The 55,520-nt window shown below is 65.5% G+C and carries 56 protein-coding genes and 1 other RNA gene (2 of these 57 running past the window's edge); 41 read left to right on the plus strand and 16 right to left on the minus strand.

The window, feature by feature from the left end; all coding sequences use genetic code 11:
* The 10 genes from QTH90_RS18965 to ompA all read right to left on the minus strand — a co-directional run.
* On the minus strand, positions 1–816 hold the 5' portion of the coding sequence (locus QTH90_RS18965; protein ID WP_286666108.1) for an EI24 domain-containing protein. It extends 57 nt beyond the left edge of the window; only the first 816 of its 873 coding nucleotides appear in the window; it begins with the start codon at positions 814–816; the stop codon falls past the left edge of the window.
* 36 nt (positions 817–852) lie between these two features.
* Complete coding sequence (locus QTH90_RS18970) at positions 853–1,824, minus strand: sterol desaturase family protein (RefSeq protein ID WP_286666109.1); 972 nt, start codon at positions 1,822–1,824, stop codon at positions 853–855.
* Between the two features lie 31 nt (positions 1,825–1,855).
* The gene (locus tag QTH90_RS18975) at positions 1,856–2,653 is read right to left on the minus strand and encodes a polysaccharide deacetylase family protein (RefSeq protein WP_286666110.1); all 798 of its coding nucleotides are present in this window, start codon (positions 2,651–2,653) and stop codon (positions 1,856–1,858) included.
* Positions 2,640–3,626, minus strand: coding sequence for a YVTN family beta-propeller repeat protein (locus QTH90_RS18980; RefSeq protein ID WP_444814736.1), 987 nt, complete (start codon positions 3,624–3,626; stop codon positions 2,640–2,642). Before QTH90_RS18980 ends, QTH90_RS18975 begins: the two co-directional genes overlap by 14 nt.
* Before the next feature lie 32 nt (positions 3,627–3,658).
* Positions 3,659–4,417 carry a pseudouridine synthase gene (locus QTH90_RS18985; protein WP_286666111.1) on the minus strand — a complete coding sequence of 253 codons (759 nt, stop codon included), beginning with the start codon at positions 4,415–4,417 and terminating at the stop codon, positions 3,659–3,661.
* Complete coding sequence (gene ggt, locus QTH90_RS18990; protein WP_286666112.1) at positions 4,417–6,153, minus strand: gamma-glutamyltransferase; 1,737 nt, start codon at positions 6,151–6,153, stop codon at positions 4,417–4,419. The genes QTH90_RS18985 and ggt overlap by 1 nt, the downstream gene beginning before the upstream one ends.
* Before the next feature lie 224 nt (positions 6,154–6,377).
* Positions 6,378–6,765: a transfer-messenger RNA gene (ssrA, locus tag QTH90_RS18995) on the minus strand.
* A 12-nt stretch (positions 6,766–6,777) separates the two neighbouring features.
* On the minus strand, positions 6,778–7,449 hold the full coding sequence (gph, locus tag QTH90_RS19000; RefSeq protein WP_286666113.1) for a phosphoglycolate phosphatase: 672 nt from the start codon (positions 7,447–7,449) through the stop codon (positions 6,778–6,780).
* Positions 7,446–8,165, minus strand: a complete 720-nt coding sequence (gene ubiG / locus QTH90_RS19005) for a bifunctional 2-polyprenyl-6-hydroxyphenol methylase/3-demethylubiquinol 3-O-methyltransferase UbiG (protein WP_286666291.1) — start codon at positions 8,163–8,165, stop codon at positions 7,446–7,448. Before ubiG ends, gph begins: the two co-directional genes overlap by 4 nt.
* A 115-nt stretch (positions 8,166–8,280) precedes the next feature.
* Complete coding sequence (gene ompA / locus QTH90_RS19010; RefSeq protein WP_286666114.1) at positions 8,281–8,928, minus strand: outer membrane protein OmpA; 648 nt, start codon at positions 8,926–8,928, stop codon at positions 8,281–8,283.
* Positions 8,929–9,152: 224 nt separating this feature from the next.
* Here ompA and gyrA point away from each other — a divergent pair, with 224 nt between their 5' ends.
* The 23 genes from gyrA to QTH90_RS19125 all read left to right on the plus strand — a co-directional run bounded on the left by gyrA (position 9,153) and on the right by QTH90_RS19125 (position 32,819).
* Complete coding sequence (gene gyrA, locus QTH90_RS19015; RefSeq protein ID WP_286666115.1) at positions 9,153–11,801, plus strand: DNA gyrase subunit A; 2,649 nt, start codon at positions 9,153–9,155, stop codon at positions 11,799–11,801.
* Positions 11,798–12,376, plus strand: coding sequence for a DUF2059 domain-containing protein (locus QTH90_RS19020; protein WP_286666116.1), 579 nt, complete (start codon positions 11,798–11,800; stop codon positions 12,374–12,376). Before gyrA ends, QTH90_RS19020 begins: the two co-directional genes overlap by 4 nt.
* A gap of 50 nt (positions 12,377–12,426) precedes the next feature.
* Entirely contained in the window at positions 12,427–13,494 is a 1,068-nt protein-coding gene (serC, locus tag QTH90_RS19025) for a 3-phosphoserine/phosphohydroxythreonine transaminase (RefSeq protein ID WP_286666292.1), read from the plus strand.
* An 18-nt stretch (positions 13,495–13,512) separates the two neighbouring features.
* The gene (gene pheA / locus QTH90_RS19030) at positions 13,513–14,631 is read left to right on the plus strand and encodes a prephenate dehydratase (protein WP_286666117.1); all 1,119 of its coding nucleotides are present in this window, start codon (positions 13,513–13,515) and stop codon (positions 14,629–14,631) included.
* A gap of 10 nt (positions 14,632–14,641) precedes the next feature.
* Positions 14,642–15,520 (plus strand): prephenate dehydrogenase, encoded by an 879-nt coding sequence (locus QTH90_RS19035; RefSeq protein WP_286666118.1) that lies wholly within the window; start codon positions 14,642–14,644, stop codon positions 15,518–15,520.
* Position 15,521: 1 nt separating this feature from the next.
* Positions 15,522–17,516 (plus strand): bifunctional 3-phosphoshikimate 1-carboxyvinyltransferase/cytidylate kinase, encoded by a 1,995-nt coding sequence (locus QTH90_RS19040; protein WP_286666119.1) that lies wholly within the window; start codon positions 15,522–15,524, stop codon positions 17,514–17,516.
* Positions 17,517–17,675: 159 nt separating this feature from the next.
* Positions 17,676–19,361 (plus strand): 30S ribosomal protein S1, encoded by a 1,686-nt coding sequence (gene rpsA / locus QTH90_RS19045; RefSeq protein WP_286567170.1) that lies wholly within the window; start codon positions 17,676–17,678, stop codon positions 19,359–19,361.
* A gap of 70 nt (positions 19,362–19,431) precedes the next feature.
* The gene (locus tag QTH90_RS19050) at positions 19,432–19,749 is read left to right on the plus strand and encodes an integration host factor subunit beta (RefSeq protein ID WP_286567171.1); all 318 of its coding nucleotides are present in this window, start codon (positions 19,432–19,434) and stop codon (positions 19,747–19,749) included.
* 56 nt (positions 19,750–19,805) lie between these two features.
* Complete coding sequence (locus QTH90_RS19055; protein WP_286666120.1) at positions 19,806–20,123, plus strand: LapA family protein; 318 nt, start codon at positions 19,806–19,808, stop codon at positions 20,121–20,123.
* Positions 20,113–21,297, plus strand: a complete 1,185-nt coding sequence (gene lapB, locus QTH90_RS19060; RefSeq protein ID WP_286666121.1) for a lipopolysaccharide assembly protein LapB — start codon at positions 20,113–20,115, stop codon at positions 21,295–21,297. The genes QTH90_RS19055 and lapB overlap by 11 nt, the downstream gene beginning before the upstream one ends.
* 133 nt (positions 21,298–21,430) lie before the next feature.
* Entirely contained in the window at positions 21,431–21,727 is a 297-nt protein-coding gene (locus QTH90_RS19065; protein ID WP_286666122.1) for a ComEA family DNA-binding protein, read from the plus strand.
* A 177-nt stretch (positions 21,728–21,904) separates the two neighbouring features.
* The gene (locus tag QTH90_RS19070) at positions 21,905–22,873 is read left to right on the plus strand and encodes a TRAP transporter substrate-binding protein (protein WP_286666123.1); all 969 of its coding nucleotides are present in this window, start codon (positions 21,905–21,907) and stop codon (positions 22,871–22,873) included.
* Positions 22,874–22,876: 3 nt separating this feature from the next.
* Complete coding sequence (locus QTH90_RS19075) at positions 22,877–23,410, plus strand: TRAP transporter small permease (protein WP_286666124.1); 534 nt, start codon at positions 22,877–22,879, stop codon at positions 23,408–23,410.
* Positions 23,411–23,420: 10 nt separating this feature from the next.
* Positions 23,421–24,734: a TRAP transporter large permease gene (locus tag QTH90_RS19080; protein ID WP_286666125.1), complete on the plus strand. Its 1,314-nt coding sequence runs from the start codon at positions 23,421–23,423 to the stop codon at positions 24,732–24,734.
* Between the two features lie 27 nt (positions 24,735–24,761).
* Positions 24,762–25,139, plus strand: coding sequence for a fluoride efflux transporter CrcB (gene crcB / locus QTH90_RS19085; protein ID WP_286666126.1), 378 nt, complete (start codon positions 24,762–24,764; stop codon positions 25,137–25,139).
* 40 nt (positions 25,140–25,179) lie between these two features.
* On the plus strand, positions 25,180–28,122 hold the full coding sequence (locus QTH90_RS19090; RefSeq protein ID WP_286666127.1) for a monovalent cation/H+ antiporter subunit A: 2,943 nt from the start codon (positions 25,180–25,182) through the stop codon (positions 28,120–28,122).
* The gene (locus tag QTH90_RS19095; protein ID WP_286666128.1) at positions 28,122–28,475 is read left to right on the plus strand and encodes a Na+/H+ antiporter subunit C; all 354 of its coding nucleotides are present in this window, start codon (positions 28,122–28,124) and stop codon (positions 28,473–28,475) included. Before QTH90_RS19090 ends, QTH90_RS19095 begins: the two co-directional genes overlap by 1 nt.
* Positions 28,475–30,175, plus strand: coding sequence for a monovalent cation/H+ antiporter subunit D (locus QTH90_RS19100; protein WP_286666129.1), 1,701 nt, complete (start codon positions 28,475–28,477; stop codon positions 30,173–30,175). Before QTH90_RS19095 ends, QTH90_RS19100 begins: the two co-directional genes overlap by 1 nt.
* Positions 30,172–30,663 (plus strand): Na+/H+ antiporter subunit E, encoded by a 492-nt coding sequence (locus QTH90_RS19105; RefSeq protein ID WP_286666130.1) that lies wholly within the window; start codon positions 30,172–30,174, stop codon positions 30,661–30,663. The genes QTH90_RS19100 and QTH90_RS19105 overlap by 4 nt, the downstream gene beginning before the upstream one ends.
* Positions 30,660–30,938, plus strand: a complete 279-nt coding sequence (locus QTH90_RS19110) for a K+/H+ antiporter subunit F (protein ID WP_162582030.1) — start codon at positions 30,660–30,662, stop codon at positions 30,936–30,938. Before QTH90_RS19105 ends, QTH90_RS19110 begins: the two co-directional genes overlap by 4 nt.
* Before the next feature lie 16 nt (positions 30,939–30,954).
* Positions 30,955–31,329, plus strand: coding sequence for a monovalent cation/H(+) antiporter subunit G (gene mnhG, locus QTH90_RS19115; RefSeq protein WP_286666131.1), 375 nt, complete (start codon positions 30,955–30,957; stop codon positions 31,327–31,329).
* Positions 31,330–31,463: 134 nt separating this feature from the next.
* Positions 31,464–32,294, plus strand: coding sequence for an alpha/beta fold hydrolase (locus QTH90_RS19120; protein WP_286666132.1), 831 nt, complete (start codon positions 31,464–31,466; stop codon positions 32,292–32,294).
* A gap of 117 nt (positions 32,295–32,411) precedes the next feature.
* A complete protein-coding gene (locus tag QTH90_RS19125) occupies positions 32,412–32,819 on the plus strand; it encodes a hypothetical protein (RefSeq protein WP_286666133.1) in 408 nt (135 codons plus the stop codon).
* On the opposite strand, the gene QTH90_RS19130 is transcribed toward QTH90_RS19125, so the two are convergent.
* The gene (locus QTH90_RS19130) at positions 32,813–35,605 is read right to left on the minus strand and encodes an ATP-binding protein (protein ID WP_286666134.1); all 2,793 of its coding nucleotides are present in this window, start codon (positions 35,603–35,605) and stop codon (positions 32,813–32,815) included. The two genes, QTH90_RS19125 and QTH90_RS19130, sit on opposite strands and share 7 nt — an antisense overlap.
* Positions 35,606–35,735: 130 nt before the next feature.
* On the opposite strand from QTH90_RS19130, the gene QTH90_RS19135 reads away from it, so the two are divergent.
* Positions 35,736–36,290 carry a DedA family protein gene (locus QTH90_RS19135; protein WP_286666135.1) on the plus strand — a complete coding sequence of 185 codons (555 nt, stop codon included), beginning with the start codon at positions 35,736–35,738 and terminating at the stop codon, positions 36,288–36,290.
* A gap of 18 nt (positions 36,291–36,308) precedes the next feature.
* Here QTH90_RS19135 and QTH90_RS19140 read toward each other — a convergent pair whose 3' ends face one another.
* Positions 36,309–37,652 carry an MFS transporter gene (locus QTH90_RS19140; RefSeq protein ID WP_444814737.1) on the minus strand — a complete coding sequence of 448 codons (1,344 nt, stop codon included), beginning with the start codon at positions 37,650–37,652 and terminating at the stop codon, positions 36,309–36,311.
* A 146-nt stretch (positions 37,653–37,798) separates the two neighbouring features.
* On the opposite strand from QTH90_RS19140, the gene cyoA reads away from it, so the two are divergent.
* The 7 genes from cyoA to QTH90_RS19175 are packed head-to-tail and all read left to right on the plus strand — an operon-like array spanning position 37,799 to position 44,573.
* Entirely contained in the window at positions 37,799–38,860 is a 1,062-nt protein-coding gene (gene cyoA / locus QTH90_RS19145; protein WP_286666137.1) for a ubiquinol oxidase subunit II, read from the plus strand.
* A gap of 3 nt (positions 38,861–38,863) precedes the next feature.
* Positions 38,864–40,867 (plus strand): cytochrome o ubiquinol oxidase subunit I, encoded by a 2,004-nt coding sequence (cyoB, locus tag QTH90_RS19150; protein WP_286666138.1) that lies wholly within the window; start codon positions 38,864–38,866, stop codon positions 40,865–40,867.
* A complete protein-coding gene (gene cyoC / locus QTH90_RS19155) occupies positions 40,860–41,501 on the plus strand; it encodes a cytochrome o ubiquinol oxidase subunit III (protein WP_286666139.1) in 642 nt (213 codons plus the stop codon). The genes cyoB and cyoC overlap by 8 nt, the downstream gene beginning before the upstream one ends.
* A complete protein-coding gene (gene cyoD, locus QTH90_RS19160; RefSeq protein ID WP_286666140.1) occupies positions 41,498–41,908 on the plus strand; it encodes a cytochrome o ubiquinol oxidase subunit IV in 411 nt (136 codons plus the stop codon). The genes cyoC and cyoD overlap by 4 nt, the downstream gene beginning before the upstream one ends.
* Entirely contained in the window at positions 41,905–42,693 is a 789-nt protein-coding gene (locus QTH90_RS19165) for an SURF1 family protein (protein ID WP_286666141.1), read from the plus strand. The genes cyoD and QTH90_RS19165 overlap by 4 nt, the downstream gene beginning before the upstream one ends.
* A complete protein-coding gene (locus QTH90_RS19170; RefSeq protein ID WP_286666142.1) occupies positions 42,677–44,047 on the plus strand; it encodes an ATP-binding protein in 1,371 nt (456 codons plus the stop codon). The genes QTH90_RS19165 and QTH90_RS19170 overlap by 17 nt, the downstream gene beginning before the upstream one ends.
* Complete coding sequence (locus tag QTH90_RS19175; RefSeq protein ID WP_286666143.1) at positions 44,037–44,573, plus strand: response regulator transcription factor; 537 nt, start codon at positions 44,037–44,039, stop codon at positions 44,571–44,573. The genes QTH90_RS19170 and QTH90_RS19175 overlap by 11 nt, the downstream gene beginning before the upstream one ends.
* 14 nt (positions 44,574–44,587) lie before the next feature.
* On the opposite strand, the gene QTH90_RS19180 is transcribed toward QTH90_RS19175, so the two are convergent.
* Positions 44,588–45,145, minus strand: a complete 558-nt coding sequence (locus tag QTH90_RS19180) for a GAF domain-containing protein (RefSeq protein ID WP_286666144.1) — start codon at positions 45,143–45,145, stop codon at positions 44,588–44,590.
* 130 nt (positions 45,146–45,275) lie between these two features.
* Between QTH90_RS19180 and QTH90_RS19185 the strand changes: the two genes are divergently transcribed.
* Positions 45,276–45,896 (plus strand): hypothetical protein, encoded by a 621-nt coding sequence (locus QTH90_RS19185; RefSeq protein WP_286666145.1) that lies wholly within the window; start codon positions 45,276–45,278, stop codon positions 45,894–45,896.
* A gap of 179 nt (positions 45,897–46,075) precedes the next feature.
* The gene (locus QTH90_RS19190) at positions 46,076–46,477 is read left to right on the plus strand and encodes a methylglyoxal synthase (RefSeq protein WP_286666146.1); all 402 of its coding nucleotides are present in this window, start codon (positions 46,076–46,078) and stop codon (positions 46,475–46,477) included.
* 7 nt (positions 46,478–46,484) lie between these two features.
* On the opposite strand, the gene QTH90_RS19195 is transcribed toward QTH90_RS19190, so the two are convergent.
* Positions 46,485–47,198, minus strand: coding sequence for a LuxR C-terminal-related transcriptional regulator (locus tag QTH90_RS19195; RefSeq protein ID WP_286666147.1), 714 nt, complete (start codon positions 47,196–47,198; stop codon positions 46,485–46,487).
* A 265-nt stretch (positions 47,199–47,463) separates the two neighbouring features.
* On the opposite strand from QTH90_RS19195, the gene QTH90_RS19200 reads away from it, so the two are divergent.
* Entirely contained in the window at positions 47,464–47,988 is a 525-nt protein-coding gene (locus QTH90_RS19200) for a DUF2306 domain-containing protein (protein ID WP_286666148.1), read from the plus strand.
* An 8-nt stretch (positions 47,989–47,996) separates the two neighbouring features.
* Here the strand turns inward: QTH90_RS19200 and QTH90_RS19205 are convergent, their stop codons facing one another.
* On the minus strand, positions 47,997–48,185 hold the full coding sequence (locus QTH90_RS19205) for a hypothetical protein (protein WP_286666149.1): 189 nt from the start codon (positions 48,183–48,185) through the stop codon (positions 47,997–47,999).
* 159 nt (positions 48,186–48,344) lie between these two features.
* Between QTH90_RS19205 and QTH90_RS19210 the strand changes: the two genes are divergently transcribed.
* The 4 genes from QTH90_RS19210 (at position 48,345) to QTH90_RS19225 (ending at position 51,317) form a co-directional block, all read left to right on the plus strand.
* The gene (locus tag QTH90_RS19210; RefSeq protein ID WP_286666150.1) at positions 48,345–48,689 is read left to right on the plus strand and encodes a hypothetical protein; all 345 of its coding nucleotides are present in this window, start codon (positions 48,345–48,347) and stop codon (positions 48,687–48,689) included.
* Positions 48,690–48,786: 97 nt separating this feature from the next.
* Positions 48,787–49,587: an SDR family NAD(P)-dependent oxidoreductase gene (locus QTH90_RS19215; RefSeq protein WP_286666151.1), complete on the plus strand. Its 801-nt coding sequence runs from the start codon at positions 48,787–48,789 to the stop codon at positions 49,585–49,587.
* A 2-nt stretch (positions 49,588–49,589) separates the two neighbouring features.
* Positions 49,590–51,029, plus strand: coding sequence for a DHA2 family efflux MFS transporter permease subunit (locus tag QTH90_RS19220; protein ID WP_286666152.1), 1,440 nt, complete (start codon positions 49,590–49,592; stop codon positions 51,027–51,029).
* Positions 51,030–51,092: 63 nt separating this feature from the next.
* On the plus strand, positions 51,093–51,317 hold the full coding sequence (locus tag QTH90_RS19225; RefSeq protein ID WP_286666153.1) for a hypothetical protein: 225 nt from the start codon (positions 51,093–51,095) through the stop codon (positions 51,315–51,317).
* Here QTH90_RS19225 and QTH90_RS19230 read toward each other — a convergent pair.
* The gene (locus QTH90_RS19230; RefSeq protein ID WP_286666154.1) at positions 51,314–52,537 is read right to left on the minus strand and encodes an NAD(P)/FAD-dependent oxidoreductase; all 1,224 of its coding nucleotides are present in this window, start codon (positions 52,535–52,537) and stop codon (positions 51,314–51,316) included. The two genes, QTH90_RS19225 and QTH90_RS19230, sit on opposite strands and share 4 nt — an antisense overlap.
* A 112-nt stretch (positions 52,538–52,649) precedes the next feature.
* On the opposite strand from QTH90_RS19230, the gene QTH90_RS19235 reads away from it, so the two are divergent.
* The 3 genes in view from QTH90_RS19235 to QTH90_RS19245 are tightly spaced (at most 16 nt apart) and all read left to right on the plus strand, a layout consistent with a single transcriptional unit that may run on beyond the window.
* Positions 52,650–53,789 (plus strand): FAD-dependent monooxygenase, encoded by a 1,140-nt coding sequence (locus QTH90_RS19235; RefSeq protein WP_286666155.1) that lies wholly within the window; start codon positions 52,650–52,652, stop codon positions 53,787–53,789.
* A gap of 16 nt (positions 53,790–53,805) precedes the next feature.
* Entirely contained in the window at positions 53,806–55,434 is a 1,629-nt protein-coding gene (locus QTH90_RS19240; protein ID WP_286666156.1) for a (2,3-dihydroxybenzoyl)adenylate synthase, read from the plus strand.
* Positions 55,435–55,443: 9 nt separating this feature from the next.
* A protein-coding gene (locus QTH90_RS19245) for a glutathione S-transferase family protein (protein ID WP_286666157.1) crosses the window boundary here: on the plus strand, positions 55,444–55,520 show its start. 616 nt of this gene lie beyond the right edge of the window; only the first 77 of its 693 coding nucleotides appear in the window; the start codon lies at positions 55,444–55,446; its stop codon lies beyond the right edge, outside the window.

A 55,520-nucleotide genomic window follows, 5' to 3' on the forward strand; every position in this document is an offset into this window, starting at 1 on the left:
TGGTGAAACAGCTGCGACCGCGCGCTGCACGCGCAATTGCGCCAGCGCGTCGAGGCAATAGTGTGCGAACCACAGCGCCGAGAACGCAAAGACCAGCGTGTAGATCCAGATCGCAACGGGCACGAGCACGAAGAAGGCGGCTGCGAACAGCACGCCGGATGCCCAGACGATGCTCGGCGCCGCTCCCAGGTAGCCGCACAGCACACCGATGCCCAGCAGCGTCAGGCGGTGGATCCGAAGGAGTTCGTCGCGCTCCTCCGGGCTCGCATGCTCGGCGAGCGCGTCGAAGCTCATCACGCGATAGGTCAGCCAGCCCCAGATGAGCGGCGGGAGGATCAGGACCAGCGGCGGGATGAGCCAGAGCGGCATCGAAACCACGAGCGCCAGCATGGCCAGCAGGGTCAGGCCGAGCGAGCGGGCAACGCTGCCGATGAAGGATGCGCCCTTCTTGCGCTCCAGCGAAGGAAAGCGCCGCTCCGCCACCAGGCGGGTGAGCGCGGGTGCCATGAAGCCGGCAACGATCAGCAGCGACGCCACCACGATCAACGGCGTGGCCGCGAACACAACCACCAGCGGCGCGAGCATGGCGGTGACATCGCCCGAGAACATGCGGCCAATCCAGGCCCAGAAGCCGGCCAGCAGGGGCCAGGCGTCCAGCGCCTGGCGGGTCCATGCGACGGACGCATCCCAGTAGAAGTAGCCGAACACCGCCGCGAGCAGCACCATGAGCCCTAGCGGCAGCAAGGACAGCACGATCACGCGCGGGTGCATGCAATAGGCGACAGAACGCCAGAATGAATCGAGAAGAAGACGCATCGATGTCGAGGATAACGCCAGCGTGTGGAGCGGCGGTCAGCCTCGGCTGACGAGTCGCCGGAGCCCCAGCCATTGCTGCGACCAGAAGCCGCGTCCGTAGTCCTTCACACGGCCACGGTCGTCGGGCTCGACCTGGTCGCGAATGCCTGTCGGGTCGTAGCGATCCTCGAAATTCACCGTCCTGAACAGCATGTCCCACCAGGGAAGCAGCACGCCGAAGTTGTGACCGCCGAGCGTCTTCGGGCCTTGCGACTCATGCCCGATCCCGATGCTGTGGTGCAGGCGGTGGAAGCGCGGACTGATCCAGAGCCGCTCACCGATCGCGCCGAAACTCAAGCGCAGGTTGGCGTGCTGCAGGCTCTCGCTCAGTTGCATGAATGCGACGATGGCGATGAACTGCCCCGGCGCGACGCCAATCAACTGGGCGACGATCACGATGATCGTGTCGTGAATCACGTCGTCGAGCAGGTGGTTGCGGTTGTCGCTCCACATCGTCATCTGGCGCTGCGAATGATGAAGCGAATGCAGGGCCCACCACCATTCGAAACGGTGCTGCCCGCGATGAATGATGTATTCGACGAGATCCAGCACGAGGAGGTAGATCACGAGCGTGACCCAGGGCACGTCAGTGACGCCGGGCCAGAGCTGATCGAGATGGAAAGTTCCCCAGCCCGCCGAGCGCACCGCGCCCAGCGCGTCGTCGAAGAGTGGCTGGAGCGCGAAGAACATCGCCAGCCGGAAGAGGCCCAGCCGGTGGATCAGCGTATAGATCACGTCGATGCGGATGGCCGGCCGGTCGACCACCGGCTCGGCCGGGCGCCAGCGCTGCAGCGGGCCGATCACGGCCAGCAGCACCGCGATCTGGATGAGGCCGACCAACAGCCAGCCCGTCGCGTCGAACGCGTCCTCGACCCAGCCGCCCAGGCCGACGGCGTAGACCACAGGCTGAATCGCCGTCTCGAACAGCCATTGCTGCAGGTTCGCAAACAAGTCAGTGAGCCAATCCATTGGCGTGCGATCCCGGCCGTTGCGGAAAGGTTCAGGGATGCGCCGAGATCCAACTGCGGTAGGCCGGATGCTGGCGCAGCGTCTCGAAGCAGAAGCCCTTGGCCTTGAGCCCGACGATCAGCGGTTCGAGATCGGCAGGCGCCCATGGATCCTTGCGCGACCAGATGCCCAGGTGCGCCAGCAGGATGTCGCCCGGCTCGATCTTGTCGAGCGCCTGTTGCAGCAGCTTCTCGTTGCTGAACTTCTCGCTGGGCAACTCGTCGCCGAGGAAGCCTGCAGGCGCCCAGCCGACGTGCTCGAAGCCGCAGGCCTTGGCGGCCGCCAGCAGTTTGGGCGAAGTCTTGCCGCCCGGTGCCCGGAACAGCGGAAGCGGCTTCTTGCCGGTGATGTCCTGCAGGCGCTCGGAAGCCTTGGCCACGTTGGCGCAGTACTGCTTGGCGTCCCAGGTGAACTCACGTCCCGCGAAAGCACCTGCCGTCGGCTTGATGCGAAAGCGCGGCTCGACGCTCGGCAGATCGCCGCGCCAATAGGCATGGTCGTATGTATGGGACGCGAACTCATGCCCTTCAGCCGCCCTCGCCTTCCACCATGGCGCCCAGTGGTTGTCGAGGCTGTCGCCGTCGGTCTGGGTGCGCTCTGCCGCGGCAAAGAAAGTGACGCGGACGTCCTGCCGCTTCAGCACTTCGGCCACCAGGGGCGCAACACCCATGTGGCCGGTGTCGAAGGTCAGATACACCGGCTTGCTGCAGGTGCCTTGGGCGACCGCGCCGGTGGAGACGACCGAAGCCGCCACCAGGAGCAACGCGGCCCCGAACTCAGATCTTGGCATGGTCAAGGGTCCAGACACCATGCGGCGAACGGCCCACGTTAACCTGTCGCACCACCTTGCGGCTGGCAAGGTCGACCACGCTGAGCTTCTTGGCCCAGCGCGAGGTGACGAAGAGCGTCTTGCCGTCGGCCGAGACATCCATGCAATCGGGCCCACCCGGCACCGGATAGGTGTCGGTGACTGTGAGCGTCTGGATGTCGATGCGGCTGATCGTGTTGGCCACGCGATTGCTGACGAACACGCTGCGGCCGTCGCCTGCCGAACGGAATGCGTGGGCTCCCTTGCCGGTCAGGAGCTTGCCGACCAGTTTGGGCTGGGCACCCGCCACGTCGAACACCTGCACGCCATCGCTGCCCGTCAGGCCGACCAGCAGCGTCTTGCCGTCGTGGATGCCGAAGATGTCAGCCGGCATCGGGCCGGTGGGCGTACGCCAGCGGATGGTTTGCGTGGCAAGGTCCACGGCGATCAACTCGTCGCTGTCCTGCATGGTGACGTAGGCCGTCGTGCTCTTGCCGTCGATCCAGATATGGCTCGGGGTCTTGCCGGTGGGAATGCGCTTGACGAGCTTGGGCTCCTTGCCATCCCATCGGTAGATGTCGACATGGTTCAAGCGGTTGGCCGCCGTGACGAACCACTTCATGTCCGGCGAGAAGCGCAGGTGATACGGGTCGATGATCCCGTAGACCACGCGCTGGACTTCGGCCGTGCGGGGGTTCAGGAAGGTCAGCGAATCACCAGCCGAGTTGGCGACGATCAACGAACTCTGATCGGGCGCGAGGTAGAGGTGGTGCGGCTCCTTGCCGGTCGGAATGCGCTGCTTCTCGGCCCAATTGCCCGGATCGATCACGCTCACCGTCGCGTCGAGCGAATTGAGCACGAAGATGGGAGGGGGTTCGGCGGCTTGCGACGGCAGCACCGCGCAGGCAAACAAAAAGGCCGCTAGACGGCCCGTCAGGAATGAATTGGAGCGCAAGGGACGTTTCCGGCAGAAGACCACTTTGGATTCTAACGAGCGACTGTCACAGGAAGCTGACTGCCACGAGCGTTTCGCAGGGCGTCGACCTCCTCCGGTCGCAGCCAGCGCCACTGACCGGGCGCCAGGTCGTCGGGCAAGGCAAGGATGCCGATGCGCGATCGGTGCAAGGCCTCGACCCGGTTGCCGACAGCCGCCAGCATGCGCTTGACCTGGTGGTACTTCCCCTCTGTGAGAGTGAGGCTCAGATGCAATGGCCCGGCCAGCTCGCACGCGGCCGCGCGGACCGGCTTCGGGTCGTCGTCCAGGACCACACCGGCGAGCAGGCGCGCCACCTGCGCGTCATCGACCGGATGCTTGGTCGTGACCTCGTAGACCTTCGGAACATGGTGCTTCGGCGAACCCATCCGGTGAATGAACTGGCCGTCGTCGGTCAACAGCAGCAAGCCTGTGGTGTCCTGGTCGAGCCGGCCGATCGCCTGCACGCCCTGCACCGCGCCTTTGTTCGGCCGCAAGCGCAAAGGCGACGGCAGCAAGGTGTAGATGCTGGGATAGGTTGACGGCTTCTGGGAGCACTCCGTCCCTGCCGGCTTGTGCAGCATCAGGTACGCTTTCTCGTGGTACTCCCACTCGGTGCCCTGCACGGTGAAGCGAAGACCTTCGGTCTCGATATCCGCGCCCGGATCGTCCACCGGAGAGCCCGCGATGGTCACGAAGCCCTGCTGGACCAGCCCGGCGCAGACTCGGCGTGTGCCGAAACCCTGCGTGTAGAGAATTTCCTCTATGCGCATCAGTAGCCGAGCGCCAGTCCGGTGTTGCGGCGCGGATCGTTGGCGCCATAGAAGCGGTTGGCGCCCACCGGCTTGCCACCGAGCGACGGTGCGCCGACGATGATCGCCGCCACATGGTTGGCGGGCTGCGGCACCCCCAGGTTGTGGCCCATGTCCGCCAGGATCTTGCGAGTGTCCGGCGAGAGCGCGAAGGTCTCCACGTTGGTCACGTCCGGCAGCCATTGCTGGTGGAAGCGCGGTGCGTCGACCGCCTCCTGCACGTTCATTCCATAGTCGACCACATTGAGGATCGAGTGGAGCACGACCGTGATGATGCGGCTGCCGCCCGGTGTACCGACCACGAAGACCGGCTTGCCATCCTTGGTCATGACGGTCGGACTCATCGAACTCAGCGGACGCTTGCCCGGCGCGATGGCATTGGCTTCGCCCTGCACGAGGCCATACATGTTGGGCACGCCGACCTTCGAGGTGAAATCGTCCATCTCGTTGTTGAGCAGCACGCCGGTCTTGGCGGCCGTCACCTTGGCGCCGAACCAGTCATTGAGCGTGTAGGTCACCGAGACCGCATTGCCCCACTGGTCGACGATGGAATAGTGCGTGGTGTTGCTGCCCTCGTGCGGGGCGACGCCGGGCTTGATGTCCTTGGAGACGCCCGCCTTCGCCGGGTCGATCACGCCACGGATTTTTGCGGCATAGCCCTTATCGAGCAGCCGGTCGAGCGGATTCTTCACGAAGTCGGGATCGCCAAGGTAGCTGTTGCGATCGACGTACGCGTGGCGCATGGCCTCGATCTGGTAGTGCACGGCCTGAGCCGAGCGGAAGCCGAGGTCCTTGAGCGGATAGCCCTCGAGGATGTTCAGCATCTCGCAGATCACCACGCCACCCGAACTCGGCGGCGGCGCCGAGACCACGTGATAGCCCCGGTAATCGCACTCGACCGGCGGTAGCTCGCGCGTCTGGTACTGGTCGAGGTCGGCCTGCGTGATGAGCCCCTTGCCGGCCTGGCTGGATGCCACGATCGCGGCACCCACGGGGCCCGTGTAGAAGCCGTCGGTACCGTTGCGGCTGATGGCCCTGAGCGTCCTGGCCAGGTCCTTCTGGACCAACTTCTGGCCGACCGCGAACGGTTCGCCCTTGTTCAGGAAGATCGCGCCAGAGACGGGATCCTTCTTGAAGTCGGACGTGGCGGTGGTCAGCATGTCGATGTCGCCCTGCTGCAGGACAAAACCGCGCTCGGCCAGTGCGATCGAGGGGGCAATCAGGGCGGCGCGCTTCATCGTGCCGTACTTCTCGCGGGCCAGTTCGAGCCCGGAAACGGTGCCCGGTACGCCGACAGCCAAGTGGCCGTTGGTGCTCAGGCCCTTGATGACATTGCCATCCTTGTCAAGGTACATGTTGGCAGTCGCTGCCAGTGGCGCCTTCTCACGGAAATCCAGGAAGGTCTTCCGTCCATCGGCCAATTGCACGGTCATGAACCCACCGCCGCCAAGGTTGCCCGCCGCGGGATAGACCACCGCCAACGCGTAACCGACCGCGACCGCAGAGTCGATCGCGTTGCCGCCCCGCTTGAGCACGTCGACACCGACCTTGGTGGCGAGATGCTGGGCGCTGACGACCATCCCGTTTTCGGCTGCGACCGGCGCCACCGAAGCCGCGTGAAGTTGCGCGGCTCCGGCCAACGCAAGCGTGAGTGCGACGGAAGTGCGAAGCGCCACTGTCCATTCCAGATTTTTCATGTTTCGTGTCCCATGTATGCCGCAGCGACGTCGGGGACTATAGCTCGCGCATGCAGGGCGAAAGAGAGCATGGCCATGTCGTGCGACACGGCCCGTGCAATACCCGCGGAGTGAAGGATCTCGGGCGCTCTGGCGACGGCGATCGGCACCGCAAACGCGAGGAAGGGAGAGGTTCCGGGGGTGAGCCCGGCGCCGAGCTCTTCGTCGGTGCCGGTTGTCGTGTGTGGTGGAGCTGGGGGGATTTGAACCCCCGTCCGCAAGCCTTCTTCGCGCAGATCTACATGTTTAGCGGTCTGATTTAGGTCTCGCCACCGGTGTCGCGCAGTCGCACGCTACACCGGCCGCCAGTACCCTATTTTCTCGTCCCGACCCAAGGTACCCGGATCGGAGCCAGCCCATGTAGATTATCTTTGCAGCCGGGAGGCGTCAGATTGCTCTAGCGCCCCCTTGCCCAGCCCATCGGCATGCTGTTGCAAAGCTCACCGGCAATTAAGCGGCGAGTGCGAAACGTTCGTCGTTTGCAGTTAGTTTGTTTGAATCTGTTTTACGAGCGCATTCAGCTCGACATGCCCCGCTGCGATTCCGAACCCGCGTCGAAACCAGTGCAGCCCCAAGCGATTCATTTTAGGCCTGTTTGAGCAACTGCAAGAGCTCGAGGGGCGAAGAAATGGCGGCGTCTGCGTCCCACCGCGCCACTTCCGCCTGTTCGCCCATATAGCCGTAGGTTGCGGCCACGGTTCGCATGCCAGCGGCACGGCCGGCCATGATGTCTCGCTCGTCATCGCCGACATAGACACAGGAGGTCGGCGGCACGCCGAGCTGGCGCGCCGCTTCGAACAAGGGCTCCGGATGGGGTTTGGCGTAAGGCGTCGTGTCACCGCTGACGATGGCTCGGGCCGTGTCAAACAGGGGGATCGAACGCGTGAGGGGGCCCGTGAATCGAACCGACTTGTTGGTGACCACTCCCCATCGCAAGCCACGCGCTCGGAGCGCCTCGACCAGTTCGGCCACGCCCTCGAAGACCTGCGTGTTGCGAAGCATCCGAGCCTCGTAGTTGAGGAAGAACTCTTCGCGGAGCGCCGGAAATTCGGGCGAATCCGGCGTGATGCCGAACGCCACGCCCAGCATGCCGCGTGCGCCGGCACCGGCCATCGGGCGATAGCGCTCCAGCGGGATCGAAGCAAGCCCCCGGCCCGTGCGCATCTGGTCGGCTGCGGCGCCAAGGTCCGGGGCGCTGTCGATCAAAGTGCCGTCGAGGTCGAAAAGGACGGCTTGTGTTTCGTTGCCCCCCCTCACTGACGCACCGCCGGCTTCTGGGTCGCAAACATGTAGTTCACGCTGGTGTCGTCGCTGAGCCAGTAGCGCCGCGTCACGGGGTTGTGCTCCATGCCGCGCGTATGGCGCAGGTCGAGGTGGGCGGCTCGGCAGTGGGCGGCGAGCTCGCTGGGACGGATCAGCTTCTGGTACTCGTGCGTACCGCGCGGCAGCATCCCCAGCACGTACTCCGCACCCACGATCGCGAAGAGGAATGACTTGAGATTCCGGTGGATGGTGGAGAAGAATACCCATCCGCCCGGCTTGACGAGATCGGCGCAGGCCTTCACGACCGACGCCGGTTGTGGTACGTGTTCGAGCATTTCCATGCAGGTGACCACATCGAAGCTTTCGGGCTGTTCAGCCGCTAGGGACTCGACGCTGACCGATCGATATTTCACACCCCTGGTCCCGGCTTCCAGCGCATGCAGCTGCGCCACCTTGAGAGCCTTGTCGGCCAGGTCGATGCCCAGCACCTCGGCACCCTTGCGCGCCATGGAATCGGCAAGAATCCCGCCGCCGCAGCCGACGTCGAGCACCTTGAGGCCCGCGATCGGCGCGATGCCGTCGATCCACTCCAGGCGCAGCGGATTAATTTCATGCAGCGGACGGAATTCACTTTCAAGATCCCACCAACGGTGCGCCAGCTCGGAAAATTTGGCGAGCTCTGCGGGATCGGCATTCACGGTTTCGGTCATCCAGCGATTATGAATGGATGGAATTGCCGGCACACGCCGGCAAGTCATTGCCGGCGTCCGGATCAGCCATAAAAAAACCCCGCCGAGGCGGGGTTTCATTAGGGATTCCGGAGAATCACTTGTTGGGGCGGGTACCGACCACTTCGATTTCCACGCGGCGGTTCTTGGCGCGGCCTTCGGCAGTGCGGTTGTCAGCCACAGGCTGGCTCTTGCCCTTGCCTTCGGTGTAGACGCGGTTCTTTTCGATGCCCTTCGAGACCAGGTAGGCCTTGACGGCTTCAGCGCGGCGGACCGACAGCTTCTGGTTGTAGGCAACAGTACCGATCGAGTCGGTGTGGCCGACAGCGATGATCACTTCAAGGTTCACGTCCTTGATCTTCGAGACCAGGTCGTCAAGCTTGGCACGGCCTTCGGGCTTGAGGACGTACTTGTCGAAGTCGAAGAATGCGTCAGCTGCGAAGGTAACCTTCGAAGCGGCGACAGCCGGAGGCACAGGTGCCGGCGGGGTCGGAGCCGCTGCTACGGGCGGGGGCGGGGGAACCAGCGCGCCGTCGCAACCAGCGGCGGCCGTTGCGGGCGTCCAGTTGGCATCGCGCCAGCAGAGTTCGTTGGTGCCATTTTTCCAAACCAGTTCGCCGGTGCCGTTTTGCCAGTTGTCGATCACCGGACCACCATCCGCTGCGGTGACACGGTTCTGCGCGCCGGCGGCAGTGGCGAGCGCAGCGACTGCAAACATCATCGCCACTTTATTCAGTTTCTTCATGGTTCTCCTCTTGGGGAAAAAGCCGCAGCCGCGCTGCGAATCAAGGACGCTTTAAGTGACCACCACCCAAAACGTTGAGGCGATTGTGCCATAGGGTCTTTGGCAAACAGCCCGGCGGACGCCCCGGAAGCGTAGGACGGAGGCGGAATACCGGCCTTGTGTTGCGGCGGTGCGACACCCCCGGCAGCGTAAAATTTCGCCTCCTTGCCGTCTGCCCGCCGCCCATGACCTCGTTCGCCAAAGAAACTCTCCCCATCAGCCTCGAAGAGGAAATGCGTCGCAGCTATCTCGATTACGCCATGAGCGTGATCGTGGGACGCGCCCTCCCGGACGCCCGGGACGGCCTCAAACCGGTGCACCGGCGCGTGTTGTATGCGATGCACGAACTCAACAACGACTGGAACCGGCCCTACAAGAAGTCGGCCCGTATCGTTGGCGACGTCATCGGCAAGTACCACCCTCACGGCGACCAGTCGGTCTACGACACGATCGTGCGGATGGCGCAGAACTTCTCCATGCGCCACATGCTGGTGGACGGCCAGGGCAATTTCGGCTCGGTCGATGGCGATATGGCAGCAGCGATGCGCTATACCGAGATTCGGCTTGCCAAAATTGCCCATGAAATGCTGGCCGATATTGACAAGGAAACTGTCGATTTCGGTCCGAATTACGACGGCTCCGAAAAAGAGCCATTGGTATTGCCAAGCAAACTGCCGAATCTGCTGGTCAATGGCGCCGGCGGTATCGCGGTGGGCATGGCGACCAATATTCCGCCGCACAACCTGAACGAAGTCGTCGACGCCTGCCTGCACCTCCTGCGCCATCCGGAAGCCAGCATCGACGACCTGATGGAGATCGTGCCGGCGCCCGATTTCCCCACCGCCGGGATCATCTACGGCATCAACGGCATCAAGGACGGCTACCGCACCGGCCGCGGCAAGGTCGTGATGCGCGCCAAGTGCCACTTCGAGGACATCGACCGCGGCCAGCGCCAGGCGATCATCGTCGACGAGCTCCCCTATCAGGTCAACAAGAAGACCCTGCAGGAGCGCATGGCCGAACTGGTGCACGAGAAGAAGATAGAAGGCATCAGCCACATCCAGGACGAGTCGGACAAATCGGGCATGCGCCTGGTGATCGAACTCAAGCGCGGCGAAGTACCCGAGGTCGTCCTCAACAACCTCTACAAGCAGACGCAACTGCAGGATACCTTCGGCATCAACATGGTGGCCCTCGTGGACGGCCAGCCGAAGCTGTGCAACCTCAAGGACCTGATCGAGGTCTTCCTGCAGCACCGTCGCGAGGTCGTGACCCGCCGCACGGTGTTCAACCTGCGCAAGGCCCGCGAGCGCGGCCACGTGCTGGAAGGCCTGGCCGTCGCCCTCGCCAACATTGACGAGTTCATCGCGATCATCCGCAACGCGCCGACGCCGCCCGTTGCCAAGGCCGAACTGATGAGCCGCGCCTGGGACAGCAAGCTGGTGCGCGAGATGCTCACCCGCACGCGCGCCGACGGTGGTGTGATCAACGCGGACGACTACCGCCCGGACGGTCTCGAGCGCGAGTTCGGAATGAGCGCGAATGGCCTCTACAAGCTGTCCGACACGCAAGCCCAGGAAATCCTGCAGATGCGTCTGCAGCGCTTGACCGGCCTGGAGCAGGACAAGATCGTCGCCGAGTACAAGGAAGTGATGGCCGAGATCGACGACCTGCTCGACATCCTGGCCAAGCCCGAACGCGTCTCGGTGATCATCGGCGACGAACTCACCACCATCAAGCAGGAGTTCGGCCAGACCAAGCTCGGCGTGCGCCGCAGCCAGGTCGAGCACAGCGCCTTCGACCTCTCGACGGAAGACCTGATCACGCCGACCGACATGGTCGTGACGCTGTCCCACAGCGGCTACATCAAGAGCCAGCCGCTCGGCGAATACCGGGCCCAGAAGCGCGGCGGACGCGGCAAGCAGGCCACCGCGACCAAAGAAGACGACTGGATCGACCAGCTCTTCATCGCGAACACGCACGACTACATCCTCTGCTTCTCGAATCGCGGCCGACTTTACTGGCTCAAGGTCTGGGAAGTGCCTGCGGGCTCACGTGGTTCCCGTGGCCGACCGATCGTCAACATGTTCCCGCTCCAGGAGGGCGAGAAGATCAACGTCGTGCTGGCGCTGACCGGCGAGAAACGGACCTTCCCCGCCAACCAGTACGTGTTCATGGCCACCTCGATGGGCACGGTCAAGAAGACCGCCCTCGACGAGTTCAGCAACCCTCGCAAGGCCGGCATCATCGCCGTCGATCTCGATCCGGGCGACTACCTGATCGGCGCCGCGCTGACAGACGGCGCGCATGACGTGATGCTGTTCTCCGACGGCGGCAAGGCAGTCCGCTTCGACGAAAACGACGTACGCCCCATGGGCCGCAACGCCCGCGGCGTGCGCGGCATGACGCTCGAGGACGGCCAGGGCGTGATCGCCATGCTCGTCGCCGAGGACGAGGAGCAGAGCGTCCTGACCGCCACGGAAAACGGTTACGGAAAAAGAACAAGCATTACCGAGTACACGCGTCATGGCCGGGGAACCAAGGGCATGATCGCTATTCAACAGAGTGAACGTAACGGCAAGGTGGTGGCCGCGACTCTCGTGCACGCCGAAGACGAGATCATGCTCATCACCGACAAGGGTGTGCTCGTGCGCACCCGGGTCGCCGAAATTCGCGAACTCGGTCGCGCGACGCAGGGCGTCACGCTGATCGGGCTCGACGAAGGTGCCAAGCTCAGCGGGCTGCAGCGTATCGTCGAGAACGACGCGAATGTCGAGACTGAACCCGGCGCCGACGACACTTCTTCCTCATCTTCAACGGAGAATCCCCAGTGAAAAAAATCAAACTCGCGCTCCTGACGGTCGCGCTTGCCGGCAGCACGCTGGCCATGGCCCAGGACAAGTCCGCACTCATCAAGCAGTTCATCGATCTGCAGAAGCCCGGCATCGAATCGCTGGCGCGCGGTCTGGTCGAGCAGTCGAGCGCTCCGATCGCCCAGGCTGGCTCGCAGTACCTGCAAACGCAGGTGCCCGCCGAAAAGCGCGAAGCCGCAGCCAAGGCAGCCGACGCCGAACTCAAGAAGTACTTCGATGAGGCCTACCCCATCGTGCGCGACAAGGCCGTGCAACTCGCACCGGGCGCCTTGACGCCCATCATGGAACAAAACTTCAGCGAAGAAGAAATGCGCCAGCTGCTGGCGTGGATCAACTCGCCGCTGAGCAAGAAGTACCAGGAGATGAATCCCAAGCTGCAGACCGCGCTGACGGAAAAGCTGGTTGCCGAAACGCGCGCCTCGATCGAACCCAAGATGGTCGCGCTCGACAGCAACGTCGCCAAGGCGCTGGGCGCCCCGACGGGTGGAGCAGCAGGAGCCAAGGCAGCGCCCGCCAAGGCGCCCGCCAAGAAGTGACGCAGCCAGCGGGTCCGCGCCCGTACAACTTCTCCGCCGGTCCGGCCGCCATGCCGGAGGCGGTGCTGCAACGCGCCGCCGCCGAGATGCTGGACTGGGAAGGCAGCGGCATGAGCGTGATGGAGATGAGCCATCGCGGCAAGGAGTTCGGCGCGATCTGCAGGCAGGCCGAAGCCGACATCCGCGAGCTCCTCGCGGTGCCGGAACAGTTCCACATCCTCTTCATGCAAGGGGGCGGGCTGGGCGAAAACGCAATCGTGCCGATGAATCTTTCGCGCGGTACCAGCGCGGATTTCGTGGTCACGGGCAGCTGGAGCGCCAAGTCCCAGAAAGAAGCGCAGCGCTACTGCAAGGTCAACATCGCCGCCACCAATGCGGCGGACCAGCACACGCGCCTGCCTGACCCGTCGACATGGCAGCTGTCGGGCGACGCGTCATACGTGCACATCTGCAGCAACGAGACCATCAACGGCGTCGAATTCCAGGAAGTGCCCGACCTCGCGGCCCTCGGCAGCAAGGCTCCGCTGGTGATGGACTTCTCGTCCCACGTGGCATCGCGGCCGGTCGATTGGCGCCGCGTCGGCCTCGCCTTCGGGGGAGCCCAGAAGAACCTCGGGCCAGCTGGCCTCACGATCGTGATCGTGCGGGACGACCTGCTCGGCCACGCGCTCGAGATCTGCCCCAGCGCCTTCAACTACAAGACGGTCGCCGACAACCAGTCGATGTACAACACGCCCCCCACCTGGGGCATCTACATCGCCGGGCTGACCTTCCAGTGGCTGCGGCAGCAGACCGAGGGTGCGCTCACAGGCGTCGCCGCCATGGAAGCACGCAACATTGCCAAGGCGCGCCTCCTGTACGACTTCATTGACGGCTCCGCCTTCTATGACAACAAGGTCGACGCCGCCTGCCGCTCGCGCATGAACGTGCCCTTCTTCCTGCGCGACGAAAGCCGCAACGACGCGTTTCTCGCAGGCGCGCGCGAAGCAGGCCTGCTCCAGCTCAAGGGCCACAAGTCCGTCGGCGGCATGCGTGCCAGCATTTACAACGCCATGCCGCTGGCCGGGGTGCAGGCGCTCGTGTCCTACATGCGAGAATTCGAGCGGTCGCATGCCTAGACGCTGCGCACCTCAACGATGACCGCACCCGCTCCACAGCCTTCCACCCCTGACAACTCCTCCAGCCTTGCCGATCTGCGCGTGCAGATCGACTCGCTCGACCAGCAGCTTCTCGACCTCCTGAACCGGCGCGCGCATGTCGCCGAGCAGGTCGGCGAGGTCAAGAAGCGCGAGGGCACGCCCTTCTTCCGCCCCGATCGCGTCGCGCAGGTCATCGAGAAGATGCAGCAGAGCAACGGCGGCCCGCTCAAGGACGTGCACGTCGCAGCCATCTGGCGCGAGATCATGTCGGCCTGCCTCGCCCTCGAGTCACCCCAGCGGGTGGCCGTACTAGGCCCCGAAGGCACGTTCTGCGAACAGGCGGCCGTTGAATACTTCGGTGGCGCCGCCGACCTGATCTATTGCGCGAACTTCGACGAGGTCTTTCACGCCACCGCAGCAGGCAGCGCCCAGTACGGTGTCGTCGGTGTCGAGAACTCCACCGAGGGCGTCGTCACCCGTTCACTCGACCTGTTCCTCCACTCGCCCACCCACGTCGTCGGCGAAGTCAGCTTGCTGGTACGGCACCATCTGCTGCGTACCACCAACGAACTCGGAGGCATCGAGGCAGTGCTGGCGCATCCGCAAGCACTGGCCCAGTGCCAGACCTGGCTTTCCAAGCACCTCCCGAACGCAGAGCGGCGTGCAGTCTCCAGCAATGCCGAAGGCGCGCGTCTCGCGGCCGGCAATCCGGCCTGGGCCGCACTCGCGAGCGAGCGCGCCGCCACCCGGTTCGGGCTGCATATCGTTGCGCATGCGATCCAGGACGATTCGTACAACCGCACGCGCTTTGCCGTCATCTGCCTGCCGCAGACCCTCGCCATGCCGCCCTCGTCGGGCAAGGACTGTACGAGCCTCGTCGTATCGGTGCCGAACCGCCCCGGCGCGGTCCACGACCTGCTCGTTCCGCTGAAGAACAACAACGTCTCGATGACCCGCTTCGAGTCGCGCCCCGCGCGCACCGGCCAGTGGGAGTACTACTTCTACATCGACCTCGACGGGCATCCCTCGCAGCCCAACGTGGCCGCCGCACTGGCCGAACTGCGCAAGCTGTGCGCGTTCTACAAGGTCATCGGCGCCTACCCCGTCACCGCCTGAGGCCCCGACGATGTTTGAACAGTTGGGTCTGATCGGCTGCGGATTGATGGGCGGGTCGTTCGCCCTGGCGCTCAAGCGCGCCCGTCTGGTCAAGCGCGTGGTCGGCTACAGCAAGTCGCCCTCCACCACCGAGCGCGCCAAGCAATTGGGCGTGATCGACGTGGCGGCACCATCGGCCTTGCTCGCGGTGTCGGGGGCCGATCTGGTCCTGATCGCCGTGCCGGTCGGCGCCTCCGAACAGACATTCAAGGCAATCCGCCACGGCATCACCGAGCAGATGCTGGTCATGGACGTGGGATCGACCAAGGGCGACGTGATCGAGGCGGCGCGCCGCGGACTGCAGGATCAGCTCGGCGCGTTCGTGCCTGCGCATCCCATCGCCGGCAAGGAAGTCGCTGGCGTCGAGCATGCCGACGTCAACCTGTACTCGGGGCGCCAGGTAGTGCTCACGCCGATCAAGGCCACGCTGCGCTCCAACGTCCAGCGGGCCACGCAGGTCTGGACCGGCATCGGTGCCAAGGTCGTGACGATGACGCACGAGGCACACGACAGCGCCTTCGCCGCTGTCAGCCACCTGCCCCATCTGCTCGCCTTCGCTTTCACCAACGCCATTGCCGCCCACCCCCAGGGCGAACGCTTCCTGGAGCTGGCCGGCCCCGGCTTTCGCGATTTCACGCGCATCGCGGCCAGCGAGCCTGCGGTGTGGCGCGACATCCTGCTCGCCAATCGCGAACAGGTGCTGCTTCAGTCGCAGGCGTTTCGTGACGCCTTGACGCAGCTCGAAGCCATGGTGGCCTCGGGAAACGCGCAGGCGCTCGAAGACGCCATCGCCGCGGCGAGCCGGACTCGCACGCAATGGCAGCCCGGCGTGGCGGCTTCGCCCGACTGACATGTTCTCGACCCCTTTCCTCGATATTCCGCCGCTCGCATCGGCGGCCGGCACCGTCCGCCTGCCGGGCTCCAAGAGCATCTCCAACCGGGTGCTGCTGCTGGCAGCGCTCGCCAGCGGCACGACGACGGTGCACGACCTGCTCGACTCGGAAGACACGCGCGTCATGCTGGACGCGCTCGCCGCGCTCGGCTGCGGCATCGACCAGTCCGGCACCACCCTCCGCGTCGAAGGACTCGGCGGCAAGCTCCGGACACCGGAAGCCTCGCTGTTCCTAGGCAACGCCGGCACGGCGATGCGCCCGCTCACCGCTGTACTGGCACTCCTGGGCGGCGAATTCGAGTTGCGCGGCGTGCCTCGCATGCACGAGCGTCCGATCGGCGACCTCGTCGATGCGCTGACACAGCTTGGCTGCCACATCGATTACCTTGGCAACCCAGGCTATCCACCGCTGCGGATTCACCCTGTCGGGCCCGATTCGCTCCAGCTCGACGCGCCGATCCGCGTTCGCGGCGACGTCTCCAGCCAGTTCCTGACCGCCCTGCTCCTGGCCCTTCCGCTGGCGGCGCGCCGGGACATCGTGATCGACGTGGTCGGCGAGCTCATTTCCAAGCCGTACATCGAGATCACGCTCAACCTGCTCGCGCGCTTCGGCATCGCCGTGAAGCGCGATGGGTGGCAGCGATTCACGATTCCGGCGGGTAGCGAGTACCGTTCGCCCGGGGAAATCCACGTCGAGGCCGACGCGTCGTCGGCGAGCTACTTCATCGCGCTCGGCGCCATCGCCGACGGCTCGGGGATCCGGATCGAAGGCGTCGGCGCCGAATCGATCCAGGGCGACATCCGTTTCGTCGAGGCCGCACGCCAGATGGGCGCCCGCGTCGACAGCGGCCCGAACTGGCTTGCGATCTCGCGCGGCACCTGGCCGCTCAAATCGATCGACATCGACGCGAACCACATCCCGGACGCGGCCATGACGCTTGCCGTGATGGCGCTTTACGCCGACGGCCCCAGTACCCTGCGAAACATTGCGAGCTGGCGCGTGAAGGAAACGGATCGAATCGATGCCATGGCGAACGAGCTGCGCAAGCTTGGCGCCACGGTCGAAGACGGCCTGGACTTCATCCGCGTCCATCCGCTGGCCGCGGCAGATTGGCGCGCGGCGAGCATCCGCACCTATGACGACCATCGCGTGGCGATGTGCTTTTCGCTGGCGGCGTTCAATCCGGCCGGCCTGGCGGTGCGGATCCTGGACCCGCACTGTGTCGCCAAGACCTTCCCCGAGTACTTCGAAACCCTGTTCTCGGTGGCCAAGGCCGTCGAGGTGCCGGTGATCTGCATCGACGGCCCGACCGCCTCGGGCAAGGGCACGCTCACCGTCGAAGTGGCGCGGAGCCTCGGCTACCACTACCTCGACTCGGGTTCCCTCTATCGTGTCACGGGCCTCGCCATGCGCCGCAACGGCCTGGATGCGATCGCCGAGCACGAGGCCCGGATCGCCGAGCTTGCCCGCAACCTGCCCTTGAGCTTCAGCGAAGGCAACGTCCTCCTGGCCGACGAGGACGTGAGCGACGCGATCCGCACCGAGGCCGCCGGCATGGATGCCTCCCGCGTATCGGCACTGCCCTCCGTGCGCAACGCATTGCTGGCGCTGCAGAGGAGGTTCCGTCGCCTGCCCGGCCTGGTGGCCGACGGCCGGGACATGGGCACCGTGGTGTTCCCCGACGCTGGACTCAAGGTCTATCTCACCGCGAGCGCCACCCATCGGGCCGAGCGGCGCTATAAGCAGTTGATTTCAAAGGGTATTTCGACTACAATCGATACCCTTCGCGCCGACCTGGAAGCGCGTGACCTCAGGGATTCGTCTCGCAGCGTCGCGCCACTCAAGCCGGCGCCTGACGCCCGCCTCCTGGACAACTCCTTCCTTTCGGTCGAGCAATCGGTCGAACAGGTGCTGGACTGGTGGCAGCAAGTACAGCCTTTCAAGTCTTCTTGATCGGCGTTTCGGTCCAGCAGGTCCCCGCCGCGCGACAGCGCACCGGCCTGCTGGTTGTTCAACCTCAACCGGGCCCCAAGCCCAAACAACCGCCGTCTCCAGATCCAAGTCAGCCGCAATGGTGCTGCTGCAAACCCTGCGTGACGGAAGGAAAACACAATGTCTGAATCTTTTGCCGACCTATTCGAAGAATCCCTGAAGCGTTCCGAAATGCGCACCGGCGAGGTCATCACCGCCGAAGTCGTGCGTGTCGAACACAACCACGTCGTGGTCAACGCAGGCCTCAAGTCCGAAGCCTACGTGCCGATCGAGGAGTTCAAGAACGACAAGGGCGAGCTCGAAGTCCAGGCCGGCGATTTCGTTTCCGTTGCCATCGGCAGCGTTGAAAACGGCTACGGCGACACCATCCTCTCGCGCGACACCGCCAAGCGTCTGGCTTCGTGGCTCGCACTGGAGAAGGCCCTCGAATCCGGCGACTTCGTCACCGGCACGACGAGCGGCAAGGTCAAGGGCGGTCTCACCGTCCTGGTCAACGGCATCCGCGCATTCCTGCCGGGTTCGCTGATCGACACGCGTCCTATCAAGGACCTGACCCCCTACGAGAACAAGACCCTCGAATTCAAGGTCATCAAGCTCGACCGCAAGCGCAACAACGTGGTGCTGTCGCGCCGCGCCGTGGTCGAAGCCAGCATGGGCGAAGAACGCGCCAAGCTGATGGAAACCCTGAAGGAAGGCGCAGTCGTGCGCGGTGTCGTCAAGAACATCACCGAATACGGTGCGTTTGTCGACCTCGGCGGCATCGACGGTCTGCTGCACATCACCGACATGGCATGGCGTCGTGTTCGCCACCCGAGCGAAGTGGTGCAAGCCGGCCAGGAAATCACCGCCAAGATCCTCAAGTTCGACACCGAGAAGAACCGTGTCTCGCTGGGTCTCAAGCAAATGGGCGACGACCCGTGGATGGGCGTTTCGCGCCGCTACCCGCAATCGACCCGCCTGTTCGGCAAGGTCACGAACATTGCCGACTACGGCGCGTTCGTCGAACTCGAACCTGGCATCGAAGGCCTGGTGCACGTCTCCGAAATGGACTGGACCAACAAGAACATCGCTCCGAACAAGATCGTCTCGCTGGGCGATGAAGTCGAAGTCATGGTCCTCGAAATCGACGAAGACAAGCGCCGCATCAGCCTGGGCATGAAGCAGTGCAAGGCCAACCCGTGGCAAGAGTTCGCGCAGAACACCAAGCGCGGCGACCGCGTCAAGGGCCCGATCAAGTCGATCACCGACTTCGGCGTGTTCGTGGGTCTGGCTGCCGGCATCGACGGCCTGGTTCACCTGTCCGACCTCTCGTGGAACGAAGCCGGCGAAACCGCCGTTCGCAACTACAAGAAGGGCCAGGAAGTCGAAGCGATCGTGCTGGCTGTCGACGTCGACCGCGAGCGCATCAGCCTTGGCATCAAGCAACTCGACAGCGATCCGTTCACGACGTTCACCACCGTGAACGACAAGGGCCAGATCGTCACCGGCAAGGTCAAGACCGTGGACGCCCGCGGCGCTGAAATCGACCTCGGCGAAGACATCATCGGCTACCTGCGCGCCAGCGAAATCTCCCGCGACCGCGTGGAAGATGCACGCAACGTGCTCAAGGAAGGCGACGAAGTCACGGCCGTGGTGGTGAATGTGGATCGCAAGACCCGCAACATCCAACTGTCGATCAAGCAGAAGGACATGGTCGACCAGCAGGAAGCCATGCAGAGCCTGAGCCAGCAGTCGGCACGCGAGAACGCGGGCACGACCAGCCTCGGCGCCCTGCTGCGCGCCAAGCTGGACAACAGCGACAAGTAAGCTGTGACCGGGGACAGAGTGGGCCTACGCGCCCGCTCTGTCTTTTTTTTCGTCTCCGTTTTTTCTTGCCATGACCCGCTCCGACCTTGTCGAAGAACTCGCAGCGCGCTTTGCGCAGTTGACGCACCGCGATGCCGAATACGCCGTCAAGACCATTCTTGACGCGATGAGCGACGCGCTGGTGCGCGGGCATCGGATCGAGATTCGCGGATTCGGAAGCTTCACGGTGAACCGGCGCCCTCCGCGCATCGGGCGCAATCCGCGCTCGGGCGAGAGCGTGCAGATTCCCGAGAAGCGCGTGCCGCATTTCAAGCCGGGCAAGGCCCTGCGCGAAGCGGTCGATGCACGAACCGTCGAACTCGACGCCGCGAAACAGAAACGCGGCTGAGGCGATTGGGGTCCGCGACAGGCGGGCATAGAATTCCCCCGCCAACGGGGACGCGCATGAAATACCTCCTGTGGCTGCTCAAGGCAGCCATTTTTTTTACCCTCTTCGCCTTCGCGCTGAACAACCAGCACGACGCCACCGTCTACTTCTTCTTCGGCACGTCCTGGCGCGCCCCGCTCGTGCTCGTCGTGCTCGCCGCCTTTGCGGGCGGACTCGTGGTCGGCGCGCTCGGCATGCTGCCGGGCTGGTGGAAGCATCGCAGTGCGGCAGCCCAGTTGCCCGTGACCCCGGTGCCGACCGGAACAACCACCACGACGCCCGCCCCGCCGGTCGTCACCACCGACCTACCCGCCGTACGCCAACATGGACTTTGATCTCAGCTGGTTGCTGCTCGGCCTTCCCATCGCCTTCGTCCTCGGCTGGCTTGCGTCCCGCTTCGACCTCCGGCAACTGAAGATCGAGAACCGCCAGGCCCCCAAGGCCTACTTTCGCGGCCTCAACTTCCTGCTGAACGAGCAGCAGGATCAGGCCATCGACGCGTTCATCGAAGCGGTCCAGAACGACCCAGACACCCAGGAACTGCACTTCGCACTCGGCAACCTCTTCCGCCGCCGCGGCGAATACCAACGTGCCGTGCGCGTGCACGAACACCTGCTGGGACGCGGCGACCTGAGCCGAGCCGATCGCGACCGCGCGCAGCACGCACTCGCACAGGACTTCCTGCGTGCCGGATTGCTCGATCGCGCGGAAGCCGCGCTGCAGAAGCTCGAAGGCACGCGCTACGAGAACGAGGCCAGGCTGTCGCTGCTCGCCATCTACGAACGTTCGCGTGAATGGGCGCAGGCCGCGGCGGTGGCGCAGAAGCTCGACGAATCCGAACAGGCCAGCTACAGCACGCGCCGGGCCCACCATCTTTGCGAGCAGGCGACCGAACGCGTGGCAGCGGGCGATCTCGATGCAGCGGCGGTATTGCTTCAAGAAGCTGTCGCACTGGCGCCGCAAGCGCCGCGGCCCGCCATTGAGACCGCCTCCCTGCAATTGCGCAACGGCGATTCCGCCGCCGCCTTCGACACGCTCGAAGCGCTCAGCGAGAACGCACCGCTGGCGTTGCCTTTGTACGCCGCCATGCTGCAGCAGGCCGCTGTCGCCTCGCAGCGTTCCGGTGAAGCGTTGGCGCTGCTTCAACGCCGGTACGTCGCATCGCCATCGATCGACGTGCTCGAAGCCATCATTGCATTGGGTGGCACGCCGGCCTTGCCCGACGATGCGCAATCCACGGCAGACGCGGTGCCCGAACCGCGCGACGGCTATATCGCCCATCTCGCGCATCACCCCTCGCTGGTGGCTGCATCGCGGTGGCTCAGCGGCGAGCGCTTTGAGCACGAGCAGTTCCATCCGCAGGTGCAACGCTCCCTCGACCAGGCCACGCGACCGCTCATGCGCTATCGCTGCGCAGCATGCGGCTTCGAGGCTCACCAGTACTTCTGGCATTGCCCGGGCTGCCAGGCCTGGGACAGCTATCCGCCACGACGAGTCGAAGAACTCTGACCGCGTGCGGCAAGTTGGCCGGCTTGTGCTCGACGCGCGTGTCGCTCTATGATTTTGGCGCTGTCGCGCACCGGGCGCCCAGCGGAACGCTTCGGCGTTCCTTGCATTTGCATAACAATGTCAGGGAGTTTGAATGTTTAAGAAGATCCTGGCCGTTTCGGCCATGCTGTTTGCTGCTGCCTCCTGGGCGGCTGTCGATGCCAACAGGGCGTCGGATGCTGAACTCGATTCGATCAAGGGCATCGGGCCCGCGCTCTCCAAGCGCATCATCGAGGAGCGCAAGCAAGGCGAGTTCAAGGATTGGCCCGACTTCATGAGTCGCGTCAAGGGTGTGAAGGAAAAGGCAGCGAGCAGGCTGTCGGGCGAGGGCCTCACGGTCAACGGCCAGACCTTCGGCAATGCCCCGGCAAAGGCCAGCGCCAAGCCCTGAGTTCGTCCACCGCGCGGAAGCACCGCGCTGATTGAAGGCCGCCCCACGGGCGGCCTTTTTCATTTCCTTGGCGTGCGGTTCAAGCCGAGCCATGGCAGGGAAATGCCCGAGCGATGGCCCGATATTTGCACGTATGCTCCCCGTCGCCTTTTTACTTTCGCACGTTCTGGAGAGCCCATGAATCACAAGTTCGGCATTGCACTCGCTGGCCTCACCCTCGGCGCAGCAGCCTTCGCGCAAACCAAGTGGGACCTGCCCACCGCCTACCCCGCCACCAACTACCACACCGAGAACATCGCGCAGTTCGCGAAGGATGTCGATGCGGCGACGGCAGGCAAGCTGAAGGTCACGGTGCATGCCAACGCCTCGCTCTTCAAGGCGCCTGAAATCAAGCGTGCCGTCCAGAGCGGACAGGCCCAGGCCGGCGAGATCCTGCTGGCCAATTTCGCCAACGAGAATCCGATCTACGCGCTCGACGGCGTGCCTTTCCTCGCCACCACCTACCCTGAGGCCAAGAAGCTCTACGACGCGTCCAAGCCGGCGATGGAGAAGCTGCTCGCCGCGCAGGGCATCAAGGTGCTGTTCATGGTGCCGTGGGCGCCGCAAGGCATCTATTCGAAGAAGGAGATCGGCTCGGTGGCCGACCTGCGCGGCATCAAGTGGCGCGCCTACAGCCCGGCCACGGCCAAGATCGCGGAGCTGATCGGCGCACAGCCAGTGCAGATCCAGCAGGCCGAACTCAGCGCCGCAATGGCGACGGGCGTGATCGAGAGCTACATGAGCTCCGGCTCGACCGGCTACGACACCAAGACCTACGAGAGCATCAAGAACTTCTACGACACCCAGGCGTGGATCCCGAAGAACGCGGTGCTGGTGAACCTCAAGGCTTTCGAAGCGCTCGACCCCGCGACGAAGGCTGCCGTCACCAAGGCCGCCGCCGATGCAGAAGCACGGGGCTGGAAAGTCGCGCAAGAGAAGAACGACGAGTACAAGCGGCTGCTCGCCGAGCGCGGCATGAAGATCCACAAGCCTTCGCCCAAGCTCGACGCCGACATGCGCCAGGTCGGCGGCATCATGCAGGCCGACTGGCTGAAGGCTGCCGGCGCGGATGGCGCTGCCATCGTCGACACCTACAAGAAGAAGTAGCCGATGCGCCGCTTCCTCGACCGTCTCTACGACGGGGCGGGTGCGCTCGCTGCGTTCTGCGTGTTCCTGATCTTCGTGCTCATGATCGTCGCGGGCGTCGGCCGGCAGGTGAACTGGCACGTGAGCGGGCTCAACGACGTGGTGGCATGGCTCTGCGCCGCGGCCGCGTTCTTCGCGATGGCCCACGCCTTCCGGCACGGCGACTTCGTCCGCGTGACGCTGCTTCTGGACGTCGTGTCGCCAAAGCTTCGACGCGCGCTCGACGTCACCTGCCTGCTGATCGCCGCGGTCGCCGTGACCTACCTCGCCTACTCGGCCACCAGCTTCACCTGGGAAAGCTACGAGTTCGCGGAGATGGCGACCGGCCTCGTCGTCATTCCGATCTGGATTCCGCAATCGACCTTCGTGATCGGCTGCTGGCTGCTGCTGATCGCGATGATCGACGAACTCGTCGGTGTCGTGCGCGGCGAGAAGCCGAGCTACCAGCGCGCAGTCGAGGAACGGCACGCCGCAGGCGATTTTTCCTCCGACGTCTAGAAGGCAATCAATGCTCGAAACCCTTCTGATGGGCGCGCTGCTGCTCGCCATCATGCTGGTGCTGCTGGCCGGCGGTGTCTGGATCGCGATGACGCTGGCCATCGTCGGCTGGGTCGGCCAGGCCTTCTTCACCAACACGCTGCCCGCCAAGAACCTCTTTTCGTCCTTCTGGGAATCCAACGCGTCCTGGGAGCTGGCGGCGCTGCCGCTCTTCATATGGATGGGCGAGATCCTGTTTCGCACCAAGCTGAGCGAAGAGATGTTCGAGGGCCTGCGCCCCTGGCTCAACCGCGTGCCCGGACGCCTGATGCACACCACGATCCTCGGCTGCGGCGTGTTCGGCTCGGTGTCCGGATCGTCCGCCGCGACCTGCGCCACCATCGCCAAGGTCGCGCTGCCCGAACTCGTGCGCCGCGGCTACAACGAGAAGCTGGCCATCGGCTCACTCGCAACTGCGGGCACCCTGGGCATCCTGATCCCGCCATCGATCACGATGGTGGTCTATGCGGTGGCAGCCGATGCGTCGATCATCCGCATCTTCCTGGCCGGCTTCCTTCCGGGGCTGTTGCTGATGGTGCTGTTTTCGGGCTACATCGGGTGGTGGAGCCTGCGCCATCCAGATCAGGTGCCGCCAGCCGATCCGCCGACCAGTTTCATGGAGAAGATCCGCCTGTCGGGGAACCTGATTCCCTGCGCGCTGCTGATCATCTTCATTGTCTGGGTGCTGGTCGCAGGCTGGGCGACAGCCACGGAATGCGCGGCCTTCGGGGTGCTGGGTTCCCTGGCCATCGCGGCCTGGGGCAAGAGCCTCACGTGGCAGAACTTCAAGGACGGGATCATGGGCGCCACGCGCACCAGCTGCATGATCATGTTCATCCTTGCCGGCGCAGCCTTTCTGACCAAGACCATGGCCTTCACCGGCATCCCGCGCGAACTGGCCGAGTGGGTCGACAGCATGCACCTGTCGCCCTACGCGCTGATCGGCGCACTGGTCCTGGTGTATCTCGTGCTCGGCACAGCGCTCGACGGCATCTCGATGATCGTGCTGACGAGCGCAGTGGTGCTGCCGATGATCCAGAAGGCCGGCTTCGATCTGGTGTGGTTCGGTATCTTCATCGTGCTGCTGGTCGAGATCGCCGAAGTCACGCCACCGGTCGGCTTCAACCTGTTCGTGCTGCAGAACATGACAGGCAAGGACAGCAATGTGATCGCCAAGGCGGCCATTCCCTTCTTCTTCTGCCTGGTGCTGTGCATCGTCTGCATCACGGTGTTCCCGAGCATCGTGACGATCCTGCCCGACGTCGTGATGGGCGCCGAGAAATAGCCGGGTCCTTGCAAAGATAATCGCCCGATGCTGCTCAATGTCATCGTCATCTGCGTTTCTGCCTGCATCGGTGCGCTGCTGCGCTGGGGGTTCGCGATGTGGCTCAATCCGGGCGGATTGCTCCCTTGGGGCACGCTCGCGGTGAACCTCATCGGCGGCTACCTCGTCGGCCTGGCAATCGCGGGGTTCACCGCGATGCCCGATATCGATCCCGCGTGGCGTCTCATCGTGGTCACGGGCTTCCTGGGCTCGCTGACCACCTTTTCCAGCTTCTCGGCGGAGGTCGTCGGCATGATCGTCGGCGGACGTCCCGGCCTTGCGCTAGGCACCGTCGCGTTGCATCTCGGCGGCTCGCTGCTGCTGACGTGGCTGGGCTTCCGTACGGTGCAGCACTTCATCTCCTGAACGAGCTCGGTGCAAAGGTCGATCGATAGAATCGATCGCAATGCCCCTCGTATTTCTCGTCGCTCTTCCCTTCATCGCCAGCGTGCTCGCGGCACTGCTGCCGTCGAATGCGCGCAACCGGGAATCGACGCTGGCGGGATTGGTCGCGCTGGGCTGCGCGATCCAGGCCGCATGGTTCTTTCCGCACCTCGCCAATGGGAACGTGATCCGGCAGGAGATCGAGTGGCTGCCCGCCCTCGGCCTCGATCTCTCCTTCCGCATGGACGGCTTCGCATGGCTGTTCTGCATGCTGGTACTGGGCATCGGCGCGCTGGTGGTGCTCTATGCGCGCTACTACATGTCGGCGTCGGATCCGGTGCCGCGCTTCTTCTCGTTCCTTCTCGCGTTCATGGGCGCGATGATGGGCGTGGCGCTCTCGGGCAACCTGGTGCAGATGGTGTTGTTTTGGGAGCTCACCAGCCTGTTCTCCTTTCTGCTCATCGGCTACTGGCACCACCGGCGCGATGCGCGGCGGGGCGCCAGCATGGCGCTTGCGGTCACCGGCGCAGGTGGCCTCTGCCTGCTGGCGGGCGTGCTGGTGCTGGGCCGCATCGTCGGCAGCTATGAGCTCGACATCGTGCTGGCCTCGGGCGACCTGATCCGCGCACATCGCCTCTACCCTGTCGTGCTGGTGCTGGTGCTGCTCGGCGCCTTTACCAAGAGCGCACAGTTCCCCTTCCATTTCTGGCTCCCACGCGCCATGGCAGCGCCCACACCGGTGTCGGCCTACCTGCATTCGGCCACGATGGTGAAGCTCGGCGTATTCCTGATGGCGCGCCTGTGGCCCGCGCTCTCCGGCACCGAGCAGTGGTTCTGGATGGTGGGCGGCGCCGGCGCCATCACCCTGCTGCTCGGGGGCTACGTGGCGATGTTCCAGCGCGACCTCAAGGCGCTGCTCGCCTACTCGACCATCTCGCATCTCGGGCTCATCACCTTGCTGCTGGGCCTCAACAGTCCGCTGGCAGCCGTCGCTGCGGTCTTCCACATCATGAACCACGCGACCTTCAAGGCATCGCTCTTCATGGCGGCGGGCATCATCGACCATGAAAGCGGCACGCGCGACATCCGCAAGCTCAGCGGGCTGCTCAAGCTGATGCCGATCACCGGCACGCTGGCCATCATCGCAAGCGCGTCGATGGCGGGCGTGCCACTGCTCAACGGCTTCCTGTCCAAGGAGATGTTCTTCGCGGAGACCGTCTTCATCCAGTCGACGCCCTGGGTCAACTGGAGCTTGCCGGTCATCGCGACCATTGCGGGGATCTTCAGCGTCGCCTACTCGGCGCGCTTCGTGTTCGACGTGTTCTACGGACCGCCCTGCGCCCCCCCTGACGTGCCGAAGCAGCCGCACGAGCCACCGCACTGGATGCGCGTGCCGGTGGAGCTGCTGGTGCTGATCTGCCTGGTGGTCGGCGTGGCGCCGGCCTGGTCGGTGGGCGCCTTCCTCGCCACGGCAGCGATGCCAGTGGTCGGAGGCAACCTGCCGGCGTACAGCCTGGCGCTGTGGCACGGCTTCAACCTGCCGCTGCTGATGAGCTTCGTTGCGCTGGCCGGCGGCGCGGTGCTCTATGTGCTCCAGCGTCGCCGCCGCGCACGCGGCGCGCTCGAGTTCACGCCGCTCATGCATGGTCTCGATGGCCAACGCGTGTTCGAGAACGTCCTCGCACGACTCAGCGAAACCGGTCGCCGCAGCCGGCGCCTTCTGGGCACGCGTCGCCTTCAGACGCAACTGCTGCTGCTTGTCGCGGTGGCACTGGCGGGCGCGGGCGCATCGCTCTGGTTCACGCCAGCCGCTCGCGGTTCGCGCGAGTTGCTCCCCTTCTCGCCGATGTTCGCGATGACCTGGCTCATCGGCTGCGTCTGCGCGGTCAGCGCAGCATGGCAGGCGAAGTTCCACCGCCTCGCTTCGCTGATGCTGGCGTCCGCTGCCGGGCTCGTGTGCTGCATCACCTACATCTGGTTCTCGGCGCCCGACCTCGCGCTCACGCAGTTGGTGGTGGAGGCGGTGACCACGGTGCTGATCCTGCTCGGACTTCGATGGCTCCCGATGCGTACCGCCAAGCCGGAACCCATCCGTTCGATGCTGCGGCCCTGGGGGCGGCGCGGGCGTGACCTGATCGTCGCCATCGCGGCCGGCGCCGGCATGGCCGCGATCGCATGGACGGTGATGACGCGGCCCTTCCCGCAGAGCATCTCGCCTTTCTTCCTGGAAAACGCCCTGGCCCTGGGCGGCGGGACGAACGTGGTCAACGTGATGCTGGTCGACTTCCGCGGCTTCGACACCTTCGGCGAGATCACCGTGCTCGGTGTCGTCGCACTCACCGTGTATGCGCTGCTGCGGCGCTTCCGCCCCGCGCCCGAATCGATGGCCCTGCCGCCGCAGCAACGCGTGCAGCCCGACGACGGCAGCAGCGACCTGCTCAATCCGCGCCGCGCCAAGGACACTGCGGTGGGATACCTCATGGTGCCTGCCGTGCTGGTCCGGCTGCTGCTGCCGCTGTCGGTGCTGGTGTCGGTCTATTTCTTCATGCGCGGCCACAACCAGCCGGGGGGCGGCTTCGTCGCCGGGCTCGTGATGTCGGTCGCGCTGGTGCTCCAGTTCATCGTCTCGGGCACCGAGTGGGTCGAGGAACACCTGCGCATCTATCCGCGACGCTGGATCGCGGTCGGGCTGATGCTCGCGCTGGCCACGGGCGGTGGCGCGGTGGTGCTCGGCTATCCCTTCTTGACGACGCACACGGCGCACCTGCATCTGCCGCGGCTCGGCGAGATCCATGTGCCCAGCGCGCTGTTCTTCGACATGGGTGTGTTCGCGCTGGTCCTCGGCGCGACCATGCTGATCCTCACGTCGCTGGCCCACCAGTCGATCCGCAGCCATCGCTGGGTCGACGAGCAGGCCGAAAAAGAAGCCGCGCGTGTCGCAGCCGAAGCGGAGGGCGCGGCCTGATGGAAATCGTCCTCGCCATTTCTATCGGCGTGCTCACCGGCTCGGGCGTGTTCCTGCTGCTGCGTCCGCGCACGTTCCAGGTGATCATGGGTCTCACGCTGATCTCCTATGCGGTCAATCTCTTCATCTTCAGCATGGGCCGCCTCAAGATCGACAGCGAGCCAGTGCTGATTCCCGGCTTCACGGCCACGCTGGCCAACACGGCGGACCCGATGCCCCAGGCGCTGGTGCTCACCGCCATCGTGATCGGCTTCGCGATGACGGCCCTGTTCCTGGTTGTTCTGCTGGCCTCGCGCGGGCTCACCGGCACCGACCATGTGGACGGCGAGGAACGGCGGGAGCAGCAGGAATGATGACCTCGCTCTTCCGCCTGCTGGACCGGCTGCTCGACTTCAGCATGCCGCACCTGATCGCCGTGCCGATCCTGGTGCCGATGCTGACGGCCGCGCTGATGCTGCTTCTCGGTGAGCAACGCCGCCGCACGAAGTCCGCCCTGAGCGTGGTGTCGGGCCTCATCGGCCTCCTCGCCGCGCTCGCGTTGCTGCGCTGGGTCAATGCCGCGGACACCGGCGGCGGGCCCGGCTCGATCGGGGTCTACCTGCCCGGCAACTGGCGCGCGCCCTTCGGCATCGTGCTGGTGGCCGACCGGCTGTCGACGATGATGGTGGCGCTCACCGGCGTGGTGGCCTTTGCGGCATCCATCTATTCGACTTCGCGCTGGGATCGGGCGGGCGTGCATTTCCACCCTCTGCTGCAGCTCCAGCTCATGGGACTCAATGGCGCCTTCCTGACGGGCGACCTGTTCAACCTCTTCGTCTTCTTTGAGGTGATGCTGGCCGCGTCCTACGGACTGCTGCTGCACGGCTCCGGGCGACTGCGCGTGCAGGCCGGCCTGCACTACCTGGCGATCAACCTGGCCGCGTCGTCGCTGTTCCTGGTCGGTGCCGCGCTGCTCTACGGCGTGACCGGCACGCTCAACATGGCCGACCTCGGCGTGCGCATCGCGCAACTCGCGCCGGCTGACCGCGGACTGGTCCATGCCGCAGCCGCCATCCTCGCAACGGCGTTCTTCGCCAAGGCCGGCGCGTGGCCGCTGAACTTCTGGCTGGTGCCGGCCTACAGCGCAGCCGTCTCTCCGGTGGGCGCAGTGTTCGCGCTGCTGACCAAGCTCGGCATCTACACCGTTCTGCGTCTGTGGACCCTGCTCTTCGCACCCGACACGGGCGCTTCCGCGCAGTTCGGCCAGGGCGTACTGGTCACGATCGGGCTGTCCACGTTGTTTGTCGGCGCGCTCGGCATCCTCGGCACCCAGCGGCTCTCGAACCTCGCCGGTTTCAGCGTGCTCGTGTCGGCCGGCACCCTGCTGGCTGCCATCGGGTTCGGCCAGCCGGCCATGTGGGCCGGCGCGCTCTACTACCTGCTGAGTTCGACGCTGGCGGCGAGTGCCTTCTTCCTGCTGATCGACATGATCGAGCGCTGGCGCAATGCCGGCATGAGCATCGCCCCGCACGAGGCGGCCGGCGGTGCGCCCTTCCTCTCGGAAGACCTCAGCCGGCTCGACGACGTGAACCTCGACGACGAGGCGCAAGCCCTCTATGGGCGCGCTATTCCGGCCGGCGTGGCCTTCCTCGGCCTCAGCTTCGTCGGGTGCACGCTGCTGCTCACTGGCCTGCCGCCGCTGTCCGGGTTCGTGGGCAAGTTCGCCATGTTGTCGGGCCTGTTCGGCGCCGAGCACATCACCCCGGCTGCCTGGACCTTCATGACGCTGCTGCTCGTCTCGGGATTCTTCACGCTGCTCGCCCTGGCACGCACAGGCATCCGTCATTTCTGGACGCAGGTGCACGCCACCATGCCCGCGCTGCCCGCGCTCGAAGTGCTCCCGGTCGCCGCGCTGCTGGCCGCCTGCTTCGCGCTGACATGGGAAGCCGGGCCCGTGATGCAGCATGCCGCCGCCACCGCGGAGGGCCTGCGCTCGCCGACCGCCTACCGCAACGCCGTGCTCGGCGCGCAGCAGGTGCCCAGCCCCGCCGCCAAACCGGAAGCCGCGAAATGAAGCGCTGGATCCCTTCGCCGCCGTTGTCGCTGGGCCTCTTCGTGGTCTGGCTGCTGCTGAACCAGTCGATGGATGCTGCGACGCTCCTGCTCGCAGCCATCCTCGCCCTCGTGGTGCCGCTGCTGACCCAGTCGCTGCGACCCGCCACGGCGAAGATGCGCCGGCCGGGCCTCGCGCTGCGGCTTTGCGGCGTCATCGCCTTCGACCTCGTGCATTCGGCGCTCACGGTGGGGCGCCTGCTGCTCACCCGCCGCAGCGCCGACATGAAGCCGCGCTTCGTGCACGTGCCGCTCGAGATGCGCGACCCCAACGCGCTGGCGGTGCTCGCGATGATTCTTTGCCTCACGCCCGGTACCGCCTGGGGCGAGATCTCGTTCGACCGTTCGAGCCTGCTGATCCACGTATTCGACGAGGCTGACGAGCAGGCCTTCATCGCCATGGTCAAGTCGCGCTACGAGCGCCCGCTGATGGAGATCTTCGAATCATGACGCCAGTTCTCTTCTGGGCGCTCAAGCTCGCGCTGCTGCTGCTCGCGGTGGCCATGCTGTGCGCCGTCGCACGACTGCTCATCGGCCCCACCGCGCAGGACCGCGTGATGGCGCTCGACTGCCTCTACATCAACGGCATGCTGATGATGCTGGTCCTCGGCATCGTGTACGCGAGCAACGTGTACTTCGAGGCCGCGATGCTGATCGCGCTCTTCGGCTTCGTCGGCTCGACCGCACTCGCGAAATTCCTGCTGCGAGGCGAGGTGATCGAATGAACAAGGAAGCGACGTCATGACGGATTTCATCATGGGCCCGCTGCCGCTCTGGGCGGAGCTTCTGACGGCGGTGTTCGCCGTGCTGGGCGCCGCGTTCGCCGCCGTCGGCTCGTTCGGACTGGTGCGCCTCCCCAATTTCTTCCGGCGCATCCATGCGCCCACGCTCGGTGCAACGGTTGGCGTGTGGTGCATCACGCTCGCGACCATCATCTACTTCTCGGTGCAGGGCGGAAACCTGTTCCTGCACGCCACACTCATCGCCCTCTTCGTCGCGCTCACTGCGCCGGTCACCACGATCTTCCTGATGCGCGCGGCCCTGTTCCGGGAACGGCAGAAAGGCGGCAACGTTCCCTCCCCCGAGCCGGCATCGCCGGCCGGTCGCGCGCCGTAGGATCCGGCCAGCCTCTCATTGGAGGCCTTGTTCCTCATCCATCGGTATAGGTTTGGGCGGTCCCAATGGGCCTACCCCTCCCGACGTGCCAGGGAGAGCATTCGATCGGCAGAAGCCGCTGATCGGAACACCCCATGGCAGGCATCCTCGTCGGACGCGAAAACTCCAGGCCCATCGAGCTTCACTACGAGGACCACGGCGCCGGGCCGCCCGTCGTGCTCATCCACGGCTGGCCGCTCGGCAGCGATTGCTGGGAGAAACAGATCCTCGCATTGCTCGACGCCGGCCACCGCGTCGTCGCCTACGACCGGCGCGGCTTCGGGCAATCGAGCCGTGCCATCAGCGGATACGACTACGACACCCTCGCCGAAGACCTTGACCAGCTGCTCAAGGTGCTCGACCTGCGCAATGCCGCACTCATCGGCTACGGCATGGGCGCCGGCGAGGTCATGCGCTATCTCGGCACGTTCGGATCGGATCGCGTGAGCCGGGCCGTGCTGGTCGCCGCGCTGCCGCCCCTGCCTTCCAGGTCCGACAGGAATCCCGATAGGCTGGACCGAAGCACCTTCGATGACATGCGTACCGCGCTCGAGAAGGATCGCCCCGCCTTTCTCAGGCACTTCCTGGAACAGGCCTGCAACTTCGACGAACTCGGCGGAACCCTGGTGAGTGAAGAGAGCATTCGCGCGAGCTGGACCCAGGCGATCCAAACCTCCGCCATCGGAACATTCGAAGGGCTCGCCGCATGGCTCACCGACTTTCGCGACGACCTCAGGCGCATCGACGTTCCCGTGCTCGTCATCCACGGCGACGCCGACCGCGTGTACCCCATCGACCTCTCCGGCCCGCCGCTGTCACATGGCATCGAAGGCGCTCGACTGGTCGTCCTGCGCGGCGCACCGCACGGCCTGCTCTGGACGCACGCGCCGCAAGTCAACGCCGAGCTGATCCGCTTTCTTGCCTGAGCCATCGGCAGGACCAGCCGTCAGGGATAGCCGCTACTGCCCCTAAGGGCAATTGGCCTTCGTCGCACGAAGGAGGATCATGGCGCGTCCCTTCGATGATGTTTCCTGGAGTTTGATATGAAGAAGATTCTTGCTTTGACAGTCGCAATGGCCATCGGCCAGATGGTCGCCCTGAGCGCGCACGCACAAGCCATCGGTGTCGACGACAAGGCCGCCGCCCGCGCCGAGCGCAAGAAGGAAGGTTCCGAAGCCGCACGAGGACCGCAGATCGGCGAAGGCCAGCCGATTCCCGACGCCAGGCCCAAGACTACGCCGCAGGAACGTTCCGCTGCACGCAGCTCTCGCAAGGCCGTCGGCGCCGAAGCAGCCAAGGGGCCGCAACTGGGTGAAGGCGATCCCATACCCCACGCCGAACCGAAGGTGTCGGGCGCGGACCGCTCGACGGCCCGCAAGGCACGCAGGACCGCAGCGGCACAAGCCAACAAGTCCGGCCAGATCAAGTCCAAGGGCGAGACGAGCTACTGAGTCCAGCCGGGAGGCGCCCATTGCGCCAGCAAGGCATCGGCGGCCCGCAGGTCCGCCGTGGCGAAGCCCTCGGTGAAGCGCCCTCTCACCCCTCCCAGCAACTCGTGCGCCGGGGCGACACGCCCCTGCTCCTGCCACAGACGGCCCAGGCTGGTCGCCGTGCGCAGCTCCCACGACAAGGCGCCCTGGCGCCGCGCCAGTTCCATCGACCTGAGAAAGAGCGACTCCACGTCGCTCGCGTCGGCGCCGCGCGCCTTCAGGTTTTCACCGTGTGCCCGAAGGATCTCCGGCGCACACCAGCCAACCTTGCCGCACTCGACGCGCTCGATGCCCGTCGCACCGACCTGAGCCGCCACGAGCGTGCCGAACATGTCCATCTGCTTGGGATCTGACGGCGACACGAGCGGCACTTGTTGCGACAGCACGCGCTCGTAGTTGCGTGCCCATGATTGCCAGTACTCGAGCGCGTACTTGGCAGATTGCTCGCGCAAGGTCTGCGCCAGGCTTCGGGCCGCGACGATGTCTCCCGACCACAAAGCCACCGGGCACGCCGCCCAGGCCAGCGCATGGCAGACGCCAAAGGCCACGTCGGACAGCGCGAATTCGAAGGCCTCGGAAGCCGTGCCGGCCGCCTGCTCCGGATAGCCCTCGATCCACTGGATACGCGCCAGGATGATGCGCATCGACACGCGGCGATCGACCGACGGCAGCTTGCTCTTGACGAACTGAAGCTGCTCCAGGGGACGGTCCAGCACGCGCCCCGCGAAATGGCGCGCCGCTGCGTGATGGCCCAGGCAGTGTTGCGACTGCGCCATCATCCGGTCGCTGACCAGCATGGCCACTGCATCGGCGTCTGCCTTGGCCGCGGCCGCCATCGTGTCGGCGAGGCGGAGGGACTCCACATACTCCGCGGACGTGAAAGCGCCGACCCACAGGCCGAAGAGCGATTCGATCCTGTGTTGGGTCTGGCCGGTCTGCTCCGCCAGTTCGAAAGCGCGCCCGAAGGCACGCCTCGCCACGTCATGCGCACCGCGCGTCTGTCCCGCGAACGCGCCGAGCGCGACATGGAGGCGGAGCTCCACCAGCGGTTGCGGCGTTTCGAGAGACGCAATATCGCCAAGAGCCCGCTCGACGCGAACGCGGTACTCGTCGAGCAGCGACAGTTGATGTGCCAACGATGTCGACGCTTCCGTCAATCGCACGCCGAGCGCGGCGTCGCCGGCGAGCGAAAACGCCCAGTCCAGGGCGGCACGCACCTCGTCGATCAAGCGGCCATAGGTCGCGAGCCATTGCGATCGCACCGTCGCCGGTGCATCGACGTCAGTGGCGCTCAGCAATTCGCACAGGTGCTCGGCATGCCTGCGGAAGATCTTCGGACCCTCGTCGCTGCGGACCAGCTTTTCCAGGGCGTAGGTCCGCGTGGTGTCGAGCAGCCGATAGCGCGTGACCTCGTCGTTCACGTCGACCGTCACGAGCGATTTGGCGGCCAGCGTGGTGAGATCGCCCAGCACGTCGACTGCACCGAAGGCACTGTCGACCACCGCGACCGCCCCAGCCGATTCGAGCGTGAAGCTGCCCTTGAACACGGCGAGTCGCCGCAGGGTGACGCGCTCACTGTCGGACAGCAGTTCGTAGCTCCAGTCGAGCAATGCACGCAGGGTCTGGTGGCGCGCGAGCACGGTGCGGCGTCCGCTGGTCAGCAGACGGAAGCGGTCGTCCAGCCGGGCGACCAGTTCCCGGATGCCGAAGAACCCCACGCGTGCCGCAGCAAGTTCGATCGCCAGCGGCAGGCCGTCGAGCCGGCGGCACAGTTCGCCGGCCAGCGGCGCATCGGCATCGGTGAGTTCGAAGCTGTCCAGCGTGGCCACCGCGCGCTCGACGAAGAGCTGGACGGCCGGGTAGCCCAGTGCCGCGGCGGCGGTCGGATGGGTCGATTCCGGCGGCGCTGCCAGGGACGCGAGACGGACCACCCGTTCGCCCTCGGCACGCAACGGCTCGCGGCTGGTCGCCAGCAGGTGGATGCCGGGCGCCGCCTTGAGCACGCGTACCGCGAGTTCGGCGGCGGCCTCGATCACATGCTCGCAGTTGTCGAGCACGATCAGCAGGCGCTTGTCCTGCAGATGCGTGACGAGGCCGGACACCGGATCGTCGATGGCGACCGAGACATCAAGCGCCGCAGCCAGCGCACTCGGCACAAGCTGTGGATCGGCGAGCAGTGCAAGATCGACGAAGCGCGCGCCGTCCGGGTAGCTCGCCAGCGTGTCCTCAGCCACCGCGAGCGCGAGCGTGGTCTTGCCCATGCCCCCCGGCCCCACGACGCTGACGAAGCGGTGACGGGGCAACGCGGCCGCCAGCGATTCGACGAACTGCGAGCGCCCGATCATCCGGGTGAGGCGCACGGGCAGGTTGTGAATCGGCCGGTCGGCCGCAGCCGGGGATTCGCTCGCGATGACCCGTTCCAGGGGCCGGAAGACCGGTGCGACGAAACAGTAGCCCCGCCCCGGCACATTGGCGATGTAGCGCAGGCCTTCCTGGCCATCGCCGAGCGCCCGCCGCAGCGCGGCGATGTGCACGCGCAGGCTGTTTTCTTCCACGACCGTATCCGGCCACGCATGGGCGATCAGCTCATCCTTGCTCACGACGTCGCCGGCCCGTTGGGCCAGGAGCGTGAGGATGTCGAAGGCCCGGCTACCCAGGCGCAGCGGCTTCTCCCCTTCGAGCAGCAGTTTCTGCGAACGCAGCAGCCGGAAAGGTCCGAAATGCAGGGCGCCTTCGATAGCTGGCATGAGTGCTTGAGACATGGAGTGTGTGCGCCAGGATGCGGCCGCGGAAGGACCCGCGGCGCGCGGGGCCTCGCAGCCTACATCCGTCCAGGCTTCGCTTTCCTTACGCGTGCCTGGCTGCATGATGGCGCCCATGCATCTCTCCGAACTGCTCCAGCAATATGGCTATGTCGCAGTCTTCATCGCGGGCCTCTTCGAGGGCGAGACCATCCTCATGCTCGGCGCCTTCGCCGTGCATCAGGGGTATCTCTCGCTGGTGCCGCTGATCGCCTGCGGAGCGGCGGCGGCATTCATCACCGACCAGTTCTACTTCCACCTCGGGCGCCGCAAGGGTGCCGCCTTGCTGGCGAGTCGGCCGAAGCTACGGGCCCACATCGAGCGCGTCGACGGGTTCGTGTCGCGCCATCCGGTGGCGACGATCTTCCTCATGCGATTTGCGTGGGGATTGCGCATCGCGCTGCCGGCGACGCTGGGCATGGGCCGGATGTCAGCGGCGCTCTATGCGGCGCTCAGCGCGATGGCAGCGGTCGTCTGGGCGACGACGGTGAGCCTCTTCGGCGTGAAGCTCACGGGCTGGATTCATGCCTCCGTCGGCCACCTGCGTCCGTACGAGCATGATCTGATTGCTGCCGCGCTGGTCATCACGCTGGCGGTCGCGCTGCTCAGGCAGTGGCGGTCCAGGCGCTGAACCCGCCACCGCATCGGTTCAATCGCGGATTTCGAGTGCGCGATTGACCCTGAGGGCAACGAGCGTGCAGACCGCGCCCGAAAGCAGGTAGACGCTCACATAGCCCAGTCCGAAGTTGGCGGACAGGCCCAGCGCCACCAGCGGCGCGAAGGCCGCGCCGAACAGCCAGGCCAGATCGGAGGTCAACGCGGCGCCGGTGTAGCGGTACTTCGACTCGAAGTTGGCGGTCACGGCACCCGCCGCCTGGCCGTAGGACAGCCCCAGCAGCACGAAGCCCAGCAGGATGAAGACGTCCTGTCCAAGACGACCGCCATCGAGCAGCGTCGGAGCGAATCCACTGAACACGGCAATGAGCGCGGCGAGGCTGCCCAGCGTCTGGCGGCGGCCGACGCGGTCGGCGATCACGCCGGAGGCGACGATGCCGATGGCGCCGAGCACGGCACCGATCATCTGGATCACCAGGAACTCGGTGACGGACTGGTTGGAGTACAGCGTGATCCACGACAGAGGGAACACGGTGATCAGGTGGAACAGCGCATAGCTCGCCAGGGCTGCAAAGGCGCCGATGACGATGTTGTAACCCTGCGAACGCGTCAGCTCGACCACGTCGGTGGGCTGGAGTTCGCGCGCTTCGAGCAGGCGGTCGTACTCGTTGGTGGACACCAGGCGCAGCCGGGCGAACAACGCGACCACATTGATGGCAAATGCGACGTAAAAGGTGTAACGCCATCCCCAATCCAGGAAATCCTCGGTCGTCAGGCTGGAATAGAGAAACGCGAACAGCGCACTGGCCAGGAAGAAGCCGACCGGCGCACCCAGTTGTCCCAGCATCGCGTACCAGCCGCGGCGGTTGGCCGGGGCATTGAGCGCGAGCAGCGAAGGCAAGCCATCCCACGAGCCGCCGAGCGCCAGACCCTGGCCCACGCGCAGGATCGACAGGAGCACGATCGAGGCGAAACCCATGCTGGCATAGCCGGGCAGGAAGGCGATGCCGGCCGTGGAAACGCCCAGCAGGAACAGCGCGATCGTCAGCTTGGCCTCCCGCCCGAACCGTCGCTGGACGGCCATGGAGATCACCGTGCCGAAGGGCCGTGCGATGAAGGCGAAGGAGAAGATCGTGAAAGCGAAGAGCGTGCCTTCGAGGCGGTTCTCGAAGGGGAAGAACACCGCCGGAAAGACCAGGACCGACGCTATCCCGTAGACGAAGAAGTCGAAGTATTCGGACGCACGGCCGATGACCACGCCGACGGCGATCTCCGACGGGGTGACGTGCGCATGATCCGCGTCGCCTTCGGGGCCTTCGTGGAGGGTTTCGTGCAGCGGGGATTCGGTGCTGGAGGGACTGATGCCGGACATCATCATTTCTACTGTGCTTCGTGTGTCATCTGTAAATGACGAGCGTCTCACTGAATGAAGATTGCCGCCATAGGACAAAACGTCCAATATCCGGCACGGGCCAAAACAAGTAGATTGTGGTCCCTTTGCGCTCCATACGCTCATCCTTCGGCATGCCTCCCCTCAAGAACCTTCGCGGACTGCTCCTGCTCCCGCTCGCCCTGTTGGCGGGCTGCAACACGGTGGTGCTGAACGCGTCCGGCGACGTCGCCCGCCAGCAGGGCAACCTGATCGTCGTCTCCACCGTGCTGATGCTGCTGATCATCGTGCCAGTCATTGCACTGATCGTCTTCTTTTCATGGAAGTACCGGCAGTCCAACAAGCAGGCCAACTATTCACCGGACTGGGACCACTCCACCGAGCTTGAACTGGCCATCTGGGCGGCGCCGCTGCTCATCATCATCGCCCTCGGCGCGATCACGTGGATCAGCACGCACACGCTCGACCCCTACCGGCCGTTGCGCCGCATCGACGTCCAGCGCCCCGTGCCGGAAGGAACCAAGCCCCTGACCGTCGAAGTGGTCGCCCTCGACTGGAAGTGGCTGTTCATCTACCCCGAGCAAGGCATCGCCACCGTCAACGAACTGGCCGCGCCGGTGGACCGGCCGATCGTCTTCAAGATCACCGCTTCGTCGGTCATGAATTCCTTCTTCATTCCGGCGCTGGCAGGGCAGATCTACGCCATGCCAGCCATGGAAACCAAGCTCAACGCCGTCATCAACGAGCCGGGCGAGTTCGAGGGCTTTTCCGCCAACTACAGCGGCGCGGGCTTCTCCGGAATGCGCTTCAAGTTCCACGGCTTGAAGGACACCGACTTCGACCAATGGGTGCAAAAAGCCAAGGCGGGCGGTGGCGAACTGACCCGCGAGCGCTACCTGGAACTCGAACGCCCCAGCGAACGCGAGCCGGTGCGCCGCTTCGCCGCCGTTGCGCCGGACCTGTACGACGCGATCCTCAACCGCTGCGTCGACCGCAACAAGATGTGCATGAAGCAGATGATGGCCATCGACGCGAGCGGCGGCCTGAGCGGCCCGGTGGGTGCGTACAACATCACCACCAAGCCCTTGCAGCCTGACCAGAATTCCCCGATCCGAACCTATGTCACGGCGATGTGCACCGTCGACGATCCCGCCGGCATGTCCATTCCGCGTTCCAACCTTCGCATCGAGAACTAAGAGATGCTTGACCATCCTGACCTGACGAGGCTGATTTTCGGCCGCCTTTCCTGGGACGCGATCCCGTTCCACGAGCCAATCCTTCTCGCGACCTTCATCGCCGTTGTCCTTGGTGGTGTGGCGCTCCTCGGTGCGATCACCTATTTCCGGGTGTGGGGCACCCTGTGGCGCGACTGGATCACCAGCATCGACCACAAGAAGATCGGCATCATGTACATCATCCTCGGGCTGGTGATGCTGCTGCGTGGCTTTGCCGACGCGATCATGATGCGCGCCCAGCAGGCCGTCGCCTTCGGCGGCGAAGCGGGCTTCCTGCCGCCGCACCACTACGACCAGATCTTCACCGCGCACGGCGTGATCATGATCTTCTTCGTGGCGATGCCGCTGGTCACGGGCCTGATGAACTACGTCGTGCCGCTGCAGATCGGCGCTCGCGACGTGGCCTTCCCCTTCCTGAACAACTTCAGCTTCTGGATGACCACCTTCGGCGCCGGCCTCGTGATGGCGTCGCTGTTCGTCGGTGAGTTCGCCCGCACCGGATGGCTCGCCTATCCGCCGCTGTCCGGCATCCAGTTCAGTCCGGACGTGGGGGTCGACTACTACATCTGGTCCCTGCAGATTGCGGGGGTGGGTACGCTGCTCTCCGGTGTCAACCTGATCGCGACCATCGTGAAGATGCGCGCGCCCGGCATGACGCTGATGAAGATGCCGGTGTTCACCTGGACCGCGCTGGCCACCAACATCCTGATCGTCGCCGCCTTCCCGGTGCTGACGGCTGTGCTCGCGCTGCTGTCGCTGGATCGCTACGTCGGCACGAACTTCTTCACCAACGACCTTGGCGGCAACGCCATGATGTACGTCAACCTGATCTGGATCTGGGGCCACCCGGAGGTGTACATCCTGATCCTGCCGGCCTTCGGCATCTTCTCCGAAGTGGTGGCGACCTTCTGCGGCAAGCGGCTCTTCGGCTACGCGTCGATGGTCTACGCCACGCTGGTGATCACGATCCTTTCGTACCTCGTCTGGCTGCACCACTTCTTCACGATGGGCTCCGGTGCCAGCGTGAACTCGTTCTTCGGCATCACGACGATGATCATCTCGATCCCGACGGGCGCGAAGATCTTCAACTGGCTGTTCACCATGTACAAGGGCCGCATCCGCTTCGAGCTGCCCATGATGTGGACCATCGCCTTCATGATCACCTTCGTGATCGGTGGCATGACCGGCGTGCTGCTGGCGGTGCCGCCGGCCGACTTCGTGCTCCACAACAGCCTGTTCCTGATCGCTCACTTCCACAACGTGATCATCGGCGGCGTGCTGTTCGGCATGCTGGCCGGCATCACCTACTGGTTCCCGAAGGCATTCGGCTACAAGCTCGATCCGTTCTGGGGCAAGTGCTCGTTCTGGTTCTGGGTGATCGGCTTCTACTTCGCGTTCATGCCGCTGTACGTGCTGGGCCTGATGGGCGTCACGCGCCGCGTGAGCCACTTCGAAGACCCCTCCCTGCAGATCTGGTTCCAGATTGCCGCCTTCGGCGCGGTGCTGATCGCGCTGGGCATCGCTTCGCTCATCATCCAGTTCGTCGTGAGCTACATCCGCCGCGACCAGTTGCGCGACAACACGGGCGACCCGTGGGACGGCCGCACGCTCGAGTGGTCGACCTCCTCGCCACCGCCCGCGTACAACTTCGCCTTCACGCCGCGGGTGCACGACAACGACGCCTGGGCCGACATGAAGAAGCACCACTACCAGCGTCCTGAAGAGGGCTTCATCCCGATTCACATGCCGAAGAACACCGGCGCGGGCTTCATCATTGCCGCCCTGGCCGCAGTCTGCGGCTTCGCACTGATCTGGCAGATGTGGCTGGTTGCCGGCGTCGGTTTCTTCGCCATGCTGGCCGCCATCATCATCCATACCTTCAACTACAAGCGCGACTATCACGTCCCGGCGGACGAGGTCGTCCGCACCGAAGGCGCTCGCACTCGCCTTTTGGCTGCCCATGTCTGACGTCACCGTACTTTCCACGCCCGGCGCAATCAGCGCCAATCCCAGCGCCCGCTTCTACGTGAGCGGCGAGCATCACCCCGAGAACGGCACGATGCTCGGGTTCTGGCTCTACCTGATGAGCGACTGCCTGGTCTTCGCCTGCCTGTTCGCCGTCTATGGCGTGCTGGGGCGCAACTTTGCGGCAGGACCTTCGGGCGCCGACCTGTTCGACCTGCGGCTGATCGCGCTCAACACCTCCCTGCTGCTGCTGTCGTCGATCACCTACGGCTTTGCGATGCTGGAGATGCAGCGCAGCAAGGTGCGCGCCACACTGATCTGGCTGGTCGTGACCGGCTTGCTGGGCGCCGGCTTCATCGGCATCGAGCTCTACGAGTTCACACACCTGATCCGTGAAGGCGCCGGACCGCAACGCAGCGCGTTCCTGTCCTCCTTCTTCGCACTGGTGGCCACGCACGGCCTGCACGTGACCTTCGGCATCATCTGGCTCATCGTGCTGATGGCCCAGGTGACCAAGCACGGCTTCATCGCAGCGAACCGCCGGCGCCTGATGTGCCTCTCGATGTTCTGGCACTTTCTGGACGTCGTCTGGATCGGCGTCTTCACCTTCGTCTACCTGATGGGAGTGCTGCCATGAGCGCGCATACCGACACCTCCGCTCACGGCGCCGATCATGGTGCGCACGACGACCACCACGGCCACGACGACGGCGCCCCCCACGCCACCTTCAAGGGCTACATGACGGGCTTCGTGCTGTCGGTGATCCTGACGGCCATTCCGTTCTGGCTGGTGATGGGCAATGTGTTCGACAAATCGAGCACCACGGCCATGGTGATCCTTGGCTTCGCTGTCGTGCAGATCCTCGTGCACATGGTCTATTTCCTGCACATGAACGCCAAGTCCGAGCACGGCTGGACCATGCTGGCACTGATCTTCACGATCGTGGTGGTGGTCATCACGCTGAGCGGCTCGTTGTGGGTGATGTATCACATGAACCACAACATGATGCCGGGCCTGATGCACGACATGCACAAGGCGCCTTGACCCAGCCCCGCTCCAGCGCCGTCCTCTCCGCGCTGGCGCTCTGCGCCCTCCTCGCCTTCGCGGGATTCGTCGCGCTCGGCATCTGGCAGGTGGAGCGTCGGGCCTGGAAGCTCGACCTCATCGCCCGGATCGACCAGCGTGTCCACGCACCGGCCGTCGCGCCGCCCGCGGCCGATCAGTGGCCGAAGGTGAATGCGGCCGATGACGCGTACCGGCGCGTGCGCGCCACCGGCACCTTTCTCCACGACCGCGAAACGCTCGTCCAGGCCACGACCGAACTCGGCGGCGGCTACTGGGTGCTGACACCGCTGCGAATCGCCGACGGCAGCATCCTGCTCGTCAACCGCGGCTTCGTGCCGCCCGAGGCGCGGGATCGCTCAACGCGCGGTGCGGCCGATGGCGAAGACGAGTCCACCGTCACCGGTCTGCTGCGGATGACCGAACCCGGCGGCAGCTTCCTGCGTCACAACGACCCGGCCGCCGATCGCTGGTATTCGCGCGACGTCCAGGCGATTGCAGCGGCTCGCGGACTGCGCGGCGTCGCGCCCTACTTCGTGGATGCCGAAGCAGCCGCGCCGGTACGTTCCAGCGCAGGCGCGGCGAACGCCCCACGCACGTGGCCGGTCGGCGGCCTGACGGTCATCAGCTTTCCCAACAACCATCTGGTCTACGCATTCACCTGGTTTGCGCTGGCCTTGATGGTGGCCGCGGCCGCCTGGTACGTGGGACGCGACGAGCGACGCGTACGGGGTGCGCGCATCGGCGAAGATGCCGGGCATGACTGAAGTCACTGCGATCGCTCCCGGTACGCCCTCCGACCGGACCGAAGCCGTGAGCCACGGCGACGCGACCGGCCTCAAGAACATGCAGCAGCTGATCCAGCTGCGATGGATTGCGGTGGTCGGCCAGATTGCCACCATCCTCGTCGTTCATTTCGGCTTCGGCATCCGGCTGCCGCTCGACCAGATGCTGGCCGTGCTGGCATGCCTCGCCGCTTTCAACGCGGCGAGCCAGTTTCGCTGGCGGATCCACCGCGATGTGTCCAATGCCGAGTTGTTCGTCGCGCTGCTGGTCGACGTGGCCATGCTCACCGCACAGCTCTACCTCAGCGGCGGCGCAGCAAATCCCTTCGTGTTTCTCTACCTGCTGCAGGTCATTCTGGCCGCGGTGCTGCTGGAGGCCTGGTCGACGTGGACGATGGTGGGCGTCACCACCGCCTGCTTCGCGAGCCTGGCCCTGTTTTCGGGACCGCTCGCGATCCCGCTCAACCACGATCGCGGCCTGCTCAGCCCCTACATCCTGGGCGTCCTGGTCTGCTTTGCGCTCATCGCTGCGCTGCTGGTCGTCTTCATCACCCGGATCACCCGCAACCTGCGCGGCCGCGATGCGCGTCTGGCGGCGCTGCGGCAGCGCGCCGCCGAGGAGGAACACATCGTGCGCATGGGCCTGCTGGCCTCGGGTGCCGCGCACGAACTCGGCACGCCGCTCGCCACGCTGGCGGTGATCCTCGGCGACTGGCGGCGGCTGCCCCACTTCACCTCCGACCCCGAGCTGCTGGACGAGGTGAGCGAGATGCAGGCCCAGGTGCAGCGCTGCAAGAGCATCCTGAGCGGGATCCTGCTGTCGGCCGGTGAAGCGCGTGGCGAGAACTCGGTGGAAACGACCGTCAGCACCTTCCTCGACGACCTGGTCGAAGAGTGGCGCGACACGCGCCCTGCGACTTCCTTCACCTACGAGAACCGGTTCGGCCACGACCTGCCCATGGTTTCCGATTCGGCGCTGAAGCAGATGATTTGCAACCTGCTCGACAATGCCCTGGAAGCCTCGCCGCGCTGGGTGGCCCTCGAAGCGGCGCACGACGGCGACGATCTGACGCTCACGGTCAGCGATCGCGGACCGGGATTCGCGCCCGGAATGCTCGCGCAGTTCGGCAAGCCCTACCAGTCGACCAAAGGCCGGCCCGGCGCCGGGCTGGGATTGTTCCTCGTCGTCAACGTGGCGCGCACGCTGGGCGGCAGGGTCGAGGCGCGCAACCGGCCGGAAGGCGGTGCGGTCGTGACGCTCACGCTGCCGCTGGCTGCCATCACCCTCGAAGAGGACGAGGACGACGAATTGGAAGACGAAGGACATGGAAGCTGAACGCCTGCTGCTGATCGTCGAGGACGACGCAGCTTTTGCGCGGACGCTCGGCCGCTCGTTCGAGCGGCGCGGCTACGCCGTGATGCTCGCTGCGAACCTGGACGAAGTGTCGGCACTCCTGAAGGAGCATTCGCCGGGATACGCGGTGGTCGACCTCAAGCTCAATGGCGACGCATCGGGGCTGGCCTGCGTCCAGACCCTCAACCAGCATGACCCGGCGATGCTCATCGTGGTGCTGACCGGCTTCGCCAGCATCGCCACCGCGGTCGAGGCCATCAAGCTCGGCGCCTGCCACTACCTCGCCAAGCCGTCGAACACCGACGACATCGAGGCGGCTTTCGGCCGCGCCGAGGGCAGTACGGAAGTGGAGCTGACGAACCGTTCCACGTCGATCAAGACGCTCGAATGGGAGCGCATCCACGAAACACTCGCGGAAACCGGCTTCAATATTTCGGAGACGGCGAGGCGGCTAGGGATGCACCGCCGCACGCTGGCGCGCAAACTGGTCAAGCAGCGCGTCAAGTAGGCGCCAAGGCAGCGTCAGGACGGCCGCGTGACATCGCGTCCGTCGGCCTGCGCCAGCAACCGGGCCGTGGCCAGCGCGGCCATCTCCAGTCTCTTCACGTCGCGTTCGTCGAGGTCGGCGCGCGGCTCGAAGCTGAATCCGCACAGCACACCGTACAGGCTGCCGTCCGAAAACCTCACCGGCACGCCAATGTGGGCGCCCAGCGCCTCGTAGTAGTCGGGAAGGCCATTCGCGACCCGCACGCGCTTGACGTCGGGCACCAGGCAGGGCATTCGCCCGTCGACGATCCGCTGGCAGATGGTTTCAGCGAGCGGATGGAAATCCCCGGGCCGGATGATGGCCTCCAGGGCCTTCGCGGAGATCTGCCGGAACACGCGGTTCTGGTCCACGAACTCGCCCACGAAAACCACCTCGAGATTGAGCTGCTCGCGCACGACGCGCAGAAGGCTGCCGATGCAGCGCTCGGTGAAGCTGCCGTCCGTGCCGATGCCGGTCTCCGCCGTGATCGTGGCGATACGGGATGCCCAATCATCCAAGTCGTGCGGCTCGGCCTGGGTTAATTTGCTCGTCAAACTGTTTGTCCTTCCGGGAGCCATCGTACGACAGAGTGTTTGCGCCATTGCGAGCCCTGCATGGCCGCCCCACAATTTCCGGGCACCACCCTGGCAAGCCCGCCGGGGCGGGCACTCACCGGACGCGGCCATGCACCATTCATTCGGTGGACTCACCGGCCTCCGGGCATCCGGTGCCCTGTGCAGCGCGTTGATCGGGGCCGGCATCGCGGCAGACACCTTCGCGGAGACGCCGCCAGCGCGCTTTGCCAGCGTCGCGATCGTCGGTACCTATCGCGCAGCGGGGCCGGCGAAGAACCAGTACACACTGCTGTCGATATTCCGCCAGGAATCGGCCGAAGGCCAGCCGGCCGGCATCGCCACCTTCGGCTGGCTGGACACCGGCGAGGTCCTGCTCGTCCAGTACACGGGGTACGTGCCCTCGATCAAGCAGGCGATGTCGCGCCGCAGCGTGATGACGCCCAGGCCCCAACCGCTGGACATCCAGGCCGCGCCGCGCTACGTGATGGTCTGCGCGTGGCCGCTGGATGCAAAGAAGGCACCCGGCAAGCCGATCGCCGTCTACGGTGAGCGGGACGACGCCAATGCCCAGATCGATTCCTCGGCGAATTCCACCCTCACGACCGTGACGTGGGTCCCGGTCCCGGCCGCGCGTGCGGCCAGGAACTTTGCCGCCAAGGACTATTGCGGCGAGATCGCGCGCACAAGGAAATCTTCGGCACCCACGTGGCTGATCGACGCCAGCGAATAGCCCATCCGACCCTGCGGCCCGCCGACTTGTGCCGTCCTTCTGTGGATAACGTTGTGTGTAGCGCGTGGAGGCGCATGCGCAAGGGCTGACGCCATGCGGGTTTCCGCTGCATTGCCTGCGAAACGGGCACACGGCGGATACTGGCCTGCTACGCTGGATCGACCACCCGGAGGAACACCATGGCCGAGCTTCCCACACCCCCGCGACGCCGCATCGCGCTCATCGCCCACGACGGCAAGAAAACCGCCATGCTGGCGCTGGCGCGCGAATTCGAGCCCCTCCTGCGCCAATGCGAACTCTGCGCCACGGGGACCACGGGCGCGCGGCTGGCTTCCGAGGTCGGCCTCACGGTCGAGCGCCTGTTGAGCGGACCGCAAGGCGGCGACCTGCAGATCGGCGCGCGGCTCGCCACTGGCGGCGTCGACGTCGTCATCTTCCTGCGCGACCCGATGACGGCGCAGCCGCACGAGCCCGACATCAATGCCCTGGTGCGGGCATGCGACGTCCACGACGTTCCCTGTGCGACGAACGTGGCGAGCGCGAGACTGGTGCTGCGGCAGTTCGAGTCCGAGAAGCCTTGACCCGCCGCTAGGCGTAGCGTGCCTGGCCTTGTTCCTGGAACAGCGGCGTGACCGTCGCGCGGCTTGCCCGCGCACGAACCGCCACCACCCCTTCGCACGGCCCCTGGCTCACCAGCCCGCGCTGCGCCGCCACGATGACGGCATGCGTGCGCGTCGTCGCATCGAGCTTTTCGAGGATGCCCTTGACGTGCACCTTGACGGTGCCGACGGCAATGCCGAGCTCCTTGGCGATCGCCTTGTTGCACGAGCCTGTCGTCAGCAGCTTCAGCACCTCTGTTTCCCGCGTGGTGAGCCGCTCGCGGGTGAGGCTGTCCGCGATGCGCCGCGAGACCGAATGGGCCAGGTAGCGCTGCCCCTGGCTCAGGGCGGTCACCCCGTCGATGAGTTCGTCGACCTGGCAACCTTGCAGGAGGTAGCCGTGGATGCCGGCATTGATGGCCGAGCGGATTTCCCACTCGCGATCGATCGGCGTGACGACCATGACCTTGGGGCCGCGATGGCGCCGGGCGCCCTTGGCGGCCTTCGCATCGGCCAGGAATTCAAGGCCGCTGCGATAGTCCGCGACGACCACGTCGGGCGTGTCCGCCCCTTCGGCCGGCTGCACTGCGCTTCTGACAGTCACGGCCAGTCCGGGCCGACTGCCAAGGATCGCGGCCAGGCCGGCGGACATGACGGGATCCTCATGAATCACGGAAACCTGGATGGGTTCGATCGTCGGCATGCTGTGTCCTCTCATCGGGTTGCGGCGGGGTGGGAATGATCAGCGCGCGCGCATCGCGGGACAAATTAAGCGATGTGAATCCTTGTGATTCGAAGCCCACCCTTTGGAGGTAGGCGGCGGGGGCCCTTCAGTCAGAGTCGAAAGCACTGCCGCCCTTGAACACTCTGGGCACCCGCGCAATGATCCGCGCGGGCGACCCGGGCCCCGCCTGCCGCTGGCCTTCAAATTGCTTTCCCGCCCAGCCTTTCATCCAAGGAGCTGACCCATGTTCTACGGCTTAACCCCTCTTGGCATCGTCCACACCGTCATCAGCCTCGTGGCGGTGGCGGCCGGCCTCGTCGCGCTGGTGCGCTACAAGGAAATTGCGCTCGCCACGCGCGCGGGGCGAATCTATGTGGTTGCCACCGCGCTCACATGCCTCACGGGTTTCGGCATCTTCCAGCACGGAGGCTTCGGCCCGCCGCACGTGCTGGGCATCGTGACGCTCGTGGTGCTCGCAACGGCGATGGCTGCGGAGCGAGGGAAGGTGTTCGGCAAGCTGTCGGCCTATGTGGCGGTGGTCTGCTATTCGCTGACGTTCTTCTTCCACATGATTCCCGGCGTGACCGAGACGGCGACCCGGCTCCCGCTGGGCGCCCCCCTGGTGGCGGACCGTGATGCGTCACCGGGATTGCGAGGAACGATCGGCGCCCTGTTCATCGTGTTCCTGATCGGCGCAACCGTGCAGGTGCTGCGGTTGCGCGCCACGCGCCAGCGCGACGCACTGGACGGTCTGCGCATGCAGGGCTGACGGCCGTTTCAGAGCTTGATGACGTACTTGAAGACGACGACCAGCGCGACACCCAACACGGCAATGAACACCAACCGACCCCAGCGCACCCCAGGCTGGCCAAGATCGGCAAGCTCCGTCCGGTGCAGGCCCGAAAACGAGGTCGAATCCGGCTTGTCTCGCGCCCAATCGTGAAAGTTATCTCTGTCGGTGTTCATGTAATACATTCTAACTACAGTTACACCGGGTTTAACACCGTGTCGTCGCGACGACAGCCACACAAGCGACGCAACACTACACAAGATTTCGTCGGCGCATTACCTCCGGTTCACATGGCGCAAGCAGCATGGAGGCTCCTCACAGACAGGAGCCCCACCATGAAAAAGATTGCTTTTGCCCTCGGCACCGTCGCACTGCTTTCGCTGGCAACGCTTAGCGTGCCAGCGCTGGCGCAGCCCTACTCGAACCGGGTGATCGTCGTCCCGGCCCCGCCTCCGCCGCCGGCGCGCGGCTACGTCGTGACCCCTGGCTATGGCTACGTGCAGCCGGGCTATGTGCATCGCGGGCCGGGCTACTACCAGGGCCGCGACGGGCGATGGGACCGCCGCGGTTACGGCGACCGCGACCATGACGGCGTCCCCAATCGCTACGACCGTGACCGCGACGGCGATGGCGTTCCCAACCGCTACGACTACCGTCCGGACAACCCCTACCGCTATTGAATTCCGGCGCCGGGCGTGACGGCGTTCCAGGGGATGTGGACGCCGTCCAGTATCTCTGCTAAGGTTTGTGGATGCTGTACACAAGCCGGAGAGATCGATGCTGCTGTTCGACGACAAGTGCGCCGTGATCTACGGCGCCGGCGGTGCCATCGGCGGTGCGGTAGCCCGAGCCTTCGCGCGTGAAGGCGCAAAGCTCTTTCTCGCCGGCCGCACGCAATCCAGGCTGGACACAGTCGCCGCCGACATCGCCGCCGCCGGAGGGCTGGCCGAAGCCACGGCGCTCGACGCTCTCGACGCCTCCGCGGTCGAACGCCACGCCGATGACGTGGCACGCAAGGCCGGCGGCATCGACATCGCCCTGAACGCCATCGGCGTCGCCCACGTCCAGGGCACGCCCTTCGCGGACCTCTCCCTGGAAGATTACGAATTTCCGATCACGACCTACACGCGCACCAATTTCATTACGGCCAAGGCCGTTGCGCGACACATGGCGGCGCAGGGCTCCGGCGTGATCCTCACCCTTTCGACCCCCGGGGCGCGGCTTCCTGGGCCCGGGTACATGGGCAATTGCGTCGCCAGCGCAGCCGTCGAAGCCATGTCGCGCCACCTGGCCGGTGAACTCGGCGCACAAGGCATCCGCGTCATCTGCATCCGGCCGCACGCCATTCCTGAAGCCGCGGCAGCGGGTTCGCACACGCAAGCGGTCTTCAAGCCCATGGCGGACCGCGCCGGCGTGACTGTCGAACAGATGCTGGCGGGCGCAGCCGGCGGCACACTGCTGAAGCGGCTGCCCACGCTGGACGAAGTCGCGAACACGGCCGTCTTCCTGGCCTCCGGCTACGCGGGTGCCATGACAGGCACGGTCGCCAACCTGAGCTGCGGCTTTCTGGTGGATTGAGGATGACGCATCGCTGGGCCGCCCTCATGGTCCTGTGCCTTGGCGTGTTGATGATCGTGCTCGACACCACGATCGTGAACGTCGCCCTGCCCTCGATCCGCCAGGACCTCGGCTTCTCGGAAACCTCGCTGGTCTGGGTCGTCAACGCATACATGCTGACCTTCGGCGGCTTCCTGCTGCTGGGCGGGCGGCTGGGAGACCTGTTCGGCCACCGGCGCCTGTTCCTGCTCGGCATCACGCTCTTCACGGTGGCCTCGCTGGGCTGTGGCCTGTCAACCTCGCAAGCCCTGCTGATCACGGCGCGCGCCGTGCAGGGCTTGGGCGGCGCGGTGGTTTCGGCGGTCTCGCTGTCGCTGATCATGAATCTCTTCACCGAACCGGCCGAGCGCGCGAAGGCGATGGGCATCTACGGCTTCGTGTGCGCCGGCGGCGGCAGCATCGGCGTGCTGCTGGGCGGCCTGCTCACCGATGCGTTGAGCTGGCACTGGATCTTTCTGGTCAACCTGCCGATCGGCGTGGCCGTCTACGCGCTGTGCCTTGCGCTGCTGCCCAAGGTCGACGGACATGCCGCCGGCGAACGCCTGGACATCGGCGGAGCGGTGACCGTGACAACTGCGCTGATGCTGGCTGTCTACGCGATCGTCAACGGCAACGACGCCGGCTGGACCTCCCGGCAGACGATCCTGCTGCTTGGTACTTCGGTGGGGCTGTTGGTCGCGTTCCTGGCGATCGAGGCGAGAGTGAAGCATCCGCTGATGCCGCTGCGCCTCTTCAGGCTGCGCAACGTCGCGACGGCGAACATCATCGGCGTGCTGTGGGCCGCGGCGATGTTCGCCTGGTTCTTCATCTCCGCCCTGTATCTGCAACTCGTGCTGGGCCGCAGCCCGATGCAAGTGGGGCTGGCGTTCCTGCCGGCCAACCTCATCATGGCGGCCTTTTCGCTCGGCCTCTCCGCAAAGCTGGTGATGCGCTTCGGCAACCGGGCACCGCTCTCCGTCGGGCTGCTGCTCGCGGCAGCCGGGCTGGCCTTGTTCGTCCGGGCACCGGTGGATGGCAGTTTCCTGGCCGATGTCCTGCCTGGCATGACCTTGCTCGGCATCGGCGCAGGCATGGCGCTCAATCCCCTGTTGCTCGTGGCGATGAGCGACGTCGCGCCGAGCGAGTCCGGCCTGGCGTCGGGCGTGCTGAACACTGCCTTCATGATGGGCGGCGCGCTTGGCCTCGCGGTGCTCGCGAGTCTGGCCGCGGCACGCACCGGCCACCTGCTCGCGACGGGCGCGAACCCGCTGGTCGCGCTCAATGGCGGCTACCACCTCGCCTTTCTCGTGGGCGCGGTTTTTGCGGCCGCGGCGGCCCTCCTCGCATCCGTGTTTCTCCGTGCGAATGTCCGGACTTCGGCACCTCGGGACGATGACGCGATGGGTGCCGCACGTAGCAGCTGAATCCGGCCGAAACGTAGGCGTTGGCCTACAGAAATTCCGCCCGCGCGCGCCCACCATCAAGGCATGAAAAATCCGATCAAACTCGTCATCGACGAGCCGGCGCCGGGGTCTTTTCTCTGGACGCTGCTCGAAACCGACGCCGGCGGTGTGCCTCGGAAGGTCGTGAGAGCGGCCGAGTACGGGGCAGACACCTACGAGGCCGCACTGGCGGCCGGCACCCGGATGATGGACGCCGAAATCCGCAAGAACCTCAGCGCCCCGCCGGAGCGGGACAGCGTCTCGAGCTAGGCGAGGTGCGTCTTCAGCGGCACGGCCGGATCGGCCGCGACCGCGGGGTCCGGGCTGCGACCTGCTTCCAGCAACTTGCGGCTCATCATGTGGTCGACCGGCGCATTCACGGACTCGACACAGCGAAGCTGTCCGTCGACGTAGTGCAACAGGGAGAACGATGCGGCATTGGCGCCGGGGCGCCGGACAGTGACTGCACCAACCGTGCCTTCGGCCGGAACCAATCCGGCCATCTGGAGCCGAAGCCCGCCCTGATCGGACCAGAACCACGGCACCGCGTCATGCGGCCGCGGCGCACCTGTGAGCGTCGCCACCGCCGTGCGCGCCTGGTCATTCGCGTTCTGTACGGATTCGAGCCTTAGCGGCTGGCCCGCGCGCCGGTCGGGAAAGCGCGTGCAGTCGCCGACGGCCAGCACGGCCTCGTCGCTGGTCTGCATGTAGGCGTCGACCACGATGCCGTCCACGCACTCGAGCCCGGCGGCCTGTGCCAGCGCGGTTTCGGGCACCGCCCCGATGCCCAGCAGCAGCAGGTCGATCGGCTGCGGCTGGCCGTCCAACTCGATCGCCGCGAGCCGCGTGCCATCGATCTGCATGACCCCGCACTGCACGCCGACGCGCACATCCATTCCGGCGGCGCGATGGGTTGCCAGCACATGCGCGGACAGTTCCGGCGACACCGCGCGGCTCAGCAGGCGCGGCGCGCTTTCCAGCACCAGGACCTTCTTGCCGAGCGCCAGCGCCGTGGCCGCCACTTCCAGTCCGATGAAGCCTCCGCCCAGCACCGTGACATGCTGCGCCGCCAGCAGCTGTGCACGCAGCCGTGTCGCTTCGTCGACGGCGCGAACCAGGGCCACGTTCTCCAGCCCCGCCAGCGCGGCCAGCCGACGCGCCCGTGTGCCGGTCGCGAGCACCAGCCGCTCCCAGCCGAGCACCTTGCCCGAGCGCAGCGTGACGGTGCGCGCCGCCCGGTCGATGGACACCGCCGGATCGCCCATATGCATGGTGATGCCCGATTCGCCGTACCACGTCTCGGCCTTGTGAGACTGCGGTGCCTCGTCCGGGCTCTTCAGGAAGGCCTTGGACAGCGGCGGCCGGTGATAGGGAATGGCGGTCTCTTCGCAGACCAGGTGCACGCGCGCGCCCTGCCCCGCTTCCACGAGGCCTGCGCACAGTTGCGCGGCCGCATGGCCGCCGCCGATGATGACGATGTTCGAATTCATGAAAGTAGTCCGTGGCTGTCGGTGATCCCCACAATGTCGGGATCGAGCCCGCCACTGTAGCCTCAGGGACCACGGCGACGGCGCCCAAGGACAAAACCACAGAGACAAGCAGATGAAGATTCGCATCATTGGCGGCGGCCCCGCCGGCCTTTTCTACGCCTACCTGATGAAGCGCGACGACCCGTCGCACGACATCCGCGTCTACGAACGAGACCCGGAAAGCGCGACCTACGGCTGGGGCGTGGTCTTTTCCGACGTGGCGCTCGCCTTCGTGCGCGACCTGGCGCCGGAGCTGTACGAATCGATGACGCACAACCAGGAGGTGTTCGACGAGATGGCCGTGGTGCACCAGGGCGTGCACGTCACGCTGGCACACAATACCTTCCATCGCATGGCGCGCATCGACCTGCTGAAGGCGCTGCACGCGCATTGCCGCAAGGCGGGCGTAGTCATCGAGTTCGAGCAGCGATTCGACGACGTCACGGCCTTTGCCGATGCGGACCTGATCGTCGCCGCCGACGGTGCCAACAGCGCGATCCGCACGCGCTACAAGGAGCACTTCGGGCCGACGCTCGACGAGCGTCCGAACCTGCTGGCCTGGTACGGCACCACGCAGCTCTTCAACCCGCTCTCGCTCATCTTCCGCCAGAACCCCGATGGGCTGGCGATTGCTCACACCTACCGCTACAGCCGCACGCATAGCACCTTCCTGGTCGAGGTCGATCCGGCAACCTTCCGCCAATCGGGCCTGGACCGCATGAGCGAATCGCAGAGCCTCGCGTGGTGCGAGAAGGTGTTTGCCGATGACCTGCAAGGCCACCCGCTGCTGTCCAACAAGTCGAGCTGGTTCCGCTACACCGTCGTGAAGAACCGCAACTGGCACCACGGGAACATCGTGCTGATTGGCGACGCGCTACGCACCGGCCACCCGTCTGTCGGATCGGGCACGCGGCTCGCCATGCAGGACTCGATCGCGCTCTTCGATGCCTGGAAGGCCTGCGGCCCCGACGTGCCGAAGATGCTCGAGGAATTCGTGCGCATCCGCCAGCCCGGTTCCGACTCGCTGCAGAAGGCCGCGATCAGGAGCACCGAGTGGTACGAGAACCTCGGGCCCAAGCTGCCGCTCGATCCGATCTCCTTCGCCTACGACTACGTCACGCGCAGCGGTCGCGTGGACCATGCGGACGTGCGCAAGCGCGATCCGGAACTCGCAGCCGCCTACGAGAAGCTCCATCCCGAACTCGCGTTCTGACCTGAAGGAATCCACCATGCTCGAAGGCTGCATTCCCTGGCCCGCAGAAGCCGCTGAAAGGTACCGCCAGCTCGGTCTGTGGGAAGACCTCACGGTGGGCGAGATGGTCGAGCGCACGATGCGCGCGGCGCCGGGCAAGACCGCCCTGGTCTTCAACGACCGGCGCATCAGCTATGAAGAACTGGTGCGCAGTTCCAGGCGGCTGGCACTCGCACTGCTCGACCTGGGGTTGAAGCCGCGCGACCGCGTGGTGGTGCAGTTGCCGAACGTCCCGGAGTTCGTCATGGCGTACCTCGCGCTCAACTGGATGGGAGCCATCCCCGTGATGGCGCTGCGCGCCCACCGGCATGCCGAGGTGCGCCATTTCATCCGCGCTTCGGGCGCGACCGCCTACCTGGTGCCCGATGTCGTCGGCAACTTCGACTACCGGCCGATGGCGGCCGAAATGGCCGCGGAGTTTCCGTTCCTGCGCCACGTGATCGTTGCGGGCGAGCCGGCGCCGGGCCAGCGCGCACTGGATCCGTTGATCGACGGCGGCCCGGCCGAGGACGACAAGTCCACGCAACGACTGCTCGCCGCGCGCCCGTCGCCCGACGAAGTCTCGACCATGCTGCTCTCCGGCGGCACGACCTCGGTGTCGAAACTGATCCCCCGCACGCACAACGACTATGTGCTCAACGCCCGCCTCTGCGCGCAGGCCGCGGGCTTCGACCGCAACACGGTCTTCATGGCGATCCTGCCGCTGGGCCACAACTACAACCTTGCGTCGCCGGGCCTGCTCGGCACCTTCTACGCGGGCGGCACGGTGGTGATCGCGGCGGGCACCGACATCGAGGCCACCTTCGCATCCGTCGAGCGCGAACGCGTCTCGGCCATCGCGAGCGTGGTCCCGCTCATTTCCAACTGGCTCAACAGCGACGTGCCGGCGCGCTTCGATCTCTCGTCGCTCAAGGTCGTGCAGAACGGCGGCGCCCGGCTCGCGCCCGAGCTGCGCACGCGCTTGCGCGAACAGCTCGGCTGCACGCCGCAGGAAATCTACGGCACGGCCGAAGGCCTGATCAACATGACGCGGCTCGACGACGCGGACGGACTGCTGCTCGAAAGCTCCGGCGCACCCGTGAGCGAGTTCGACGAAATCAAGGTGCTGGACGACGACGACCGCGAAGTGCCCGACGGCGAACCCGGCGAACTGGTGACACGCGGCCCGTACACCATCCGCGGCTACTACAAGGCGCCAGAGAAGAACGCCGAGGCCTTCACGGCCGATGGCTTCTACCGCATGGGCGACATCGTGCGCAAACGCGGACGCTACGTGTTCACCGAAGGCCGCCGCAAGGACCTGATCAATCGCGGTGGCGAGAAGATCAGCTGCGACGAGATCGAGAACCTCATCTTCGGATTGCCGCAGGTGAAGGTGGTCGCGCTGGTCGGGCTGCCCGATCCGGTCTTCGGCGAGAAGGCCTGCGCCTGCGTGATCCTGCAGCCGGGCACGACGCTCGGCTTCGATGAACTGATCGCCTACCTGCGCCAGCAGAAGATCGCGTCCTTCAAGCTGCCCGAGCGGCTGGAGATCATGCAGGAGTTTCCGGTGAGCCCCGTCGGCAAGATCCTCAAGCGCGAGCTTCGCGACCGGTTGACCGCGTAGAGTGCGCGAATGATCGTCCTCTACCACTGCGTGAGCGCCCGCTCCTTTCGTCCGTTGTGGACGCTCGAAGAACTGGGCGCAACGTA

Source organism: Variovorax flavidus (assembly GCF_030317145.1).
Lineage (GTDB): Bacteria > Pseudomonadota > Gammaproteobacteria > Burkholderiales > Burkholderiaceae_C > Variovorax > Variovorax flavidus.

Excerpts from the sequence above, each read along its gene's own strand:
- QTH90_RS18970 (WP_286666109.1), bottom strand. The coding sequence starts at position 1,824 with ATGGATTGGCTCACTGACTTGTTTGCGAACCTGCAGCAATGGCTGTTC.
- QTH90_RS18975 (WP_286666110.1), bottom strand. The coding sequence starts at position 2,653 with ATGCCAAGATCTGAGTTCGGGGCCGCGTTGCTCCTGGTGGCGGCTTCG.
- QTH90_RS18985 (WP_286666111.1), bottom strand. The coding sequence starts at position 4,417 with ATGCGCATAGAGGAAATTCTCTACACGCAGGGTTTCGGCACACGCCGA.
- ggt (WP_286666112.1), bottom strand. The coding sequence starts at position 6,153 with ATGAAAAATCTGGAATGGACAGTGGCGCTTCGCACTTCCGTCGCACTC.
- ubiG (WP_286666291.1), bottom strand. The coding sequence starts at position 8,165 with ATGACCGAAACCGTGAATGCCGATCCCGCAGAGCTCGCCAAATTTTCC.
- ompA (WP_286666114.1), bottom strand. The coding sequence starts at position 8,928 with ATGAAGAAACTGAATAAAGTGGCGATGATGTTTGCAGTCGCTGCGCTC.
- gyrA (WP_286666115.1), top strand. The coding sequence starts at position 9,153 with ATGACCTCGTTCGCCAAAGAAACTCTCCCCATCAGCCTCGAAGAGGAA.
- serC (WP_286666292.1), top strand. The coding sequence starts at position 12,427 with ATGCCGGAGGCGGTGCTGCAACGCGCCGCCGCCGAGATGCTGGACTGG.
- pheA (WP_286666117.1), top strand. The coding sequence starts at position 13,513 with ATGACCGCACCCGCTCCACAGCCTTCCACCCCTGACAACTCCTCCAGC.
- QTH90_RS19035 (WP_286666118.1), top strand. The coding sequence starts at position 14,642 with ATGTTTGAACAGTTGGGTCTGATCGGCTGCGGATTGATGGGCGGGTCG.
- QTH90_RS19040 (WP_286666119.1), top strand. The coding sequence starts at position 15,522 with ATGTTCTCGACCCCTTTCCTCGATATTCCGCCGCTCGCATCGGCGGCC.
- rpsA (WP_286567170.1), top strand. The coding sequence starts at position 17,676 with ATGTCTGAATCTTTTGCCGACCTATTCGAAGAATCCCTGAAGCGTTCC.
- QTH90_RS19050 (WP_286567171.1), top strand. The coding sequence starts at position 19,432 with ATGACCCGCTCCGACCTTGTCGAAGAACTCGCAGCGCGCTTTGCGCAG.
- QTH90_RS19055 (WP_286666120.1), top strand. The coding sequence starts at position 19,806 with ATGAAATACCTCCTGTGGCTGCTCAAGGCAGCCATTTTTTTTACCCTC.
- lapB (WP_286666121.1), top strand. The coding sequence starts at position 20,113 with ATGGACTTTGATCTCAGCTGGTTGCTGCTCGGCCTTCCCATCGCCTTC.
- QTH90_RS19065 (WP_286666122.1), top strand. The coding sequence starts at position 21,431 with ATGTTTAAGAAGATCCTGGCCGTTTCGGCCATGCTGTTTGCTGCTGCC.
- QTH90_RS19070 (WP_286666123.1), top strand. The coding sequence starts at position 21,905 with ATGAATCACAAGTTCGGCATTGCACTCGCTGGCCTCACCCTCGGCGCA.
- QTH90_RS19075 (WP_286666124.1), top strand. The coding sequence starts at position 22,877 with ATGCGCCGCTTCCTCGACCGTCTCTACGACGGGGCGGGTGCGCTCGCT.
- QTH90_RS19080 (WP_286666125.1), top strand. The coding sequence starts at position 23,421 with ATGCTCGAAACCCTTCTGATGGGCGCGCTGCTGCTCGCCATCATGCTG.
- crcB (WP_286666126.1), top strand. The coding sequence starts at position 24,762 with ATGCTGCTCAATGTCATCGTCATCTGCGTTTCTGCCTGCATCGGTGCG.
- QTH90_RS19090 (WP_286666127.1), top strand. The coding sequence starts at position 25,180 with ATGCCCCTCGTATTTCTCGTCGCTCTTCCCTTCATCGCCAGCGTGCTC.
- QTH90_RS19095 (WP_286666128.1), top strand. The coding sequence starts at position 28,122 with ATGGAAATCGTCCTCGCCATTTCTATCGGCGTGCTCACCGGCTCGGGC.
- QTH90_RS19100 (WP_286666129.1), top strand. The coding sequence starts at position 28,475 with ATGACCTCGCTCTTCCGCCTGCTGGACCGGCTGCTCGACTTCAGCATG.
- QTH90_RS19105 (WP_286666130.1), top strand. The coding sequence starts at position 30,172 with ATGAAGCGCTGGATCCCTTCGCCGCCGTTGTCGCTGGGCCTCTTCGTG.
- QTH90_RS19110 (WP_162582030.1), top strand. The coding sequence starts at position 30,660 with ATGACGCCAGTTCTCTTCTGGGCGCTCAAGCTCGCGCTGCTGCTGCTC.
- mnhG (WP_286666131.1), top strand. The coding sequence starts at position 30,955 with ATGACGGATTTCATCATGGGCCCGCTGCCGCTCTGGGCGGAGCTTCTG.
- QTH90_RS19120 (WP_286666132.1), top strand. The coding sequence starts at position 31,464 with ATGGCAGGCATCCTCGTCGGACGCGAAAACTCCAGGCCCATCGAGCTT.
- QTH90_RS19125 (WP_286666133.1), top strand. The coding sequence starts at position 32,412 with ATGAAGAAGATTCTTGCTTTGACAGTCGCAATGGCCATCGGCCAGATG.
- QTH90_RS19130 (WP_286666134.1), bottom strand. The coding sequence starts at position 35,605 with ATGCCAGCTATCGAAGGCGCCCTGCATTTCGGACCTTTCCGGCTGCTG.
- QTH90_RS19135 (WP_286666135.1), top strand. The coding sequence starts at position 35,736 with ATGCATCTCTCCGAACTGCTCCAGCAATATGGCTATGTCGCAGTCTTC.
- QTH90_RS19140 (WP_444814737.1), bottom strand. The coding sequence starts at position 37,652 with ATGATGATGTCCGGCATCAGTCCCTCCAGCACCGAATCCCCGCTGCAC.
- cyoA (WP_286666137.1), top strand. The coding sequence starts at position 37,799 with ATGCCTCCCCTCAAGAACCTTCGCGGACTGCTCCTGCTCCCGCTCGCC.
- cyoB (WP_286666138.1), top strand. The coding sequence starts at position 38,864 with ATGCTTGACCATCCTGACCTGACGAGGCTGATTTTCGGCCGCCTTTCC.
- cyoC (WP_286666139.1), top strand. The coding sequence starts at position 40,860 with ATGTCTGACGTCACCGTACTTTCCACGCCCGGCGCAATCAGCGCCAAT.
- cyoD (WP_286666140.1), top strand. The coding sequence starts at position 41,498 with ATGAGCGCGCATACCGACACCTCCGCTCACGGCGCCGATCATGGTGCG.
- QTH90_RS19170 (WP_286666142.1), top strand. The coding sequence starts at position 42,677 with ATGCCGGGCATGACTGAAGTCACTGCGATCGCTCCCGGTACGCCCTCC.
- QTH90_RS19175 (WP_286666143.1), top strand. The coding sequence starts at position 44,037 with ATGGAAGCTGAACGCCTGCTGCTGATCGTCGAGGACGACGCAGCTTTT.
- QTH90_RS19185 (WP_286666145.1), top strand. The coding sequence starts at position 45,276 with ATGCACCATTCATTCGGTGGACTCACCGGCCTCCGGGCATCCGGTGCC.
- QTH90_RS19190 (WP_286666146.1), top strand. The coding sequence starts at position 46,076 with ATGGCCGAGCTTCCCACACCCCCGCGACGCCGCATCGCGCTCATCGCC.
- QTH90_RS19195 (WP_286666147.1), bottom strand. The coding sequence starts at position 47,198 with ATGCCGACGATCGAACCCATCCAGGTTTCCGTGATTCATGAGGATCCC.
- QTH90_RS19200 (WP_286666148.1), top strand. The coding sequence starts at position 47,464 with ATGTTCTACGGCTTAACCCCTCTTGGCATCGTCCACACCGTCATCAGC.
- QTH90_RS19205 (WP_286666149.1), bottom strand. The coding sequence starts at position 48,185 with ATGAACACCGACAGAGATAACTTTCACGATTGGGCGCGAGACAAGCCG.
- QTH90_RS19210 (WP_286666150.1), top strand. The coding sequence starts at position 48,345 with ATGAAAAAGATTGCTTTTGCCCTCGGCACCGTCGCACTGCTTTCGCTG.
- QTH90_RS19215 (WP_286666151.1), top strand. The coding sequence starts at position 48,787 with ATGCTGCTGTTCGACGACAAGTGCGCCGTGATCTACGGCGCCGGCGGT.
- QTH90_RS19220 (WP_286666152.1), top strand. The coding sequence starts at position 49,590 with ATGACGCATCGCTGGGCCGCCCTCATGGTCCTGTGCCTTGGCGTGTTG.
- QTH90_RS19225 (WP_286666153.1), top strand. The coding sequence starts at position 51,093 with ATGAAAAATCCGATCAAACTCGTCATCGACGAGCCGGCGCCGGGGTCT.
- QTH90_RS19230 (WP_286666154.1), bottom strand. The coding sequence starts at position 52,537 with ATGAATTCGAACATCGTCATCATCGGCGGCGGCCATGCGGCCGCGCAA.
- QTH90_RS19235 (WP_286666155.1), top strand. The coding sequence starts at position 52,650 with ATGAAGATTCGCATCATTGGCGGCGGCCCCGCCGGCCTTTTCTACGCC.
- QTH90_RS19240 (WP_286666156.1), top strand. The coding sequence starts at position 53,806 with ATGCTCGAAGGCTGCATTCCCTGGCCCGCAGAAGCCGCTGAAAGGTAC.